Below are 57,671 nucleotides of genomic sequence, written 5' to 3'. Positions count from 1 at the left end.
ACTCCACACGTAACTGTTGACCGTGTCGAGGAATTCGGTCACCGCAGACTCCCACCGCATCGGTTGATCGGCCGCGGTTCTGCGGCCCCCGGGCATGATTCCACGGCCCGGCATGGTTTTTTGTTAAATCAGGGTCACGACGTCGTTAGTTCTCTTGAGCAGATGCTCACCGGCAATAGTTATTCCGGCGCGAAGCCGTAGACCTGACCGTCGCTGGTCGCGGTCACGACGCGACCATCCTGCCCGAGGGAGACTCCCACGGGCCAGCCCGTCGCCTCCGGCAACGGATAGCTGTTGACGGTGCGGCCGTCGCCGGTGCCGAACACCACGAGCTCCTGACCGCGCTCGGGCGCTTCGACCACCACGTACCCGAGAGGCCCGGCCCGACTGGAGGTGGTCAGCGGGACGACGTCGTCGCGCGTCCACACCACCTCGCCCTCCTCGCCGGTGTCCCGGACCGCCGTCAGCGCCGCACCCGGCCCGCCGCCGGCGATGATCGTGCCGTCGGGCGCCACCGACGGCGGAGTCTGCGGCTGGTAGTGCAAGGGGAGCGACCACTTCGCGGCGCCGTCGGCGGTGTCGAGCGCCCACAGCCGTTTGTCGCGGCCGTTGACGTACACCGTCGACCCGTCGGCGGAGATCACCGGACTGGCCAGCGGCCCCGTGGTCACCACGTCGCTCGTCCATTCGCGCACCAGCAGCGGTGTCTGACCCGGCCGGTAACGCAGGCCGACCAGGACGGGCTTGTCGGCGCCGGGCTCCCACAGGCTGAGCACCACGATGCTGCCCGCGGCCGAGAAGGCCGGGGCGGCGGCCACCGGACAACCGGCACGGGCGGGGCGGCAGTCCGCGAGGCCCCGTTCGGAGTCGGTGGGGTCGACGCCGGCGACCAGGTCGAGTGCGGTGCCCTCGACGGTGCCGCGGTGTGCGTCGAAGACGAGGACCTGGCCGAGATGGGTGACCACCAGGAGTTGGCCGGGCGCCAGGAGCCGCGCCGTGGTGGGCGCCCCGATCACGGGTTTGCGCCAGCGGATCCACTGGGTCAGCGGGAACGACATGATCAAGCCGGGTTGGCCGATGTACACGTTGTCGAAGCCGTCGAGCAGCGGGCTTGCGTCGCCGGCACCCTGCACCAGGCGTGAACACCACCGCTGGCGGCCGTTGTTGTCGGCTTCCCACAGCATCAGCGAGCAGCCGTCGCGGGTCTGGGCGTTGGCGGCCAGGTACCCGTTGTTGCCGAGGGCAACCGCGGCGCCGAGGTCGCCCTTGACCGAGCGGCTCCACTCCAGCTTCAGGGTGTCGGCGCCGTCGGCGTCGACGTAGCTGCTGTTGGCCGCGTCGCCGTACTGGGCCGGCCAGCCCGGCGCGGATTTCGCCTCCACCCAGGACGAGGTGTCCGCGCATCCGGCCGACGCACCCACCAGCAGCGCTGACACCAGCACGAGGAATCGCCGGAACACGGTGTCCTTTCACGGTCGCTGATGGGCCCACGTGAGGGTAACCCGGGCGGTACCGCGGCCTCGCGTAGGCTTTGCGGCCATGACGACGATGTGGGGCGCTCCGCTGCACAAGCGTTGGCGGGGCTCGCGGTTGCGTGACCCGCGCCAGGCTCGGTTCCTGACGCTCGACTCGCTGCGATGGGTGGTGGCCAACCGCGCCTACACGCCCTGGTACCTGGTCCGTTACTGGCGGCTGCTGAAGTTCAAGCTGGCCAATCCGCACGTCATCACCCGCGGCATGGTGTTCCTGGGCAAGAACGTCGAGATCCAGGCGACCCCCGAGTTGGCGCAGATGGAGATCGGCCGGTGGGTGCACATCGGGGACAAGAACACGATCCGCGCCCACGAGGGGTCGCTACGCATCGGCGACAAGGTGGTGCTCGGGCGGGACAACGTCATCAACACCTACCTCGACATCGAACTCGGTGACTCCGTGCTGATGGCCGACTGGTGCTACGTCTGCGATTTCGACCACAAGATGGACAGCATCGAATTGCCGATCAAGGACCAGGGCATCGTGAAGAGCCCGGTGCGCATCGGACCCGACACGTGGGTGGCGACGAAGGTGACCGTGTTGCGGGGCACCACCGTCGGCCGCGGGTGCGTGCTGGCCGCGCATGCGGTGGTCAAGGGGGACATCCCGGACTTCTCGATCGCGGTCGGTGCGCCGGCGAAGGTGGTCAAGAACCGCAAACTGGCGTGGGAGACGTCGGCGGCGCAGCGTGCGGAACTGGCCGCGGCGCTGGCCGACATCGAGCGTAAGAAGGCCGCCCGCTAGCTTCGGGGAGCCGGCCGCGCCCGCAATGCCGTTGATGCCAACGTTGTCACGCTTCACGGCATCGGCACCGGGCACCGGCGGGCGCTTGAGGGGCTGGTCGCCGCGGTGGATCAGAACGGGATCGAGCCTGTGGTTGACACGGTCTACCCGTTGGCGGCGCTGCCCGAGGCGCTCGATCACCTCGACCGGGGACCGTTCGGGAAGATCATCGTCGATCTGACGTAGCGCTGCGCGCTTGACGCGCTGCCCGGGAGTGGTGACTCCTTCTCGCGTCAATAGGTGTTGACGGCGGCTGGGCTGCGCCTCGGCACGGCGCCGCCCCGGGATATGGCTTGTGTTGCGCGTCAATAGACGTTGACGCGCGGGATGGGGATAGGTTCCCGGGCGGTTCACCGCATGGTTTATCGCCACCGGCGTGAGGTTGGCCGGGTTGTGTCGGCGGGGTCACTCACTTCGCTCTGTGGTGCGTCAACAGATGTGGCCGCGGCCGCCGGAGCAGTCAATTCCGTTGTGCGTCAATAGATATTGACGGCGCCCGGACTCGGGCTAGTTGCTGCTGGGTGGTGCTTTGGGTTCGAAGGGGGTGTACCACCACCAGTCGGCGCGTTCGCCGCTGGGACCGGGATAGGGGTCGACCTTCGGGGGCGATTGGGTGGGTGGCCGCGCCAGCGACCCGTCACGCATGATCCGGCCTCGGCTGTCGGTGACGACGAGTTGGTGGGCGGGTCCGGTGATGGTGATGATCCCGCGGTGATGCGCCCGATGATGATAGGGACAGACCAGCACCAGGTTGTCGAGTTCGGTTTCGCCGCCGTCCTCCCAGTGGATGATGTGATGCGCGTGCAGGCCGCGGGTCGCTTCACAGCCGGGCACCACGCAGGTGCGGTCGCGGTGTTCCAACGCCCGCCGCAGCCGGCGGTTGATCAGCCGGGTGGCTCGCCCGGCCCCGATGACCTGGCCGTCGCGTTCGAACCACACCTCACAGGTCGCATCACAGGTCAGGTACTGCCGATCAGCGTCGGGGAGCAGCGGTCCCAGGTGTAGGGCGGCGATGCGGTCTTTGATGTCGAGATGCACCGCGACGGTGGTGTGGGCGCTGTGCGGGCGGCGGGCGGCGTCGGCGTCCCAGCCGGCTTCGATCAGGGCCATGAAGGCATCACCGCGGGTGGGCATCGGAGGCCGGACCGCCGCCAGGGTCTCGCCGTGGTCGCGTTTGAACTGGGCGATCAGTGCGTCGTGATGGGATTGCAGCGCGGCTTCGAATTTCGCCGACTCGGCGTGGGTGAGTTGGATCCGCCAGAAGGTGTACTGGTCATCGGAGGTCTGAGTGATCGAGCAGGCAGGTTCGAGCTCCGGTTCCGGCTCATCCTCATCGGGCGTGGGCTCGGGGGGCGTGGGTTTGGGTTCCTGCCGGATCGCGGTGCGGAGTTGGTTGACGCTGGCGCACTTGGCCAACTCGGCGTAGTGCTCATCGGATCCGGGGCCGGCTTTGTCGGCGATGACGCCGACCTGATCCAGTGACAGCCGGCCTTCGCGCAAGGCCTGCACGCACAGCGGGAACTCCTCGATGCGGTCGGCGATCGCGGTGATCGCTTTGGCGTTGGTGGTCGAGCAGCCGACCTTCCAGGCCACCAGCGCGGTGACCGATCGTGCCCCGGTGGCACCCCACAGGCGCTCGCCGTCGATCTCGGCGGCGATCTCCACCAACCGGGCGTCGATCGCATTGCGCTGGCCCGCGAGCTCGGACATCTCCTCGAACAACGCCTCCAGCTGCGCTTCCCGAGGCGTGCTCGGGATGAAAGACGGTGCGCTGGAAACCATGACCCCATACAAACAGAAGGGTCCGACAAATCTCAGCGGTCGGGCAGCGCCCGCTCGACGATCGGCAGTCGGGGAAGCGGGTCACGCTCACGGCGTTTGGCGGCGATGTAGACCTGCGACGTCTCTGCGGCCACGGTGTCCCAGCCGAAATCGGAGGTGAGCCGCTCACGGGCGGCGACGGCACGCTGCTGCGCGGCGGCGGGGTCGTCGAGCACCGCCCGCACGGCCGTGGCGATACCCGCGACGTCGCGCGGCGGGAAGGACACTCCGGTCACCCCGTCGATCACCGCCTCGCCCAGCCCGCCTGCCGTGGACGTCACCAGCGGTGTGCCCGTCGCGGCGGCCTCGAGCGCGACGATGCCGAACGGTTCGTAGTGGCTCGGCAGCACCGCGGCGTCCGCGGCGTGCAGCATATCGACGAGTCCCTCGTGGTCGAGCCGCCCGACGAACGATACTGCCTTGCGCACCTTGTGTTTCCGCGCCTGCTCGATCAACCAGTCCAGCTGGGTGCCGTCACCGGCGACGGTCAGCGTCGCGCCGGGATGGGTGCGGCGGATGCGGGGGAGCGCGGCGATCAGGTCGTGCACCCCCTTCTCGTATTCGAGCCTGCCGAGGTAGAGCAGGTGGGCGGGGCCGCTGCGCGGGCGGCGCCGCGCGAACGACCAGCGCTCGGCGTCGATGCCGTTGCGGATGACCCGGATCTCCGACAGGCCCGGTCCGAACAAGTCGGTGATCTCGTCACGCATCGACGCCGAACACGTGATGAGCGAATCGGATTCGCGCACCAGCCAGGACTCGACGGCGTGCACCTGACGGCTGACCCGACCCGACACCCAGCCGGAATGCCGACCCGCCTCGGTGGCGTGGATGGTGGAAACCAATGGCACGTCGAAGTATTCGGCCAACGTGATCGCCGGATGGGCGACCAGCCAGTCGTGGGCGTGGACGACGTCGGGACGCCACGGCCCTCCGTGGTCCTTGATCGCCAGCCCGGCCCGGATCATCGCGTGCCCCATGGCCAGCACCCAGGCCATCATGTCGGAGCCGAACGCGAACTCGTGCGGATCGTGAGCGGCGGCGATGACCCGAACGCCTTCGCTGATCTCGTCGGTGGTGGGATGCGTGCTGGGGTCGGTGTCCGCCGGGCGACGGCTGAGCACCACGACTTCGTGACCGGCGTCGGCCAGCGACGTCGCCACGTGGTGGACATGTCGGCCGAGCCCGCCGATCACCACCGGCGGATACTCCCACGACACCAGAAGGATTCTCACGCAACCACTTTCATCGCGGCAACCGCCGGGCATCGAGTGCGCCGAACAGTCCGTTGGCGCGGTTCCAGCCGTCGGCGAGGCGTTGCGCCTGCTCCCGGCGACCCGCGGCCAGCGCATCGGCGATCTCGCGGGTGGCGTGCGCGTGCAGGTGTGCACGGTAGCGGGCGTAATCGGCGGCGGAATCCTTGCTCACCATGAACGGCCAGTCGCTGGACACGGTCAGCAGGGTCTCGCGCAGGATCTGGTCGGCGACGCTGTCACGCGGTGTCGGCGTGCCCACCGATGCGTGCTGGGTCAGCGCCTTGTCGACCGTGCTCAGCGCGGTGTCGACGACCTCGGCGTTGAGTTGCACGAAGTCGGTGACCTTGTCGCCCGCCCACACCTGCCAGTCCTTGCCGGACCCCCACGAGCTGGGCGGCAGATCCACTGGCGCGCCGACGAATCCGTCGGTCACGGCGTCACTCAGCGTGCCGACGCGCACCCCGGCCTCGGGCAGCGCGCGCAGCACGCGGGCCAGCCACTCCGGGCCCTCGTACCACCAGTGGCCGAACAGTTCGGTGTCGAAGGCGGCGACGACGTGCGCCGGGCGCCCGATCCGCGAACTCTCGTCGGTCAGTCGCCGTCGCACCACCGCAACGAAATCGGCGACGTGGGCGTCGATCGCGGCGTCGGCGCGGTCGTGGTCATAGGGCGCCTTCCCCGACGACGGCACGTTGCGGCCGGTGACGCGCGCGGGTTTCAGTCCGGTCACGTGGTCGTAGGTGTGGAAGTCGCGGTATGCGGCGTGACCGGGGTAGCCGGACTTCGGCGACCACACCCGGTAGCTGACCTGCAGGTCGCGCCCGAAGGCGATGACGTCAGAGCCGCCGACGGGCCGGCCCAGTGCCGTGTCACCGTGCAGTGACGGGCCGTCGACCATGAAGTGGCCCACACCCGCTGCCGCGTAGTCGGTTTCCATCCCGGGCGCATACGCGCACTCCGGGGCCCAGATGCCGCGTGGAGTGTGGGCGAACCGCTGTGCGGCGTCGGCGAGGCCTTCACGCAGAGCGAACTCGCGCAGCCGCGGGTTGAGCAGCGGCTGGAACGGATGGGCCAGCGGTCCGCCGAGCAGTTCGACGGTCTGCGCGTCGATGAGCTCCCGCAGCACCGGGCTGCCGCCATGACGCCACAGCGTGGCGAACTCGTCGAGTGCGCGGTCGGCCTCGGCCAGTTCACGAGTTCCGAACGCGCGCAACGCCTCCGGCGCGCAGGCGGGGGTGGGGTCCGTGGAGGTCCGCAGTGTCGCGGCCTCCAGTGCCCGCAGCCGCCAGTTCGCCAGCCAGCTGTGCATACCGGTCAGGCAGTACGGGTCGTCGAGCTGTGCGGTCACGACGGGGGTCATACCGAGGGTGAGCAGGTGGCTGCGGCCCTCGGCGGCCAGCGTGCGCAGCACCCGCAGCAGCGGCAGGTATGACGCGGACCAGGACTGGTAGAGCCACTCCTCGCCGACGGGCCAGCGGCCGTGGTGAGCCAGCCAGGGCAGGTGGGTGTGCAGGACGAGAGTGAACAGCCCCGGTACCGCAGGCGCCTCGTCACTCACGGCCGCACCGCGATCGCGACCAGGTCGAGGCTGTCGTCGATGTCGCGTTCCTCGGCGGGCAGCAGGTCGAAGTCCTCGATGCGCACGGCGGCCACATCGTCGAGCAGGTCCTGCGGCCACGGGGCGTCGGCGACGGCGCGGGCGATCTGCGCCTCGATGATCGACCCGCCGTGACGGGCGTCGATGTCCCGCAGCCCCTGGCCATGAAAAACCCCGTAGACCCCTTCGATACCGAAGCCGGCGTCGGTGAGCAGCTCGGTCAGCTCGGCCGCGTTCAGTTCGCGGGTGTGGAACGGGTTGATCGGGGTGTCCCGGCCGGGGGAGAAGGTGATCCGGTTGGGCGTCGACATCAGCAGCACGCCGCCGGGGCGCAACACGCGCAGGCATTCGCGGACGAATTGTGGCTGATCCCACAGATGCTCGATGACCTGGAAATTCACCACCACATCGACCGACGCGTCGGGCAACGGTAACGCGGCCAGGTTGCCGTGGTGGATCTCCACCCGGGGATAGCGCGCCCGCACGTGCGCGACGGTCGCCTCGTCGTAGTCCAGCGCGATGACCCGGCGGGCGACTTCGGCGATCAGGTCGGCCCCGTAACCCTCACCGCATCCGGCTTCGAGCACGTCACGGCCGGCGCACCGGTCGGCGAGGCGGGCATAGACCACCTCATGGCGACGGAACCAGTAGTTCTCCTCGGCCAGGCCGGGGATCGTCCGCTCGCCGGTCAGCGGCAGGGTCTCTTCGGCACCCCCGTGCGGCCCGGTAACGAATGCGCTCATCGGAGGCAGGCTAACCCAGGCGGCGGGTTCGTGGCCGGTTCGCGAGGACTTGGCAACGGGTTAGCGGTGGTAGGGCGGGCAGGCGGATGAACTTCGACCAGCTATGGTGTTCCTGCGAACCACCTGTAGTTACTGACGAGTAACATGGTGTCAGCTTCACAAACGTGGTAACGGGCCGACCGCCGGCCGGCCTCATCGAGGAGGACGAACCATCTCATGACGAACATCGTGGTCCTGATCAAACAGGTCCCAGACACCTGGTCCGAGCGCAAGCTCTCCGAGGGCGACTGGACGCTCGACCGGGAAGCCGCCGACGCCGTGCTCGACGAGATCAACGAGCGCGCGGTCGAAGAGGCTCTGCTCATCAAGGAGAAGGAAGCCGCCAACGGCGTCGAGGGCAGCGTGACCGTGCTGACCGCGGGCCCGGAGCGCGCCACCGAGGCGATCCGCAAGGCGCTGTCGATGGGTGCCGACAAGGCCGTGCACCTGGTCGACGAGGGCATGCACGGCTCCGACATGGTGCAGACCGGGTGGGCGCTGGCCCGCGCGTTGGGTGCCATCGAGGGTACCGAGCTCGTCATCGCCGGTAACGAGGCCACCGACGGCGCAGGCGGGGCCGTGCCGGCGATCATCGCCGAGTACCTGGGCCTGCCGCAGCTGACCCACATGCGCAAGCTGACCGTCGCCGACGGCAAGGTCTCCGGCGAGCGCGAGACCGACGACGGTGTGTTCACCCTCGAGGCTCCGTTGCCCGCCGTGGTCAGCGTGAACGAGAAGATCAACGAGCCGCGCTTCCCGTCCTTCAAGGGCATCATGGCCGCCAAGAAGAAGGAAGTCACGACGCTGACGCTGGCCGAGATCGGTGTCGAGTCCGATGAGGTCGGTGTCGCCAACGCCGGCTCCAAGGTGCTCACGTCGACCCCGAAGCCCCCGAAGACCGCGGGCGAGAAGGTCACCGACGAAGGCGAAGGCGGCAAGAAGGTCGCCGAGTACCTGGTCGCTCAGAAGATCATCTAGCAAATCATTCCCCCAGGACTTGAGAAACGAGAGACATACCAATGGCTGAAGTACTCGTGCTCGTCGAGCACGCCGAAGGTGCACTGAAGAAGGTCACCAGCGAGCTGATCACCGCCGCTCGCACCCTGGGTGAGCCGTCTGCCGTCGTGGTGGGCAAGCCGGGCACCGCCGAACCGCTGGTCGACGGCCTCAAGGCCGCAGGCGCGGCCAAGATCTACGTCGCCGAATCCGAGGACGCGGAGAACTTCCTCGTCACTCCGCAGGTCGACGTGCTCGCCGCGCTGGCCGAGGAGAACAGCCCCGCCGGAGTGCTGCTGGCCGCCTCCGCGGACGGCAAGGAGATCGGCGGCCGCCTCGCCGCCCGTATCGGCTCCGGCATCCTGACCGACGTCATCGCCGTCGCCGAGGGTGGCAAGGCCACGCACTCGATCTTCGGTGGTGCCTACACCGTCGAGGCCGAGGTCACCGGTGACACCCCGGTGATCACCGTCCGTGCCGGTGCGATCGACGCCGAGCCCGCCGACGGCGCCGGTGAGGTCGTCAACGTCGAGGTCCCGGCCCAGGCCGAGAACGCCACCAAGATCACCAAGCGCGAGCCCGCCGTGGCCGGCGACCGTCCGGAGCTCACCGAAGCCACCGTGGTCGTCTCCGGCGGTCGTGGTGTCGGCAGTGCCGAGAACTTCGGCGTCGTCGAGGAGCTCGCCGACGCGCTCGGTGGTGCCGTCGGTGCGTCGCGTGCGGCGGTCGACTCGGGCTACTACCCGGGTCAGTTCCAGGTCGGCCAGACCGGTAAGACCGTGTCGCCGCAGCTGTACATCGCGCTGGGCATCTCCGGGGCGATCCAGCACCGCGCCGGTATGCAGACCTCCAAGACGATCATCGCGGTGAACAAGGACGAGGAAGCCCCGATCTTCGAGATCTCCGATCTCGGCATCGTCGGCGACCTGTTCAAGGTGACCCCGCAGCTCACCGAGGCGGTCAAGGCGCGCAAGGGCTGAGACCCCGCAACGCTGTAACCAGAACCCCGGCACCCCACGGTGCCGGGGTTCTGTGCGTTGTGGAGGACTACGGACTTTCCAGGGTTCCCAGACCGGTTTCCGGTGCGACGCTGAAGGAATGAGTGAGTCAGAGAATCGCAGGATCACCGTCATGGGCGCCACCGGTCAGATCGGCGCCAAGGTCGTCGACCTGCTTCGTGACGGGGGATACGACGTCGTCGCGGCGTCGCGCAGCAAGGGTGCCGACGTGCTGACCGGCGACGGGCTGGCCGAGGCGCTGGACGGCGCCGGCGTGCTCGTCGACGTCACCAATTCGCCGTCGTTCGAGGACGGCCCGGTGATGGGCTTCTTCGGCCGGTCGTCGGCGAATCTGGTGGCGGCCGGGCGGGCGGCAGGTATCGGCCACTACGTGGTGCTGTCGATCGTCGGCGCGGACGGGCTGCCCGAAAGCGGTTACATGCGAGCCAAAGTCGCGCAGGAGAAGGCGGTGGCCGGGTCGGGCCTGCCGTACACGATCGTGCGCGCCACCCAGTTCCACGAGTTCGCGGAGATGATCACCGATTCGCTCGTCGTCGGCGGCGAGGTCCGCGCGCCCGATGCGCGCATCCAGCCGATCGCCGCCGACGAGGTCGCCGCCGAGGTGGTGCGCGCCGCCGTCGCCGCGCCCGTCAACGGGGTGGTCGACGCCGGCGGACCGGAGAAGCTGCCGTTCGCCGACCTGGCCCGCGCGGTGCTGGCGGCACGCGGCGCCGACATGCCGGTGGTCGTCGATCCGCAGGCGCGGTACTTCGGCACCCCGGTCGACGACACCAGCCTGGTCACCGGCGACGGTGCGGTGATCGCCCCGACGCGGTTCGCCGACTGGTTGGCGCAGCGATGAGTCGCGCCATGACCCTGGAGGAGGTGGTGCGGGACCGTCGGTCGATCCGGATGTTCCTGCGTGACAAGCCGGTTCCGCGGGAAGTGCTGACCGAGGCGCTGGAACTGGCCATGCGCGCACCGTCGAATTCGAACATCCAGCCGTGGCGGGTGTACCTGAGCTCCGGCCCGCGTCGCGACCGCCTGGTGGAGGCGCTCCTGGCCCAGGCGACGCGCGGCTATCCCGAGACGGTGGGGCTGCCCGAGAGCTATGCGGACCTGCGCCGCGAGGTGGGGGCGATGGTCTACGGCGCGATGGGGATCGCCCGCGAGGACCGGGAGGCGCGGCGAACCGCGCAGCTGCGCAACTGGGAGTTCTTCCGCGCGCCGGTCGCGGGGGTGGTGTGCGTGCACCGCGACCTCGGCGCGGTCGACAGCATGGCCGTCGGGATGTTCCTGCAGACCCTCATGCTCGCCCTGGTGGAACGAGGTCTCGGCAGCTGTGCGCAGGTGTCGATCGCCCACTTCGCCGACGTCGTGCGCGAACAGCTGGAGATCCCGGACGCGATGACCGTGCTGTGCGGGCTGGCGATCGGCTACCCCGACGACGACTTCGCCGCCAACCATCTGCACACCCCGCGCAACCCGGTCGCGGCCAACGTCGTGTTCCGGGAGAACTGACAAGTCGTCACCGAGCGTGCACGCACACGTCACGTGATGCTTGCCGCCCCGCTGACCGGCTGCGCGACGGTGCTCGACATGAGCACCGCCTCTGTTCTCATCCCCGCCGACCAGCCGCGCACCGCGGACATCCCGCGGTATTCGCTGCTCCTGACGACCGATCCCGACGCCATCGACGCCGCCCAGCGGTTACGCCACGACGTGTTCACCGCCGAACCCGGATTCGCGCTGACCGGCGCCCCCGACGGGAGGGACGCCGACCGCTTCGACGAATTCTGCGACCACCTGCTGGTCCGCGAGGAGGTGACCGGCGACCTCGTCGGCTGCTACCGGATGCTGCCGCCGCCCGGCGCCGCCGCCGCGGGCGGCCTCTACACCGCCACCGAGTTCGACGTCCGAGCACTCGATCCGCTGCGGCCGTCGCTGGTGGAAATGGGCCGCGCCGTGGTGCGCCCCGACCACCGCAACGGCGCCGTCGTCCTGCTCATGTGGGCGGGCATCCTCGCCTACCTCGACCGATGCGGATACGACTATGTCACCGGCTGCGTCTCGGTTCCCGTCGCGGGCGAGGGCGGTGAACCCGACGGCACCCGACTCCGCGGTGTCCGCGACTTCGTGCGGCGCCGCCACGCAGCCCCCGCGCACCACACCGTCCACCCGTACCGACCCGTCGTCGTCGACGGCCGCACCCTCGACGAGATCGTGCCGCCGGCCCGGGTGACGGTGCCGCCGCTCATGCGCGGCTATCTGCGGCTGGGCGCCCAGGTGTGCGGCGAACCGGCCCACGACCCGGACTTCGGCGTCGGCGATTTCCCCGCGTTGCTCGACAAGCGGCGGGCCGACGTCCGCTACCTGCGCCGGCTGCGCGGGGTGGCGTCATGACGCTGGCCAGCGAACACCCCTGGTTGCAACGCGCGACCTGCGACGCCGGTTGCGTCCGCACCGCGGACGCCGGACACCGGTGGTGGGTGGCGGTGCGCACCGCGGCGCGGGTGTGTGCGGCGGTCATACTCATCGCGTTCGTGTGGCTGTTGGCGCTGCCGCTGCCCGGCCGCAGGCATGTGCAGCGGATGTACTGCCGCCTGGTGCTGCGCAGCTTCGGGGTGCGAATCCGGTTGTCCGGCGGCCCGGTTCGCAACCTCCGCGGTGTGCTCGTGGTCTGCGGTCACGTGTCGTGGCTGGACATCTTCGCGATCGGTGCGGTGCTGCCCGGCTCGTTCGTGGCGCGAGCCGACCTCGTCGACTGGCCCGCGCTCGGCCCCGTCGTCCGGCTCATGAAGGTCATCCCGATCGACCGCGGCAGCCTGCGCCTGCTGCCCGCGGTCGTCGCCGCCGTCGCCGCCCGGTTGCGCGCCGGCCACACCGTCGTCGCGTTCCCGGAGGGCACCACGTGGTGCGGGCTCGGGTACGGGCGCTTCCGTCCGGCGATGTTCCAGGCCGCGGTCGACGCCGCCCGCCCGGTCCAGCCGTTGCGGCTGGCTTACCGTCACCGGGACGGGCGGTTGTCGACGGTGCCCGCGTTCGTCGGGGACGACTCCCTGCTCGCCTCGGTGCGGCGGGTGATGACCGCCCGGCGCACCGTCTGCCACATCGACGTCGAGTCGTTGCAGCTGCCCGGCCAGGACCGCCGCGACCTGGCCGCCCGGTGCGAGACGGCGGTTCGCGGTGCCCGGCGCGCGCCCGTCACCGCGCACGCGCTGGCCGCCTGACCCGGCGAAAGCGGTCGACGGGCGGTCGGCGGCTATTCTGGACGGGCCATGACCTCGTCGAAGTCGGTCTACCTCGACCACGCCGCGACCACCCCGATGCACCCCGCCGCCATCGAGGCGATGACGGCTGTGCTGACCACCGTCGGCAACGCATCGTCGCTGCACGGGGCGGGGCGGTTGGCCCGCCGCCGGATGGAGGAGGCCCGCGAGACGCTGGCCGGCCTGTTGGGCGCCCGCCCCTCGGAGATCATCTTCTGCGCGGGCGGCACCGAGAGCGACAACCTCGCGGTCAAGGGCATCTACTGGGCCCGGCGCGACGCCGAACCGCGACGGAACCGGATCGTCACCACCCCGATCGAGCACCACGCCGTCCTCGACGCGGTGGAGTGGCTGGTCGACCACGAGGGCGCCGAGGTGACCTGGCTGCCCGTGGACGCCGAGGGCTCGGTGAACCCCGCCGCGCTGCGCGAGGTGCTGGCCGCCCACGACGACGTGGCCCTGGTGTCGGTCATGTGGGCCAACAACGAGGTCGGCACCGTCCAGCCGATCGCGGAGCTGTCCGCCGTCGCCGCCGAGTTCGGTGTGCCGATGCACAGCGATGCGGTGCAGGCCGTCGGCCAGCTCCCCGTCGACTTCGGAGCCAGCGGGTTGTCGGCGATGAGCGTGACGGCCCACAAGTTCGGGGGACCCACCGGCATCGGCGCCCTGCTGCTGCGCCGCGACACCGCCTGCGTGCCGCTGCTGCACGGCGGCGGCCAGGAACGCGACGTGCGCTCCGGCACCGCCGACGTCGCCGGTGCGGTGGCGATGGCGGCCGCGGCCCGCGTCGCGATTGACGGGCTGGAGGCCTATCGCGCGCGGGTGTCCGCGCTGCGCGACCGGTTGATCGCCGGCGTGCTGTCCGCGATCGACGACGCCTACGCCAACGGGTCGCGGGCGCACCGGCTACCGGGCAACGCGCACTTCACGTTTCGCGGCTGCGAGGGCGATTCGCTGCTGATGTTGTTGGACGCCAAGGGAATCGAGTGTTCGACCGGGTCGGCGTGTACCGCCGGGGTGGCGCAGCCGTCGCACGTGCTGATCGCGATGGGCGCCGAACCCGCCAGCGCGCGGGGATCGCTGCGGCTGTCGCTGGGCCATACGAGCACCGACGCCGACGTCGATGCGGTGCTGGAGGTGCTGCCCGCGGCCGTGGCGCGCGCCCGGCAGGCGGCGCTGGCGGCGTCGGGGGTGACTGACTGATGCGTGTACTCGTTGCGATGAGCGGCGGCGTCGACTCCTCGGTCGCCGCCGCGCGCATGGTCGACGCCGGACATGACGTCGTCGGGGTGCACCTGGCGTTGTCCGCGACGCCGGGCACCCTGCGCACCGGATCGCGCGGGTGCTGTTCGAAGGAGGACGCGGGGGATGCCCGCCGCGTCGCCGATGTCCTCGACATCCCGTTCTACGTGTGGGATTTCGCGGACAAGTTCAAAGAGGACGTGATCGACGACTTCGTCGCGTCCTACGAACGCGGTGAGACGCCGAATCCGTGTGTGCGGTGCAACGAGAAGATCAAGTTCTCCGCGCTGGCCGGACGCGCGCTGGCACTCGGCTTCGACGCGCTGGCGACCGGCCACTACGCGCGACTGTCCGACGGCCGGCTACGGCGTGCGGTCGATCACGACAAGGACCAGTCCTACGTGCTCGCGGTGCTGACCGCCGAACAGCTGCGCCACGCGGTGTTCCCGATCGGCGACACCCCGAAGGCGCAGATCCGCGCGGAGGCCGCCGAGCGTGGGCTCGCCGTCGCGGACAAGCCGGACAGCCATGACATCTGCTTCATCCCGTCGGGGGACACCCGGGCGTTCCTCGGCGCGAAGATCGGGGTGCGTCCGGGTGCGGTGGTCGACGCGGGCGGCACCAAACTCGCCGACCACGATGGTGTGCACGGTTTTACGATCGGCCAGCGCAAGGGTCTCGGCATCGCCGGGCCCGGTCCGGATGGTCAGCCGCGCTATGTCACCGGCATCGACGCGGCCACCGGAACCGTACAGGTGGGGCGCGCAGAGGATCTCGAGGTGTGGACGCTGACCGGTCAGCGGCCGGTGTTCACCTCCGGTGAGGCGTTTCCCGGCCCCGTCGAATGCCAGGTGCAGGTGCGGGCGCACGGTGGGCTCGCCGATGCGGTTGCGTCGTACGACGACGGTGAGCTCACGGTCGCGCTGCGGGAGCCGCTGCGCGGGGTGGCGCCGGGGCAGACGCTGGCGATCTACCGACCCGACCCCGAGGGCGACGAAGTTTTGGCCAGCGCGACGATCAGCGCGGCCGACGGGCGCTAGGTTTTCGCACACGGCCGGTGTACACGCGCGCGGTTGCGCTGATTCACCCCGGCCGTCAATAAAATCGCTGCGATTTCATCGCTTTCGCAACCGATGGACCTCCGGCATGGTGACCGAGCCCTAGTTCAACGATGCGCCGCCGACCCTGGAGAGCGCGCATTCGACCGAAAGAACCACCTCCTCGATGCCTGCCCCCAGCGCTGCCCGCTTTCTCCTGCCCGCAGTGACGTTCACCACCGCGCTCACCCTGACCGCGTGCGGTGGCGGATCTGACAGCTCCTCGTCGTCGGCGCCCTCCGGCCCGCCTGTCAGCGGCGGTTCGATCGTCTACGCCACCGACCGCGAGCCGACCTGCCTGGACCCGCACAACTTCGGCGACATGCCGCAGACCTACGTCGCGCGCCAGTACCTGGACAGCCTGGTCTCGGAGAAGCCCGACGGTTCGGTGGTGCCCTGGCTGGCCGACTCGTGGGAGATCTCACCCGACGGGCTGACCTACACCTTCGAGATCAAGCAGGGCGTGAAGTTCCACGACGGTACCCCGCTCGACGCCGAGGCCGTGCACGCCAACTTCGTGCACATCCTCGATCCGGCCACCGAGTCGGCCACCGACGCCGGCTACCTGCGCCCGTACTACGAGAGTTCCCGCGCGGTCGACCCGTCGACGTTCGAGCTGAAGCTCAAGAGCCCGTATTCGGCTCTGCTGCCGGTGCTTTCACAGGCGTTCTTCGGCATCCAGTCGCCCAAGGCCATGGCCCGCGGGCTGGAGGAGAACTGCCAGTCGCCGGTGGGCACCGGACCGTTCATCGTCAAGGTGTGGAACCGCGGCCAGAGCGTCGAGCTCGATCGCAACCCCGACTACAACTCCGCACCCGCCGACGCCAAACACCAGGGGCCGGCCTATCTCGACCACGTCAGCTGGAAGTTCATCGAGGACGGGTCGGTGCGGGCCGCCGCGGTGCAGGGCCGCGACGCCGACATCATCTTCAACCCGCCGCCCCAGCAGGTCGCCCCGCTCAAGGCCGATCCCAACCTGGTGACGCAGGAGTTCACCCACACCGGTCTGCCGAACGGCATCGCGCTGAACACCTCTCGCGCCCCGTTCGACGACACCAAGGTGCGCCAGGCGTTCATCCACGGCTCCAACGCCGAGGCCGCCGTCAAGAGCGCCTATCTCGGCGTCTACGAATGGGAACCCGGTCCGGTCTCCTCGACCACCCCGTACTTCAAGAAGGACCTGCGCGGCTTCTACTCCTACGACAAGGACAAGGCCAACGCGCTTCTCGACGAGGCGGGCTGGACCCAGCGCGACGCCGACGGCTTCCGCACCAAGGACGGTAAGCGACTGACCGCAGAACTGGTCTACTCGGCCGACACGGGCGACACCCCGCCCGCGGATGTGACGCTGTTCCAGAACATCCAGGCCGCGGAGAAGGAGATCGGCTTCGACGTCGTCCTCAAACCGCTGCCGCAGGATCAGTACTTCGCGGCGTTTTCCGACAAGAACGCCTACGACGGGCTGACCGGCGCCTACTGGAACAGTCCCACCCCGGCGGTGCTGTCGATCGTCTACTCGACCGATTCGCTCAAGGCCGCCCCGGGCAACAACATGAGCTGGGTCGAGAACCCGAAGATCGATGAACTCGTGCGCGCTGCGGCCGCCACCACGGATACCGCTGAGCAGCAACGTCTTTACGGCGAGACGCAGGATATCGTCGCTGAACAGGCCTACCAGTTGGGGCTGTATCCGGTGCTCACCCGGTTGGTCGCCAAGAAGAAACTGCAGGACGTCTGGATCGAACCATCCGAGGGTGAGCCCGTGCTGCACGACGCCTGGCTGGCCCCGTGAGCCTGGCAGTACCGGCCGCCCGCCGCACCCCGATCGGGTTGCGGCGGGCGCTGGTTCGCATCACCGGCGTCGTCGGCGTGCTGTGGGGTGCGGCCACGGTGACGTTCATCGCCCAGCAGCTGATGCCGGGCAATCCCGCGCAGACCATCCTCGGCGGCGCGGGTGCCCGTCCCACCCCGGAGCAATTGGCCGCCATCCGTGAGCAGTACGGGTTCAACGACCCGGCGATCGTGCAGTACCTGCACTTCCTGGACGGGCTGCTGCGCGGTGACCTCGGTACGTCCTACATCCTCAAACAGCCTGTCGCCGAGGTGATCGGCCACCATCTCGGACCCACCCTGACGCTGACGCTGGTCTCGCTGATTGCGGCCTGGGTGATCGCGGTGACGGTGACCTTGTTGACCGCGCACCGCAGCCGCTGGCTCGGCGGTATCGGCTCGGGTGTGGAGATCTTCCTGGCCGCGCTGCCCCAGTACTGGTTGGGCATCGTCCTTTTGGTGGTGTTCGCGATCCAGTTGCGGCTGTTGCCGGTGATCGGCGGGGACGGTCCCGTCGGCCTGGTGCTGCCCGCGCTGACGCTGGCGCTGCCGTTGGCCGGATACCTGGGTCAGGTCACCCGTGACGAGTTCTCCTCGGCGATGGAGCAGCCGTTCGCGGTGTCCGCCCGCGCCCGCGGCATGAGCGATTGGGGAGTGCGCTGGCGCCACGCGCTGCGGCACGCGATCCTGCCCGGTCTGACGCTGTCGGGGTGGGCGCTGGGTTCGCTGTTCTCGACGGCGGTGATCGTCGAATCCGTGTTCGTGCGGCCGGGTCTGGGCCGCGTGCTGGTCGACGCGGTGACGTCGAAGGACATGCCGGTGGTGATCGGGGTGACGCTGTTCGTCGCCGCGATCTACGTGCTGGCCAACCTGTTGGTGGACCTCGGTTTCGTCCGGGTCGACCCGCGACTGCGGAGGGCCCGATGACCATCGCGTTGACCCCATCGGTCACATCGGTCACCACGAGCAGGCGCCGGTTCCGGCCCGCGGTCGCCCTTGCCGCGGCGTACCTGGTGGTGATGCTGGCCTGGGCCGTCGCCCCCGGTGCGTTCACCAGCAGCACCGCCTATGACACCGATATCGAGAACCCCTTGCGGCCACCGTCGCCTGCGCACTGGTTCGGCACCGACGCCTCGGGCCGGGACATCTTCACCCGTGTGGTGTACGGCACCCAGAGTTCGCTGGCGATCGGCGTCGGCGCGACAGCGCTCGCCCTGGCCGCCGCGATCATCCTCGGCTTCGCCGCGGGGCTGGGTGGCCGATTCGCCGACGGCGCCATCAGCCGGTTCATCGAGGTGGTGCTGTCGATTCCGGGGCTGCTGCTCGCGCTGCTGTTCATTGCGATGTTCGGCCCCGGTGTGGTGACCCAGATCCTGGCGGTGGCGATCGGCTCGGCCGTCGGCTACGCCCGGATGGTGCGCGGTCAGGTGATCGCGGTCAAGGACTCCGGATACGTCAGCGCCGCAACGGCTCTCGGCCACTCCCGGCGCAGGATCATCACCCAGCACGTGTTCCCCAACGCGATGCGACCGCTGGTGGTGCTCGGCACCATGGGTGTCGGGCAGTCGATTGTCTGGGCGTCCTCGCTGAGCTTCCTGGGGCTCGGTGTCGCACCACCGGCGCCGGAGTGGGGCGCCATGCTCAACGCCGGCCGCGACTTCGTCTCCACCGCATGGTGGTTGGAGCTGTTCCCCGGCCTGGCGATCGTCGGCTGCACCCTGGCCGTCACGGTGGTCGGCCGGTACCTGCAGCAACGACTCGAAGGAAGACTGTCATGAGTGAGCTGCTCCGTGTCGAGGACCTCACGGTCGGCTTCGGTGGCACCGAGGTGGTGCGCGGGGTGTCGTTCGACGTCGCCCCGGGCGAATGCTTCGCCATCGTCGGCGAATCCGGCTCCGGCAAGAGCGTCACCGCACGCACCCTGCTGGGCCTGACCGGCGCGGGCGCACACGTCGATGCGACGAGGCTGGAGCTCAACGGGACGTCGCTGCTCGGCAACAGGGACCGCGACTGGCGGCGGATCCGGGGGCGCGAGGTCGGTTTCGTCCTGCAGGACGCGCTGGTGTCGCTGGACCCGCTGCGCAGAGTGGGCGACGAGATCGCGGAGACGTTGCGGCTGCACAAGTTCGGTAACCGCACCGCGCGCCGCACGCGGGTACTGGAACTGCTGACCGCGGTCGGGGTTCCCGAACCGGAGTACAAGGCCCACCAACTGCCCGGTGAACTGTCCGGTGGCCAACGCCAACGCGCCCTGATCGCCTCCGCGATCGCGCTCGACCCGCCGCTGGTGATCGCCGACGAACCCACCACCGCGCTCGACGTCACCGTCCAGGCGCAGATCCTGGACCTGCTCGCGGCCATGAAGGACAAGGGCACCGGGCTCATCCTGATCAGCCACGACCTCGCCGTGGTGAGCCGGCTGGCCGATCGGGTCGCGGTGATGCGCAACGGCCTGCTCGTCGAACAGGGCCCGGTCGCCGAGGTGCTGGCGGCGCCGTCGCATCCCTACACCCGCACCCTGCTCGACGCGGTGCCCGCCGCGCACCGCAGGGGCACGCGACTGTCGGCGCAACCGCCGCGCACCGTGCACGCCACCCGGCACGCCGACACCCCCACGGACGGCATCCTGCTGCAGGCCGACAATCTGGTGAAGCGGTTCCGCGGGCCCGACGGCGTCGAGCGGACCGCGGTGTCCGACGTCTCGTTCCAGATCGGCGTCGGCGAAACCCTCGGCATCGTCGGGGAATCCGGCTCGGGGAAGACCACAACGGCGCGGATGGCGCTCGCGCTGACCGAACCCGATTCGGGTGCGGTGCGCCTGTTCGGCGAGGCGTGGAGCGCCCTGCCGGAGGCGCAGCGCCGGGCCCGCCGCCGCCGGATCGCGGTGGTGTACCAGGATCCGCTGAGCTCCTTCGATCCGCGTTGGACGGTCCGGCGGATCATCGCCGACGCCCTGCCACGCGAGACGTACACGACCGACGCGGCGCGGGCGGCCCGGGTGCAGGAGTTGCTCGACGACGTAGGGCTGGGCGCCGAGCATCTGGACCGTCGTCCGCTGCTGCTGTCCGGGGGACAGCGCCAACGCGTGGCCATCGCCCGTGCCCTGGCGCCGGAACCGTCGCTGATCGTCTGCGACGAACCGGTTTCGGCGCTCGACGTCACCATCCAGGCGCAGGTGCTCGATCTGCTGACCGATCTGCAGGAGCAACTCGGGCTGAGTTACCTGTTCATCTCCCACGATCTCGGCGTCATCCACCACGTCGCCGATCGCGTGCTGGTGATGCGGGACGGCAAGGTGGTCGAATCCGGAACGGCCGCAGACATATTCGAAGACCCGCGCGACCCCTACACGCGACAGCTGCTCGCGAGCCTCCCGGCTCCCGAGCCGGTTCTGGAAGGCCGAGCATGACCCGTCACATCATCCTCAACGCGTTCGACATGAACTGCGTGTCGCACATCGTCGCAGGGACGTGGCGGCATCCGGAATCGCGGGCGGCGCAGTACAAGGACATCAACTACTGGATGGACCTGGCGAAGCTGCTCGAGCGCGGGCTGTTCGATGGGCTGTTCATCGCCGACGTGCTCGGCATCTACGACGTCTACGGCGGGGGACCGGAGGCGGCGTTGCGTTCCGGCGCGCAGGTCCCGGTCAACGATCCGCTGCTGGTGGTGCCCGCGATGGCCGCGGTCACTGAGCATCTCGGGTTCGGTGTCACCGCGGCGACGTCGTTCGAGCATCCGTATTCGTTCGCCCGTCGGATGTCCACGCTCGACCACCTGACCAACGGGCGCATCGGCTGGAACATCGTCACCGGCTACCTGGAGAGCGCTGCGCAGAACCACGGCCTGGACACCATCACCCCGCACGCGCAGCGTTACGACATCGCCGACGAGTACACCGAGGTGCTGTACAAGCTGTGGGAGGGGTCGTGGGAGGACGACGCGGTCGGCGGCTCGCCCGACCACTACGCCGACCCGGCCAAGGTGCATCCGATCGCCCACGACGGCAAGTACTTCCGGGTGCCCGGCATCCACCTGTGTGAACCGTCGCCGCAGCGCACCCCGGTGCTCTACCAGGCAGGCGCCTCCAGCCGCGGACGGCAGTTCGGCGCGGAGAACGCGGAGGTCATCTTCATCGGCGCGCCGACCAAGGAGATCCTCAAGGAGGCGGTGGCCGACATCCGCGCCCGCGCCGAAGCCGCCGGACGCGACCCCTATGACGTGAAGATCGTCAACGGCCACATCGTGGTGACAGGCGCGACCGAGGACGCGGCCAAGGCCCGCTACGAGGATTTCCGGCGCTACACCGATCCCGAGGGCGCACTGGCGCTGTGGTCGGGGTGGCTCGGCACCGACCTGTCCCGTTTCGACCTCGACGATCCGGTTGCGGTCACCGACAACGAGTTCTTGAAGTCGTCGGTGGAGATGTTCGGGCAGGGGCAGTGGACGCTGCGGGACTTCATCGACGCCAAGTCGATCGACGCCGAGGGAGGGTTCACGGTCGGTTCGCCGACCCAGGTCGCCGATGACCTGCAGTCGTGGGTCGAGGAGACCGACGTCGACGGCTTCAACCTCACCAACGTCATCACCCCCGGGTCGTTCGTGGACTTCATCGACCACGTCATCCCCGAGTTGCAGCGCCGAGGCCTGTACAAGACGTCCTACGCCGAGGGCGCCCTGCGCGACAAGCTCTTCGGTCACGGCCCCCGACTTCCCGAAACACACCGCGCGGCGCAGCACCGCCGAATTCCCCAGACGGTAGGAGACAACGCATGACCACCTCGACGGCACCACTGACCTACGGCTCGGCGCAGTTGTCCGACCTGATCGCCGCGATCGGCGAGGGCGCACTCGACCGCGAAAAGACCGGTGAAAGGCCCTTCGCCGCAATCGATCTCGTACGCGAGGCGGGACTCGGCGCGCTGCGGGTACCGACCGAGGACGGCGGCGGGGGAGCGACGCTGCGCGAGCTGTTCGCGACGGTGATCGCACTGGCGGCCGCCGACGTCAACGTTGCGCACATCCTGCGCGGGCATTTCGCCTACGTCGAGGAGCGGCTGCGCCTCGGCGGGGACCAGCGTGCGCGCGCTGTCGAGCTGGCATTGTCGGGCAAGATCGTCGGCAACGCGTCGACCGAACTGGGGTCGACGCCGGCGGGCGGGTTCACCTGGCAGACAAAGCTCACCCCCGAGGGAGACGGGTTTCGCCTCAACGGCAAGAAGTTCTTCACCACCGGCACGCTGTACGCCGACTACGCCGAGGTGTTGGCGAGCAACCCGGAGGGTGCGACGGTGGTCGCGCTGGTGCCGACCGACCGGGCCGGGGTGACGGTGCTCGACGACTGGGACGGGATGGGGCAGCGGGCCACCGGTACCGGGACGGCGACCTTCGACGACGTCGCGGTCTCGGCCGACGAGTTGCTGCAGTTCGCCCCGCCGGACGCCGACGCCGAACCGCCGGCGCTGTACCTGTCGGGGGCGTTCTTCCAGCTGTACGTGACGGCGCTGGAAACCGGTGTGCTGCAGGCGCTTCGTGACGATGCGGTGGCGCATGTGCTGCAGCGGCCGCGCAGTTTCGCGTGGGCGCCGACGCCGTCGGCGCCGGATGATCCACTGTTGCAGAGGGAGATCGGGGAGATCGCCGCGGCTGCGTACGTGTCGGAGGTGACGGTGCTGGCGGCGGCCGATGCGCTGACGGCGGCGTTCGACGCGGACGTGGCCGGCACCGATCCGGGCCTGGATCTGGCGCATGAGGCGTCGAGGCAGGCGGCCGCGGCCAAGATCGTCATCGACGGGCTGGCGCAGAAGTCGGCGTCGCAGATCTTCGACGTGGGCGGGGCGTCGGTGGTGCGGCAGGCGTACCTGCTGGACCGGCACTGGCGCAACATCCGCACGCTGGCGTCGCACAACCCGACGTCGTACAAGGCGCAGGCGCTGGGGGCGTATTACGTGCGGCAGACGCGGCTGCCGGGCAGCGGCTACTTCTGAGGTTTCCGCGAAACCGCATTCCCTGTCGTCAAGGCTCGCGCTTGGTAGCGGGGAATGCGGTTTCGCGTTAATGCCCGCTCGAGTACGGGCGTACGAACGGCGGTTAGGATTGCCGGCGTGGACGTGTCCGCGAAGCTCGCCCCCACCTTCAGCTACGACATCTTGCGGCAATTCTGGGCGTCGGCAGAGGATTTGGGCTTCCACGGCATCTACGATTACGACCACTTCTACGGCCTGGACGACGACGCGGTTCCCACGTTCGAAGGGTGGACGACGCTGGCGGCGCTCGCCGCGGTGACCCAGCGCGCACGGGTCGGATGCATTGTCAGTAGCGTGACTTTCCGGCATCCCGCCGTGCTGGCGAACATGGCCGTCACCGTCGACCACATCAGTGGCGGGCGGTTGGAGTTCGGGATCGGCGCAGGCTGGCATGACGCCGAGCACCGCGCGTACGGGCTCGTCTATCCCGGGCCCGGTGACCGAGTCGCCATGCTCGACGAAGCGCTCACCGTGATCCGCCGGCTGTGGACCGAATCCGCAGTCACCCACCGCGGACGGTTCTTCACCCTCGAGGACGCGGTGTGCAACCCGAAACCCCTGCAGGACCCCCACCCGCCGATCATGGTCGGGGCGGCGCTGTCGAAGATGCTGCGGGTCGTGGCCCGGCACGCCGACGAGTGGAACATGCCCATGAACGGCGGCCTGGACGAATGGTCTAGTGCCAACGCGATGCTCGACCGGATCTGCGCGGAGGAGGGTCGGGATTCGGCCAGCATCCGACGCTCGGTTCAGCTGTTCCTCCACCCCCAGCGCGACGGCCACGTGAGCAGACAGCTGAAAGTCATGGCGCGACTCAATGAGCTCGGCTGCCACCACGTCGTCCTGTCGTTCTACCAGCCACCCACCGACGACCAATTGCGGCTCTGCGCGGCCGCGGCGGCCGATCTTCGGAAGTGACCCCGGCCGGCGCCCAGGTCGGGGCCGCCCGTCCCAGCCGCGACGCGATCCACGCGTGTGTACACCTTAGCTTTCCCGCGTCTGGCGACGATGACGCCGGACCCCGCACCTGCCGATGACCTGCCTGCAATGGGCAGTACTTTCCTCGGAGGTGCGTCCTGTGGCCGAGGCGCTGCAGTGATCGCGCGGATGGCCACTTCACCAATGACCCCGCCCCCGCTATTGAATGTTAGTTAAGTCTCGTCTACAGTTCCTTTTCAGTGTTCTGGATCACTCTGGACGGTGTTCCACATGCGAAAACTGAATACCTTCTCCACACTTACGCTCGACGTCGAACGACACCGCAGTCGCTGACATGATCCGCTTGAAGTTTTGTTCAACTAAAGGTAACCCGAACCGGGATGTTCACCGCCCGTCCCCGGGGCCTGTAAGTGGGACTACTCCGCACCAATCACCACATCCACACGAGAGGCGATTCATGACCGAACAGGCGAACGCTCCATCGCCGGTAGGGATACCGTCACAGCCCGCAGCGACCGACGGCGCGCCACCGGCACTGAAGGGCCGTATCGGTGTTCTCGAGTTGATGCTGACTGTTCTGGCCTTCTCCGCGCCCCTGACGGTCGTGGCGGCGTTCGCGGTGTTCGTGCTCAGTTATAACCGCAGTGCGCCAGTCGCTTTCGGCATCGCCATCGTGTTGCTGCTGTTATTCGCCGTGGGCTACACGACGATGACCCGGTATCTGCCCAATCCCGGCGCGTTCTACGCCTACATCACCGCCGGTCTGGGTAAGCACGCCGGCTTGGGCTCCAGCTTCCTGGCCATGTTCGGGTACGTCGCGATGGCCGTCGGCACGGTGTCGTTCTTCGGAACGATCGCCGCAAGCCTGGTGAGCGAGACCTTCCACGGCCCCACTATCCCGTGGTGGGTCTACTCCATCTCGTGTGTGGCCGCGGCGGGGGTTCTCGGCTACTTCCGCATCGACCTCTCGGCCAAGGTGTTGTCGGTGGTAATGGGCTGTGAAATCTTGATCACGCTGATCTTCGACGGCGCGGTCTTCATCAACGGGGGCCCGGAAGGCCGGTCACTGGAACCCTTTTCGCTGGGCAACTTCGCCGCCGACGATGTGGGATTGGCCGTGCTCTTCGCGGCCACCTGCTTCCTCGGTTTCGAGGCGACGGCGATCTTCCGCGAAGAGACAAAGGATCCCGACAAGACGGTTCCGCGGGCGACCTACGGCGCGGTTCTGCTGATCGGCGTGCTCTACCTGGCGAGCATCTGGCTGCTGATCGTGGCCTACGGCCCGAGCCAGGCGCAGACCGTGGCAATCGAGGATTACTCGGGCATGTTCCCGAACGCGATTCACTCGTACGTGGGACTCTGGGCCACCGACGTGGTGCGAGTCCTGTTGTGCACGTCCATCTTCGCGTGCCTGCTCTCCGTACAGAACATCCTCGCCCGCTACACGTACTCGCTCGGCGTCGACCGCGTCCTGCCCGGGACGCTCGGCCGGGTCCACCCGCGGCACGGTTCGCCCTACATCGCATCGATGGTCGTCACTACCGTCCTGCTGACCGCGCTCGTCACTCTGGCGCTCGCGCAGGCTGATCCGCTGGTGATGTACTCGGCTCTCGCGGGCACCGGAGGCTTCGCCGTACTGGTGTTGATGTTCCTGACCGGGGTAAGTGCACTCGTCTTCTTCCGTCGGCGCTCCGACATCACCGAGCGGCGGGTGTTCCACATGTTCATCGCCCCGGCGCTTAGCGCGTTCAGCATGGCAGCGGTGCTCTATCTGGCGATGACGAACTTCACCTCCATGACCGGTGGCTCGACCGCGCAGGCGTGGGGTCTCCAGATCGCGCTGTGGAGCACGTTCATCGCCGGCCTCGTGTTGGCAGCGGTGTACCGCGCCCGGCGTCCCGAGACGTTCAGCCGCATCGGCCGGCAGAAGGTCGGCTGACCGGTCGCAGAAGGCGACCACGGAGGCCGCACGCCCTCGACCAAGTCGGGGCGTGCGGCCTTCGTCATCGTGGTCAGCGCGCCGCTCGGCATACCTGATGCGCAGCCATTGTCGAGCCGGTTGCGGCGAGGGCCTACCCGGCGTAGCCCAGATGTTCCTGGAACCACTCGCGGGCCGCGGTAATGGCCACGTCGAACTGCGCGGCGTAGGCGTCGAAGTGCCCGCCGGTGTAGGTCACCAGGCGTTTCGGATGCAGCGCCTGCGCGTAGGCCCGGAGGCCGGTGTCGGTGAGTGTGACGCTGTCGTCGAGGGCGATGACCATCACTAAGGGAGGGGGAGAGGTGCGAACCCCATTGCCTCCGTAGCATCATTCGCGTAGCGCGGGTCGATCGCGTGGTCACCGCGTTGTACCATCGGGCCGAGCCCGGTAGGGCCTGCAGGTAGAACTCCAGCGCGTAGCGGGAGCGGTACACCCCGGGGTTGGAGTGGTCAGTGCTGGCTGGGGCGCCGGCGGTCGACGGCGATGAAACTGTCCCTAACCGTGCAATCTGCTCGGGCGCCACCAGGCGTCGGCTCTGCTCGTATCCGTTGATCGTGGGGACCTGCGCGACGGCGGCTTTGACCCGCCGGTCGGTCGCCGCGCTGACCAGCGCGTGGCCGCGCGGCAAAGGGTGCTGCCCCAGAGGCCGATTCGTTCGGAATCGACCACAGGTGGCCTTCCAGAAGCCCCGCCCCCGTGCGGCAGCACGAGCCGACCCCGCAGGGTGATCCCGGCTTCGCCGCCGAAGTCGACGTCGGTGCAATGCACGTGTAGCACTCCGCGAAGTCCGCGTTGTTCCGCCGGTCTCCACCGCGGCCCCGGGTCGCGCCGGACGGTCAGCGCTCGCCGGCGACCTCTTTGTCCCGCGGATGCTCGCGCGTGGCGCGGCCGGCGCGCGTGCTGTGGGTGTTCATACGTGCCGCCCGCGCGGGCAGCAGCGCGCTGCGTTCGTCTTCGGTGAGCCCGCCCCAGGTACCGAACGGCTCCTCGAACGCCAGCGAGTAGGTTCGGCACTGCGCAAGCACCGGGCACGAGGTGCAGACCTGTTTGGCGCGCTGCTCGCGGAGACGGCGGGCATGTCCGCGCTCCCCGTCGGGGTGGAAGAACAGCGAGTGGTCGGCGTCGCGGCACCGTGCCGCCAACTGCCAGACAGAGCCATCCGTGTCCGCGCTTAGACGGCGGTCATCGGTGCGCGTCATGCCACATCACACTGGCGTTCACGTCGTAGCCCTACGGACGTCAGCTGTTCTCGCCCAGGGGGATCATCGGTTCCGGCAGGGTCTCCATGACGAACAGGTTGGAGGTCAGGCCGCCGTCGACGACCAGGTTGATCCCGGTGATAGCCGAGGCGTCGTCGGAGGCCAAGAACGCCACCGCGGCGCCGATCTCCTCGGGCTCGACGAGGCGGCGCATCGGAACGCGGGTGAAGTCGTTGAGCATGTGATCCAAGACGTTCGGTGTCGAGGTCTTGTGCACCATGTCGGTGTTCACGAACCCCGGAGCCACGCAGTTGACCCGGATGCCCAGGGGGGCCAGTTCCATCGTCATGGTGCGGGCCAGGCTGACCACCGCCGCCTTGGTGGCGGTGTAGGCGGTGAAGGGCCCGTCGGCGCCGAGGGCGTCGATCGAGGAGATGTGGACGATCGATCCCTTGCCCGCCGCTGCCATGTGGCGGGCCACCGCCTGGGACAGCAGAAAGGTGCCGGTCACGTTGATCCCGAAGGTGGTGCTGAACGTTTCCTCGTCGAGATCGAAGAACGGGGGTTCGTCGAAGATCGCGGCGTTGTTCACGAGGACATCGATGCGCCCCCACCGCCGCATGGCGGCCTCGACGGCGACGGCGACATCGGCCGAGGTGGAGATGTCGGCTGGCACGGCGAATGCCTGCCCGCCCTTGGCTTCGATGGCCGCCACGGTGGCGTTGAGCGGTTCGAGTGATCGACCAACCACCATGACCTCGGCGCCGCGGTCGGCGAGCGTGACGGCGATGGATTCACCGATGCCGCGACCCGCGCCGGTGACGATGGCGGTCCGGCCGGCTAACTGGGCGTTGCTGTGTGTGGGCATGTGCTGCCTTTCTTAATTCACGCTGAGGGATGGGGGGTTTACGGCGTAGCGGCGCCGATAATCTTCGAGTGGTGCAAGCGCATCGCCGGCTTCGTCGATCTCGTGGTGGGCGAACGCGATCAGTGCTTCTTCGTGCGCGACGACCTGCCGGCCGACGGCGGCCTCCTCGCCGTCCAGGACGTCGACGAGGAGTCTGAAGTCGGTGAGGTAGTCGTCGGCCAGACGGATGACGTCCATCCACATCTCCTTCCACGGCCGCCCCGCGAGGGTCGCGGCGAGCCGCCGACCCTCGCGCGCGGCGTCGTCGTCGGATACCGGAACCCCATAGCGAGTGATCAGCGGCGCGAGCGCGTCGGCGGTGATCCGCTCGATGTCGTACAGCAGGCGCAACGCCGTCGTCTCGGGATACGCGTTGCCGTCGAGCATTTCGCCGTACATCGCGCATCCGATGATCTCGCCCTCGTAGGCACGCCGCAAGAGCGCGGCCCGGGTGGCCGCGATCTCCTGGCTACCGTCACCGGCTGATGGGTCGGCGTGCATGGTGAGTTTCCTCCTGGGTCGGGGACGTCGAAGGCCGGGGGCCGGGTCAGATCGGGTTGCGGGCAGCGGTGAGCCAACCCCCGTCGATGACCATCGCCGCACCGTGGATGTAGTCGGCGTCGTCGCTCGCCAGAAACAGTGCCAGCCGGGCGATTTCGGATGGTTGGCACCACCGCTGGGCCGGGATGCGCGCGATCTCGGTTTCGGAGTCGGGCAGATGGCTGGCATCTCCGTCGGGCACGGTGAGACCGGTCAACGTCGCCCCCGGGCAGATGGCGTTGACCCGGATTCCGCGCCTGCCGTAGTCGAAGGTCAACTGGCGGGTCAGCCCGAGGACTCCGTGCTTGGCGGCGGTGTAGGCGGTGCCGCCGCCGGCGGCGCTGAGCGAGGAGATCGATGCCGTGTTGATGATGACGCCCCGCGCGCGGCTCAACATGTCGGGGATGACGGCCCGGCTCATCAGGAAGGGGCCCGTGAGGTTGACCGCCAGGTTGCGGTTCCATTCCTCGACCGGGATCTCATGGGCGGGCCGGAAACTGTCGATGATGCCGGCGTTGTTGCACAGCACGTCGACGCGCCCGGCCCACCGGATCACCTGGTTCACCGCTTCGCTCACCGAGTTCTCCGAGGCGATGTCGACGAACACCGCCGTGGCCCGGTCGGCCGGAACCTCAAGGGCGGTGACGACCGCCTTGGCCTTGGCTTCGTTGATATCGAGCGCGGCCACCCGCGCTCCGGCCGCGACGAACTGTTGCGCCATGGCTTCGCCCATGCCGGATCCTGCTCCGGTCACGACGACGACATTGTCCTGCAGGGACTTTGACACCGGAATCTGCCTTCCTGTCGGTGTAGGGGACGGTGGGGTGAGATCAGGGGGTGTGTAGGTGGCGGGCGGGAGCGGCCGGCCGGAGCTGGCACTCCAGACACCGGGGCGCGTCCGGATGGTCTGCCGGAGCGTCCATTTCGTAGGTGGTGTAACTCAGCCCGCAGGTGACGCACCGGGTGCGGGTGTGCCACGGGTCGGCGACGGCATCGCGCGCGTCCCGGTGAGTGCTGGCGGGGCCGCGGCTGCGGCGCAACGCGCGAATCTGGATCAGATACAGCGCGACGCTGGCGGCCAGGGAGATCAGTGGTGCCAGCCCGGCGATGGGTGCCGGTCCGGCGTTGAGCGCGATCAACCCGATGCCGGCGGCGATGACCCAGACGGCGAAGCCCCGGGTCAACGCGGGCAGCCGGCTGGCGCGGATCTCGGGGTCGGGCGTGACACACATCAGGTGCACCACGAGGATGCCGACCCAGGACACGGTGACGATGCCCTGCCACGCCAATGCGGTGGCGATGTAGCTGAACACGTTGGTGAGCATCAGCAGGAACGTCAGGGCGGCCAGCAGCACCACCCACGCCCGCCGGGGCAGGTTGCGGGTGGACAGGTGGCCGACGACCCGTTCGAAACAGGTGCTGGCGACGTAGAAGTTCGCCGAGTTGATGCGGATCTGACTCACGATCACGACGATGAGCCCGACAACACCCAACGACGCGACAATGCCGGTGGTGACCGCTGATTCAGCGATCGTGGCGCCGGGGGCGGCCAGGGCCACGATGAGGATTCCCGTGATCCCGCTGAAGCCGTAGGCGATCAGGTAGAAGAGCCACCCGAAGGTGACGTGGGCGTGGAAGCGCTTGTCCTGGACGCGACCGAACCGGGCGAACTCCGGGGTGTCGGGGACGAGTACCCAGATGCCCATGTACAGGATGAACGTGGTCAACCAGCCCGGAAGCGGGTTGGGCGTGGCCGGCCCGGCGTCCCACCAGTCGCCGCTCCACCCGAAACGCAGCGCGGCCACCACCACCGCGGCGGTGACGCCGACCAGGAAGACCGGCAGCGACCACGAGTTCAGCTTGGTCAACCACGTCTGCATGCCGCCGAGCATGAGTGGCGTCATCCCGATGATCACGACGGCGTACCAGACGCGTATGTCGAGAACCTGGAAGTAGGCCTGCAACGCCGCGGCCATGACGCTGGACTCGAACACCGCGTAGTAGAGCGCGCCCAGACCGCAGATCAGTGGCGTCAGGACCGCACCACGCACTCCGAAGACCTCGCGCGTCAACAACATCGAGTTCAGACCGCGGCGAATCGAGGCGTTGGAGACGCACGCGCCCAGCAGGGCGCTGACCACGATGACCACGATCAGGCCCACCAACGCTTGTTTCGTGCCGGCCAGGGTGGCCGCCAGAACGCCGTAGTACAGAAAAGCCATGGCGCTGGCGATCGACCACCAGCTGCCGAGGACCGCGCGGCGCGGCTGGCGCGCGGTCAACGGCACGATGTGGTCGGTGTAGTCCTCGTGTTCCTGTTCGGCGGTAACGCGGGGGTCGTCGGTGTCGGACAGGACCCAGCCGGAGGGCTCGGTCCCTGCCGGGGCGGCGTCGTCGGGGGGTGCGGTCATGGTGGTGCGCCGGTCTCGTCGCTCAGCTGAGGTCGCCGAAGAAGTCCTCGACTTCGGGCTGGTTCATGTCGGCGAACCGGCACTCGACGATCTCGTCGCCGGCGACGCGGTAGTAACCGAGACGCTCGGTCGTGACCGCACGGTCACCGCGCGCCCAGCGTTCCCGCACCAGCAGCAGGACGCCGTCCTCGCCGACCAGCAGTGTGTCGTTGCCGAGTACATCCCAGGTGTCGGTGTAGTCCGCGACCCGACCGATCCAGTTGGTGTTGAAGTCTTCTCGGCTGGTGTAGGTGCCCGCCAGGGGCCCACCCCCACCCATGTGCACGACGAGATCCTCGGCGTAGAAACCCATTCCGGCTTCCTGATCACCGCGCTCCCAGGCGTCGTGGTAGGCGTGCATGACGCGTTCGGTGTTCTCCAGGGTCATCGTGGTCCTTTCGGTTTCACTGGTTGCGATGGTCAGAAGACCGGGTCGTGCTAAAGGGCGCTGGATCGCGCGATTCAGCGCCCCGCGCCGCCGAGCAGCGCGAAATCGTCGGGCCGGCGCTTCTTCATCCAGGCGGCCACGAGCAAGCCGACGACGAAGGCCGCGGTCAGCGCCCCCAGCAGGATGACGTTGGCACTCGATGCCCCGACGACGAGGTCGAAGTTGGACAGGGCGAAGAGCACCAGTGCGAACATCGCCACTGCGGACACCGCCGGCGCGATTGTGGTGGCCCAACGACTTTCGTCGGCGCGACGGTCATGGCGGGCGAAGAACGCCACGACGGCGACGCTCACCAGCGCCATGAGGATGAAGACGCCGGCATTGCCGAGACCGGCCAGCTGGCCGTAGACGACACCGGGGTCGCGGTCGGCGACGGCGAAGGGGGCGACTCCGAGCAGGGCCAGCACCGATATGGCGATCGAGGCGCGATACGGGGACTTGTGGCGGTGGTGGACATCGGCGAGCCCGCGCGGCAGGGCGGCATCGGCGGCGAGATTGAACAGGTAGCGGGTCGAGGCGTTGTGGATCGACAGCAGCGAGGCCAGGACCGCGGTGAGGACCAACGCGGTGGCGACGTTGCTGAACCACATACCGACGTAGCGGTCGGCCGCCTGGCTGAACATCCCTGCCGGGTCGTCCTGGGCGACCCGTTGGGCGTCGGACCCGAACGCCGTCACCATCACCCAGACGGTCAGGGTGTACAGCACCCCGATGAACACCACGGCGATGTAGGTGGCCCGCGGGATGGTGCGGTCGGGGTCGCGTACCTCGTCTCGGTAGAGCGCGGTGGCCTCGAATCCGATGAAGACCAGCATCGCGAACAGCAGGCCGGCCCACACCTCGCCGTGGGCGAACTCGGCGACGTCGAACGGTGCGGCGCTGAGTCCGGCGGCGCCACCGCGCCCGACCACGGCGACGTTGAAGATCATCACGACGGCGACCTCGACGAGCATGACGTACATCAGCACTTTCGCCGAGACCTCGACGTTGAAGTAGCCCAGCCCACCGATGACCGCCCAGACGGCGAGTGCGGCCAGCCACCACGGGACAGCGGGACCGTCCCACGCGGTGACCAATCCCGAAACGGTCAGTCCGGCAAAGCAGTACACGCCCATGCCGATGACGGTGTAAGACATTGTCGCCAGGAACGCCGCGGCCAGCCCGAGGTACTTACCCAGGCCCTCGGAGATGTAGGCGTAGAAGGCGCCAGGGCGCGGCATGTGCTTGGTCATGGCCATGTACCCGACGGAGAAGACCAGCAGCACGGCCGTCACGATCAGAAAGGCCACCGGCGCGGTCGCCCCGCTGTTCATGATGGTCAGCGAGAAGTATCCGGCCAGGCACGTCAGCGGCGACGAGAACGCCAGAACGGACAAGACGAGCTGGGTGGTGCTCATCCGCCCGGATAGCCGCCGTTCGGTGACATTCCGTCCGATGAGCGTCCGCGCGGCCGAGGAACTCTCCATGACGTTTCACCGCTTTCGTGTGGGGACCGGACCGTCGTGATCTCGGTCATATAATGAATGTTAAGTAATTGATTGTCAATCGCTCGAGCGTGCTTGGCGTTGCCGAGGTTCAGGGCACGTCGCGGACCGCGTCGAGGCGGCAGAGGCGGAGACCGTTATCGAGTTATAGCCCCTGTGGGTCAACCGTTTTCGCCCGTCGCATATGTCCCATCAATCAGCCGCGCCCGCCCGGTCATCCGCCGTCCGCAGCGACCGAACAGAGTGCAGCCGTCGACTACGCCGACCGCAACAGTTAACACTCATTAAATTGCGTGGACGAGTTGCTGCTTCGCTATCAGGACAGCCGCACAGTCAGGTGTTCGCAGTTCCGGTGCCGGTCGGATCGTGACCACACTGGCTGCCCTACGACTTCCACTTCGGTGTAGCGCTCGGCGAGGACATCGAGTACCGCACGCAGGACGGCCCTCGCGATGGCCTGCCCCGCACAGTTGTGCGTCCCCACGCCGAAGGCCAGCACCGCGCTGGACTCTTTGGGCCGGGTGTGATCGAAGGTGTCGGGCTCCGGGAAGACCTCGGGATCGCGCAGCGCCGCGCCGAGAACGAATCGGATCATGGTTCCCCGCGGCAGCGACACGCCGGCGACCTCCAGCGGCTCGGTGGTGAACCGGTCGAGCGCCACTTCGGGCAGCGCACGGCGGAAGATCTCGAGCAGGATCTCGTCGCGCTGTTCGGGGTGGTCGCGGTAGGTCGGCAGCACATGGGGGAACTCGGCGAAATCCACCAGGGCCGAGGCCATGACCTGTCCGGGGTTGTGCGCGGCTGAGCCCCAGAGGATTTGAATCGATTCCTTGAGTTCGCGCTCGGTCAGCCCGCCCTGGTCAGCGATCTTGATCATCGTGTCGAGCAACATTCCGTCACCAGGGTTGGCCCGTTTGTCCGCGATGAGCCGTTCGGCTTCGAACATCATGTAGCCGAAGCCCTCGTGGGCGCGTACGACGTCGTCTTCGGAATGCTTGATACCCATCGACATCATCGTCAGGTTGGTGGCATGGATCAACGGGAAGCCGTTTTCGCGTGGAACGCCGAGTGCGTGTGCCATCGCGTCCTGCGCCGGTTGCACTCCCAGGTCGAGATGGCCGTCGATGACGCCGTCGGAGCCGATGCGGTCGAGCGCGTCACGGGCGCTGTCGGCGGCGGTCTGAGCCCACTGGCGGCAGGCCTTCGGCGTCAGCCAGCTGGCGAACGACCGCCGGATGCGTTTGTGCCGGTCCCCCTCGGTGAGCAGAACCGAATTGAGGTTGGCCGCCCATGGGCTGTCGCCGATCCCGTCCGGGGGAACCGCGACCAGGCTGGGATGTTTGGCCCACTTGACGACGTCGGCGTACCTGCTCAGCACGAGGGTGCCGTCATCGAGGATCAACGTCGGCTTCTCCGCCAGCAGGCGGTCGAACCACGGCCAGGGGGTGTCGATGAACTCCGGGTCGTCGAAAGGCAGGTACTCGTCGGCGAGCGCCGGGGCGTGGATGGTCGGTGTGGTCATGCGCGGGTGGGCCTTTCGGTCTTTCGGTCCGTCGTCGGCGGGATCAGAGGTGGTCGACGATGGTCTTGGTCCAGTTGGTGGCGGCATCGGTGAACGATTCGCCGCTAACGGCGTCGTGGCGTCCGGTGTCGCCGAGCTGCTGGGCTCCCAGACCGATGAGGTCCTTGGTCACGACGTCGATCGCATTGTTGTAGGTCTCGTAGCTGCTGTCGCCGAGGCCGAACGCGGCGAAACGCAGGCTCGACAGGTCCGGTTTGGTCTCTAGGAGCGCGCCGACGAAGGGTGCGGTGGTGGCGGGCAGCTCGCCTTCGCCGTAGGTCGAGGTCACCACCACCACGGTCCCCGAGCCGGCGAGGTCGGCGATGTCGAAGTCCTCCATGGGAACCGCGCGGGCGTCGACTCCGGCGTTGGTGAACGTCGCGGCGATGTCGTCGGCGACGAGTTCGGCGTTGCCGGATTCGGTGCCGAAGAGGATCTGGATCTCGCTCATAACTGCTTGTGCTCCTTACAGTGTGGGGGACGAAGGCGTGCGAAGGGTTGTCGTGGACGATGTCATCGGGCGGCCGCGCGCCCGATCGACACCATCTCCTCGAGATCGGTGATCTTGCGCCGGCAGCGCTGATCGTCGGCGGCGCGGCGCTCGGCGGCATCGATGGCTTGCCATCCAGCGAAGTCGACGGTTGCGGGCAATGCGCCGCGTACGGCCGCCAGCCCCGGACGCCGGCCGCAGGCCAGCCGGCCCTCGCGCAGATCGGCGACGATCGACTTCGCCGTCTGCTGGGCGTGCTTCCGGTTCTCGGCGATGTTTCCGCGCCCGCCCCGCTCGAACCAGCCCACCCGATAGACGTGGGGCGCGGTCCACGCGCTGTGGGCAACGGCGTGTTCCACGGTGTCGTCGTGGCAGAACCCGATCGCAGTGACGACTGTGTCAGCGGTGAGACTCACCGGCCCGCAGGGGCCGGTGGCGTCGAGCACCGTACGGCCGTTCTCGACGCGTACTGCAGCCGGCACGGTCTGGAAGTGGAATCGGACGGTGGTCACCTCGGCACCGGGCGGAGTGTCCTGTTGGTCAGCGCGATCCGCGGTGGCGCGCAATAGATCGGCTACCGGACCACTCGCCGCGGCGTCGACGCCGTCCGCGGCGACGCTCACGGTTTCGAGCGCTACGAGCTCACGAAGCATCGCCAGGTCGAACTTCGCGTTGTCGACCGAAGAGCGTCCGATGACGTGGACCGTGGAGGGCGCCGTCGGACGCATCGCAGCCAAGGCGGCGTCGTGTACGTCGGATCCGGCGAAGTGGCGGGCACGCTTCGTCAGCAACCGCACGACGTCGATCGCCACGTTGCCGTGTCCGACCACGATGATGTCCCGCCCCAGAGCCTTCATTGGTGGGGTCGACGGTGGCGCGGCTTCGGGATAGGCGTTGAGATGGCGCAACACCTGGCCCGCACCGACAATGTGCGCTCCGGTCTGTTGGGGGATCGGCAACCCTCGGTCGGCGGTCAGGCCGGTGGCGGCGACGACGACGTCGAACGATTCGAGAATTGCGGCGACGTCGACGTCGGCGCCGACGCGGGTATTCCCCACGAAGGTGACGTTGGATCGGCTGAACATCCGGTCGAACTGGGCGGCCACCGCTTTGGTGCCCTGATGATCGGCGGCCACGCCGTAGCGCACCAGTCCGTAGGGCACCGGCAACGCCTCGAAGACCGTGATCTCGGCCTCCGGCAGATCTTTCCGCAGGAACTGCGCGGTGTAGCAGCCCGACGGGCCACTGCCGACGATGGCAATCGTCGGCCGCAATGCCGAAGCGGGACGTTCAACGGTCACCGTGACACTCCTTCAACGATTCGGGTGCGGGTCGCAGGGCGGGCGCCGAGGGCGCGTAGAGCGGCTCGGTGCGGTCGCACGTAGGGCGTCGAGTGCCGCGCGGCGCCTATCAAACGTGATGTGGACCATACATGCGAATGAATGTTAGCTTGAGTCCGGGGTACTGCGCCAGACCCCAACGTAACGAGTTCGTTAATCACCAGAAGGCGGGCGTTCAGCGATGCACAGAAAGTGGGCCACGGAGATAGACGCGGCATGCTGCGGCTCCGAACTGGGCCGTTCTGAAGTGATGGCGGACCTCCTCGAACCCGCCGAGCCTTTCGCTCGGCCCGGCCGTGGCCGAGAGGCGGGGGATCGACTTCCGGTCGAAGTCTTGACGAACTACCTTACTTAACATTTAATAAGTTCAGCCGACGCGGTGGTGGGCAGAAGCCGGAGAAAGACCACGGCGACGCGAGCCCGTCTCCGCCGCATCACTGAACCAGAACATCTCGAGGGAGCATTCGATGGCTTTCAAGGTCTCCGCCGATACGGGCGGAACGTTCATCGACGTCGTCATTCAGGATGCGGCGTCGACACAGACGATCGGCAAGTCTCTGACCACCCACGACCGCGTATTCCGCGGCCTGTCGGCGGCCCTGGAAGCCGCCGCCGCCGACCTCGGCCTGACCGCCAGGCAGGTCCTCGACGAGACCGACCTGTTCATCTACGGCACCACACGGGCCACGAATGCGATCATCACCCGCAACATCGCCAAGACCGCCCTGCTGACCACCGAGGGCTTCGAGGACGTGCTACTCCTCAAAGAGGGTGGTAAGCAGGACGGCTACGACTTCACCAAGCCCTATCCGCGGCCGTACATACCCCGCAGGCACACCTTCGGTGTCCGCGAGCGCATCGACTCCGAGGGCCGAGTGGTCGTCGACCTCGACCGCGACCAGCTGACAGGCGTCATCGAGGCGATCCGCGATCGCGGATTCGAAGCCGTGGCGGTGTCGCTGCTGTGGTCGGTGGTCAACCCCGACCACGAACTGCAGGTGCACAAACTCATCGCCGAGACCTGTCCGGAGTTGCCGGTCACGCTGTCGCATCAGATCGCGCCCATCATCCGCGAGTACCGGCGCACCTCGGCCGCCGCGATCGACGCATCGCTCAAACCCCTGATGCAGCAGCACTTCCGCCAGCTGGAGCAGGACATCCGCGAGTTCGGTTACACGGGCACGATCCTGGTCTCCACGAGCATGGGCGGCGTCATGAACATCGACGAGGTCATCGAGTCGCCGATCAACACCGCCCGCAGCGGCCCCTCCATGGCGCCGCTGGCCGGCCTGAACTACTCACTGCAGGAGGGACTCGGCGGCGACATGATCGTATGCGACACCGGTGGAACGACGTTCGACGTCGGAATCTCCCGCGACGGTGCGGTCGTGCACTCGCGGGACACCTGGTTGGGTCCCGAGTGGGAAGGCGACCTGCTGGGCATCTCCTCGGTGGATATCCGCTCGATCGGCGCGGGGGGCGGGTCGATCGCCTGGATCGACGAAGGTGGTCTGCTGCGGGTGGGGCCCCAATCCGCGGGGTCCGAACCCGGCCCGGCGTGCTACGGGCGCGGTGGAACCGAACCGACCCTGTCTGACGCCGCCTGCGTGCTCGGGTATTTCGACCCCGACTACTTCCTCGGAGGGCGGATGGACCTCGACGTCGCCGCCGCCGAACGCGCCATCGGCACACTGGCCAACGCCTTCGGGCTCAGCATCTACGAAACCGCCTGGGGCATCCTGTCTCTCGCCAGTGAGGCGATGGTCAAGGCCGTCCACGAGATCACGATCGCGCAGGGGCTCAACCCGCAGGACAGCACTCTGGTCGCCGGCGGGGGCGCCGCCGGCATCAACATCATGAAGATCGCGGCCGAACTCGGATCGCGGCGCATGGTGCTGCCGAAGGTGGCCTCGGCGCTCTCGGCGTCAGGCATGCACTTCGCCGACATCGTCAAAGAAGAATCGAAGGCCTTGATCACCTCGTCGGACGCGTTCGCCACCGACGCCGTCGACGGTGTCCTCGACGCCCTCGAGCTACGACTCGAGGACTTCGCCAACCGGTTCGGAGGCGAACACCCCGACTACGACATCGAATTCGGCGTCGAGGCGCGATACAAGTCGCAGGTGTGGGCGATCGACGCCCCGCTGCCCGGTCGACGCGTCGGCGCCGACGGGGTGCGCCAGAAGCTCTTCGATGCCTTCCATGACCTGCACGAACGCATCTTCGCTGTCCGCGACCCCGACTCGGCCATCGAGTTCCTCAACTGGAGAGCGCGTGTCACGGTCAAGCTTCCCCGGGTGCAGCGCGACTATCCGGCCGCCGAGCCCCGCGCCGGCGTTCCGACCTCGACGCGCCGGTGCTACTTCGGTGACACCGGCGAGGTGGACACCCACGTCTACAAGCCTGCCGATCTGCCGCCCGGAACCCGCATCGAGGGGCCGGCCATCATCGAGGAACCTACGACCACCCTGGTCGTCTTCCCCGGAATGTCGGCCGCGGTGGCCGATTCCGGCAACTACCTGCTTTCCATCGGTACCGAGGAGTCACGATGAGCCAGAACAACTTCGACGGAGTTCGTACCGCGATCATCGCCAACAAGGTCGACGGCATCGTTCGCGAGATGACCAACACGCTGCTGCGTTCGGCACGGTCGGCGGTCATCAACAGCGCGCGGGACTTCTCCTGCGCGATCCTGACCGCCGACGCGCAACTGCTGACCGCGGCCGAGGGTATACCGGTGCACGTGTTCGGCGCCCAGTTGCAGGCCGAAGCCCTGCGCATCGCGCACCCGAACATGCGCGAAGGCGACGCCTACCTCGACAACAACCCCTACATCGGCAACTCCCACGCCGCCGACCACACCATCCTGGTGCCAGTCTTCGTCGACGGTGAGCACCTGTTCACCACTGTCACCAAAGCGCACCAGGCCGACGCCGGCAACTCCCTGCCGACCACCTACCACGCGGCGGCCAAGGACGTCTACGAAGAGGGCGCCATCATCTTCCCCACGGTGAAGGTGCAGTCCGGCTACGAGAACATCGACGATGTCATCCGTATGTGCCGCACCAGAATCCGGGTGCCCTCGCAGTGGTACGGCGACTTCCTCGCCGAGGTGGGAGCCGCTCGCGTCGCCGAGCGCCGGCTCAAGGAGCTGGTCGACAAATACGGTATCGACACGATCCGCCAGTTCATCACCGATTGGCTCGACTACAGCGAAACCGTGATGGCGAAGGCTATCGAGGCGCTGCCCGCAGCCACCCTGCACAACACCGGCCGCCACGATGCGTTCGAACCGTACCTTCCCGACGGTCTGGATTTCGGGGTGCGGATCGACATCAAGCCCGAAGAAGGCCGCATCCAGGTCGACCTGACCGAGAACGGGCCCAACGTCGATTGCGGTCTGAACCTCACCGAGGCGACGACGCGGGCGGCGGTGTTCGGCGGGATCTTCAATGCCATTCCCGCCCGGGTGCCCAAGAACTCCGGAGCGTTCCGACGCATCGTCGTCGAGATGAACGAAGGCTCGGCGGTCGGCAAACCCAAGTTCCCGCACAGCTGCTCGGTGGCCACCACCAACGTCACCGACCGCCTGATCAACTGTGTCGGCGCGGCGTTCGCCGAACTCGGGGAACCGTATGGGGTCGCCGAGGGAGCGGTCGGCGTCGGCGCCGGATACGCGGTGCTGTCCGGTCGCGACCACCGCACCGACGAACAATTCGTCAATCAGCTGTGCATCACCGCCAACGGCGGCCCCGGCAGCGCCTACGCCGACGGCTGGGTCACCTACGGGGTGCCGTGCACCAGCGGGCTGATGTACCGCGACTCCGTGGAAATCGACGAGATCAAGATGCCGATCATGTACAAGCATCTGCGCATGGTTCCCGACACCAGTGGCGCCGGGAAGTACCGCGGTGGCCCGTCATTCGAGTACGCCTACACGCCCAAGGACGAACCGATCTCGGTGATCTACCCGTGCGACGGGCAGATCACGCCCTCCAAGGGCGTCGCCGGCGGCAGCGACGGGCTTCCTGCGGTGGCGTGGCTCGAGGAAGCCGACGGCAGCCGTCACAAGCTGCCGAACACGGTGGCCATGGAGTTGCGGCCCGGGCAAATCATTCACGGCTTCGACGCCTCCGGTGGGGGATACGGCGCGCCGTTCGAACGGGATCCGCGCCTGGTGCTCCAAGACGTGCTGGAGGGTTGGGAGACCGCCGAACACGCAACGGCGACCTACGGCGTCGAATTTGTCGACACACCGGACGGCTTGGCCGTCGACACCGCGGCGACAGCACGGCGCCGCAGCTGAGAACGCTCGGCGCGGCGGCGTGGGGTTCCCGCCGCCGCGCCGATCCCCACCACCTCCACCAACCGCTACGACCGCGGGCAGATCGCTGCGCGCACGATAAGGAGAAGCGCCCATGAGCAACCCGACAGTGGTGGTCCTCGGCGCAGCCGGAGCTCAAGCCTCCGGGCTGCTGCGAGGATTCGCCCGATGCACCGATCAGATGCGACTGAGCCTGTGCGACCGCGCCTTTCGCCCCGATCAGTGGACTGACGTCGGCGTGCACCAGGTGCAGCGCATCGAGTTCGATCTGCTGGCCGAACCGGAACGGTTGCGGGAGGTCCTCACGGGCGCCGATCTAGTGGTCAATCTGACCGGCCCGTACTACACGCTCGGACCCGTCATCCTCGACGCCGCGATCGCCGCGGGCACCGACTACCTGGACATCTGCGACGATTCCGACGCCACCGAACTGCTGCTGCAGCGCGACGACGCCGCCAAGGCCGCCGGAGTCACCGCCCTCATCGGCATGGGATCCGCACCCGGCACCACCAACGTCCTGGTCCGCCTGGCCCTCGACGCCCTTCCCGATGGTGACGCGAGCGCCGCCATCACGTGGTGCGTCGACGCGGCCGACATGGTCGGCGCGGTAGTGCCCCACTTCGCCCACTCCTTCGCCACCGCCATCCCCGAACTCGGCGGCACCCCGGGCTGGGACGCCCTGGATCCCGAACGCGTCACCTTCCCCGACCCGGTCGGCGAACAGGTCGTGGTGACCCTGAGCCATCCCGAAGTGCTGACCCTTCCGCGTTTCACCCGAATCACCAAGGCGCACAACAAGGGCGGGTTGATCCCGGAAGACTTCACCCACCTGGGATGGGCGATATCCCGCCTGCCAGAAGGCCCCGAGCGCGCGGCGGCCATGCACACCATCTTCGACACCGCGCGCAACGCCTACGGTGAGCGACCGCCCGTCGGGTCCGGGCTCATCGTCGACGTCCGCGTGGGCAGCGACGGCATCTCGTTCCTGTCCGGCGACACGATGAGCCAGGACGATGCCACCGGAACCCCCGCCGCAGCAGGCAGCCTCGTGGCACTGCAGGGCAGGGTCCCCGGTCCCGGTGCGGTCTCGCCGGAAGTGCTGCAGCCGGCGGACTTCTTCGCCGCATTGCGCAAAGTGTCGGCCGGCGGCGGCGGAATGACCGCCTACCGGACCCGCGACGGCGAGATCGTCGAACACGTCCGCATCCGCGACCTGCTCGCCACGGTGCCGGCCACGCGCTAGTCACCACCACCTCTTCTGCCGAACCGCCCAGCCTCCCGGGCACCCCACTGAAAGGAATCAACATGGTCAACATCGACTGGGACCGCGTCAACAAGGGCGTCGCCCGCGAGGGCGAAAAAATGATCTGGCGGCCGTACGGAATCCCCACCGTTCTCGATCTCGAGCGGTCGGCCTACCACGATGAGCCGATCTCCACGCCGTGGGACATCCCGGAAAAGCTCGTGGTGTCCGTCGCAATCACCGGCGCGTTCTTCCGCAAGAACCAGAACCCCAACCAGCCCATCACCCCCGGGGAGATCATCGATTCCGCCCGCGAGGTGCATCAGGCCGGCGCCAGCACCGTGCACATCCACGTCCGCGACGACGACGGCTACAACGTGCTCTCCCCGGACCGGTTCCGCCAGGTGATCAGCCCGCTGCGCGAAGAGTTCCCCGAGATCGTCATCGACGGGTGCCTGGTGCCCGCCCTGAGCGGTGAGTGGGATCTGATGAAGCAGGTCCTCGACGAAGGTGTGCTGGATGCGGCGCCGATCAACACCACCGCGACCTACATCGGGGACTCGTTGTTCGTCAAACCGGCGCCGATCATGATCGACAAGGTCCGGTTGATCAACGAAGCCGGCGCCAAACCCGAGATCGCCGTCTACACCGACGCCGACGTGTCCAACGCCGACCGCTTCCTGATCAAGGCCGGACTGATCGAGACGCCGGCGGTCTGGCTGATCCTGCCCGCGCTGCCCGGCTGCAGCCCGATGGAGAACCCGCGACAGATGATCGACGGGCTGACCCGGACCGCGGCGGCGATCAAGGACATCGACCCGGACGCGTTCATCATGGTCTGCGCGGCCGGCCGCGCCTCCACCCACGTGGCCGCTCTGGCCGCCCTGATGGGCCTGCACATCCGGGTCGGTATGGAAGACACCTACTGGCTGTACCCGCACCGCGACGACAAGATCAAGAGCAACCTGCAGGCCTTCCAGATGGGTCAGCTGATCTCCCAGGTCACCGGCCGCCCCGTCGCCACACCCGCGGAGTACCGCGAGTTCCTGGGTCTGCCCGCCGCCAACGCCAACGTCGGTCTGGCCGCGGCGAACGGTCACAGCCGCTGATGCGAGCGGTCTGCGCCACCAATTTCGACGGGCCTGGCGGGGTGAAGGTCGTCGAGGTCGAGCCGCCCGTCCGAGCCGACGACGAAGTCCTCGTCGACGTCAGGGCCGTCGCCCCGGCATTCCCCGATCTGTTGATGTCACGGGGGGAGTACCAGGTCAAGCCGATACCGCCGTTCAGCCCAGGCTCGGACTTCGCCGGTGTCGTGCTGGAGAGCCCGGACGGCTCGGAGTTTCGTCCGGGCGCGCGGGTGGCGGGATGCCTGAGCTTCGGCGCCGCCGCCGAACGGGTGGCGGTGACCGAGGACCGGCTCTACCCATTGCCGGCGGATCTCGACTTCGTCGAGGGGGCGGCACTGCCGATGAACTACCTGACTGCGCACTTCGCGCTGGTCACCCGCGGCGGACTCGCCAAGGGGGACTGGGTCATGGTGCTGGGGGCCTCCGGCGGGGTCGGTCTGGCGGCCATCCAGGTCGCCACCGGCTTGGGGGCACGGGTGGTGGCCGTCGTCTCCAGCGACGACCGGGCCGAGGTGGCGCGCGCGGCCGGCGCCGAGTACGCCGTGCTCCGCTCCGACGTGCCGCACCAGGTGCGCGAGCTGACCGGTGGCCGCGGCGTGGATGTCGTCGTCGACGTCGTCGGCGGCGACATCCGCAACGCGTTGCGCTCGTTGGCGCCGCTCGGCCGCGTGCTGGCGGTGGGGTTCGCGTCCGGCGAGATCCCCACGGTGAAGGTCAACCGACTGCTGCTGACCAACACCGATGTCCGCGGCGTCGAATCGGACTACCTGTGGACGGCGGGCATCAGCCGCGCGGCCTGGAACGACCTGATGGCGCTTCACCGCCAGGGATTCCTGACGCCGGTCGTCCAGGAGACCGGGTCGTTCGACGACTATGGGCCCGCTCTGGCCAAACTCGACAACCGTCGCGTGATCGGGCGGATCGTGCTGACCCCGTAGCCGGTCAACCCGAGCGCCGCAACCGGGAGGGCAGACGGACGTCTGCCCTCCCGGGGCCTAGTTGAACCGCCGAAAAACCCGTAACGACAACGCGAGGAGCGCACCATCACCGCCACCGATGCCGTACGCGTGGACGTCGACGGACCGATCCTGACGATCACCCTCGATCGCCCGCCGGCCAACGCCGTCGACGCGGCGACCAGCCGCGCGCTGTACGAGGCGGTGTCATTGCTGCACGCCGACGACACCCTGCGCGCGGCGATCGTGACGGCTGCGGGTGGGCGGTTCTTCAGCGCCGGTTGGGATTTGAAGGCCGCCCACGGCGGCGAGTCCGCTGACGCCGATCATGGCTACGGCGGCTTCGCCGGGATCACCGAACTGTTCGGCCGGAGAAAGCCGATCGTGGCCGCGGTCAACGGCTCGGCTTATGGCGGCGGTGCCGAGCTGATGCTGGCGGCCGACCTGGTGGTGGCCTCGGACGCGGCGGTCTTCGCGTTCCCCGAGACGCGACTTGGGGTGCTGCCTGACGCGGGCGGGGTCAGCCGGATGGCTGCGCGACTGCCTCGCGCGCTCGCCCTGGAACTCCTGCTCACCGGTCGGCGATTCACCGCCGCCGAAGCCCACCAGTGGGGTCTGGTCAACCGCGTGGTGCCAGCCGAGGAGGTTCTGGGCGCGGCAAACGACCTGGCCCGAACACTGTGCGAGGCAGCGCCGCTCGCCGTGGCCGCCACCCTCGAAATCGTCGAAGTCACTCAGGGGCTCACCGACCAGCAGGCCTTCAGCGCGCTGCGCCGCGACCTCCACTTGGCCGCCCAGGTGCCGACCAGCGCCGACGCCGCCGAAGGGGCGCGCGCGTTCGTCGAAAAGCGGCCCCCGCGCTGGCTTGGCCGCTGAACGCCCCTCGCCAGTCGACCCACCCCTCACCTTCCCGAGCACCGCTAGGAGTACGACGATGACCAAGCAGGTCCTCGATGACCGCCCGCTTCCGTTCGCCACGCTCGCGGACGCCCTGCACTACTGGGCCACCACGGCTCCCGACGCTGTCGCGCTGACCGCGGACACGCGGGAATTGACCTATTCCCAATTCGCCGAGACGGTTTCACGATGCATGGGATGGCTGGTGGCGCAAGGTGTACGCCCCGGTGACCGCGTGGTGATCGTGGGCCACAACGAGATCGCCTGGGTCGTGCACTACATGGCGACGCTGTGCCTGGGCGCAGTGATCGCCCCGGCCAACAACCGGCTCAACCCAGCGCAGTTCGCCGACCAGGTCGAACTGCTGGACGCCACGCTGGTGCTCGCCGACGAGGCACACGCTCAGATCGTCGCCGACGTTCCCGCCTCGAAGGTGCGCCCGTTGAGCGACAACAATGTCGCCGAATTGGCGGCACCCTTCGACTCTCCGAACCTGGAAGTGCCCGCCCTGATCAGCTTCACCTCCGGCACGACCGGAAAGCCCAAGGGCGCCACCTTGACGCAGCGGGCACTTGCTGAGGCCTCCTGGGCTTTCGTGCGAGTGCTGGGCACCGGCAGCGGGGACTCCACGCTCGTGGTGGTGCCGATGTTCCACAACACCGGATTCGTCGACCAGTTCGGTCACATGCTGCTGGTGGGTGGGCGCACCGATCTGCTGCGGAAGTTCCGCACCGCTGACGCGGTGTCCGCACTGATCTCCAGGCCGGTGACGTACCTGGCCGCAGTCCCGAGCATCCACCGGCTGATCATGCTCGCCGACGGCGCCGAACGGGCGCTGGCCTCGGTGCGGGTGCTGCTCTATGGGGGCTCACCGATGCCGGCCGCCTGGATCGACGAACTGCTCGCCACATGGCCCGAGATGCGGTTGTTTCACGGTTACGGGATGACGGAGTACGGCTCGGCGGTGTCGTTCCTGCCGCCCGAGTACGCCGAAACCCGCGGTGAATCAGTGGGTTTCGCCGTTCCCGGCACAGCGATCCGCATCGTCGGGGAGGACGACGGCATCGACCGGCCCGAAGGTGAGGTCGGCGAAATGTGGGTCAAGGGCCCCACGCTGATGCAGGGCTACTGGCGCCAGCCGGAACTCACCGCGGCGAAGATCCGCGACGGTTGGTTGCGCACGGGGGATCTGGCGCGCCTCGACGGTGGGTTCTACTACATCGAGGGCCGTGTGGACGACGTCATCAACCGTGGCGGTGAGAAAGTGCTGCCCGCGCACGTGGAGGGCCTGCTGGCCACCCTGGACGCGGTGGCCATCGGGTGCGTGTTCGGAGTCACCGACAGCATCCTGCAGAACCGCGTGTGGGCGGCGGTCGAGGAGCGGCCGGGCCACACCTTCGACGAGGTCCACGCGCGTGGCGTCCTGCGTCATCAGCTGCCCGATTATGCTGTCCCGGAACGCATCCTGGTACTCAATCCGCTGCCCCGCACGGCCAGCGGGAAGGTCGACCGGCGCGCGGTGGCCCGCCACTGCGACCAGGTGCGAAGCGGCGCCGAATCCGGGGCCCGGTAGTCAACCGCGCCCGCGCGGGTCTGCGTTCACGGGCGTGTTCACCCCTCGTGGGCGGCACGCCCGCTGACGGCCCCCACCATCTTGCGGACCAGCCCCTCATACCGGTTCGCCACGGCCTGGATCGACAGGGCGCCGTCGGCGTTGTACCAGGTCGTCACGTACTCGCACATGGTGATGATCGCGAATGCCGTTGTCACGTAGTCGTCGACGGCGAACACCCCAGCCTCGACGCCTTCACGCAGGATCGCGCGGACCTCCTCCACGTAATCCTGCTCGAGCTTGCGGATGGGGGCCAGACGGCTCTCCGGGATATCGCTGGCGCGCCCCTTGAGCGCCATGGTCAGGTCGAACGCCTGGGCGATCTCAGACTGCTGCAACTGCCAGGTGACGTGGGCGCGAACGAGTTGGCTGAGCTTGAACACCGGGTCGCTGTCGGTGACCGAACCGCGGACATAGTCGAGGAAGTCGTTCATCGACTGCTCGATCACCGAGCCGTACAACTCTTCTTTGGAGGGGAAGTACCAGTACAACGCCGGCGGTGAGATGCCGAGTTCGTCGGCGACCGCCTTGAGGCTGGTGCCCGAGTATCCGTTGGCCGTGAACATCTGCAGTGCGACCTGCATGACCCGCTCCCGCCCGACCGTCTCCCGCCCGGTGCGGGTCCTGCGTTCACGCTTGGGCGCGCCGTCGACGACGCTCTTCTTGGCCGCTGCCATCTGTTGGTCCTCACTACGCGTGCGTGCCGGTTTGGAAGCCTCGCGCCGCGCGGGCTGATCGCCGCGGCCGGAAGCGCCTCGCAATTTAACGTTTGTAAGATTAGCATCGTAGGGCGGTAGCTGCGGTTTCCTTCAGCTTTCGCGTCCTGGGCGCGCGTCGGGACCGGCTCGCGTAAAGTTGTGGCGAGGCGATTGCCACGGTTAGTGCTCCAGACTCGCCGTTCGCCGGAGCGGTGAGCGCAACATTCCCCGGCCCGGGGCCGGAGCGGAAGGACAGTGGATGCCAGACGCGATAACGTCAACGCTTTCGGCGGAAAACGCTGACGGTCATGTGGCCTCATCGCCGCGCTTGCGTGCGGCCGATCAGCTTCGCGCGTATGTCGAGGCCGCCGATTGGTCGCATATGACTTATCGGCGCCAACAGATCCTCGAGGCATTCGTTGAACTGGCGTCAACCATCGGCTATCAGTCGGTGACGATGCGCGCCCTCGGGGAGCGTGTCGGAGTGAAGGCGCCCAGCATCTATCGTCACTTCCTCAACGGCAGGGATGAGATCGTCCGGGAGGCCTACCGGTGGCATTTTTACCGGTTCGCCTCCGCGATACTGGACGTCGTCGATCAAACCCGCGATGCGAACGAGTACTGGAGCAGTCTGATCGGCGTGCATCTACGCCGTCAGGTGGAAAGTCCCGAGAACGACATGTGGGACATCCTGCTGGCCACCGACCGCATCGCCGGGTTCCTCCCGGACGACATGCGCGACGAGTACCGCGCATGGATGCGGCTTTACGAGCAGATGCACGCGGCGGTGGCGCTCGAGTTGGGTTGCGCGTCCTCAGATGTCACGAAGTTCGTCAAGATGGTCGTGAAGATCCTCGACACCTCCAGCGAGTGGTGCGGCTGGGACGGCACCGAGGAGGGACTGCAGACCTGTGTCGCGCAGGCCACCGTCATCTGTCGCGCCCTGCTCGCCGTCGATATCGACGACCTGAGCCCGGGGAGCGCTGTCAGGTCCTGAGGGGCGTGGTTGAGCCTCTGCTACCGCTTGGCCAGCCGCCGGGTCAGCACGTGCGCTGCGCGCAGTAGGGATTCGCCCAGCTGCTTCTGACGCCGGCCATTGAAGCGGGATTCGACACCGGTGAGGCTCAGAGCCCATCTGGGTCGGCCGAGTTCGTCGAACACCGCGGCGCCGACTCCCCAGCTGCCCTCGACCAGAAGCCCGGGGTTGACCGCGTATCCGGTGAGCCGGGTTTGGCGGATTCGCCGCCTGATCGCGGTGGCGGTGTGGCCCGGACCCCATGCGGCCTGCAGGTCGACGCGATCGAGGTAGGCGTCGATCTCGCGGTCGGGGGAGTGGGCCAGCATGACCAGGCCGGCCGAGGCGACCCCCAGCGGGAAGCGCTTGCCCGGATGCAGCACATGGGAGCGCAGCGGGAAGCTGCCCTCCTCGGCCGAGACGCATACCGACTCATCACCGCGTCGCGCCGAGAGGAACGCGCTCTCGGCGGTGTCGCGCGCCAGGCCCCGCAGAACCTCCACCGCCTGCGGTGCGGTGTCATACCGGCTCGCCGCCACCGACCCAAGGAGGTACATCTCAGGACCCAAAAACCATGCCGCGCTGTCGGATGCGCGGTCGACGAGACCCTCGTCGGCCAGGGCGACCAACATGCGGTGCACGGTCGGGCGGGGGATGGCCACATTGCGGGCCAACTCGGTGGTCGACGCCCCCCGATCGCCAGCGCGCCCCAGCTCGCGCAGCAGAGCAGCCGCGCGAGATATCACCGGCGGGCTCGCCGCTGCCTGCGTCACCCGTCCAGCATAACCGTCCACTCAATGGACATCACTGCAGGACGCCGTTCACACGAGTGAACACTCTGTCGTTCTTCAAGGCCAAATCCTTGCTAACACAGTGCTTTTGATGTTGTCATCGTTCGCACGCGATCTTGACAGCAATGAACACCCACGGACAAAGTACGGAGAAGCTGAACCATGAGCACCACGGTGATGACAAGCGTCCACCACGCGGTCGCCGATATCCCCGACGGGGCGTCTTTGGCTGTCGGCGGCTTCGGCCTGTGCGGAATTCCGGCCTCCCTCATCGCCGCTGTCGCCGACGCGGGGGCCCGCGACCTGGAGGTCTACTCCAACAACTGCGGCATCGACGACGAGGGTTTGGGCATCCTGTTGGCCCTGGGCCGTGTCCGCCGCGTCACCGCGTCCTACGTCGGGGAGAACAAGGAGTTCGCCCGGCAGTATCTGGCCGGTGAGCTCGAGGTGGAGTTGACGCCACAAGGCACCCTCGCCGAGCGGCTGCGTGCCGGGGGGGCCGGCATCCCTGCGTTCTACACTCCGGCGGGGGTCGGCACCCCCGTCGCCGACGGTGGCCTCCCGTGGCGCTTCGCCGCCGATGGGGCGGTGGCGCTGGCTTCCCCGGCCAAAGAGATCCGCGAGTTCAACGGCCAGCGGTACGTGCTGGAGACCGGGATCCGCGCCGACTACGCACTCGTGCACGCCGCCGTCGGCGACACCAACGGCAACCTCGTCTTCGACAAGACGGCGATGAACTTCAATCCGCTGGCCGCCATGGCCGGGCGGGTGACCGTGGCGCAGGTGGAGCGACTCGTCGCACCCGGCACCCTCGAGCCCGCCGCCGTGCACCTGCCCGGCGTGTTCGTCCAGCGCATCGTCGAGACGGGACCCCAACCCATCCGTATCGAGAAGCGCGTCGTGCGCGAGGAGGAGCATTCGTGAGCCAGTCGACGACCGCCGGGTGGACCCGGCCCGAGATGGCGCGGCGCGTCGCACGTGACCTGCGCGACGGGCAGTACGTCAACCTGGGGATCGGTCTCCCCACCCTCGTTCCCGCCTATCTGGACCCCGGGGTCAGCGTCACGCTGCACTCGGAGAACGGCATTCTGGGCACCGGTCCCTACCCCACCGAAGCACAGGTGGACGCCAACCTCATCAACGCGGGTAAGGAGACCGTGACGGTGCTTCCCGGGGCGGCGTTCTTCGATTCCGCGTTGTCGTTCGGGATGATTCGCGGCGGACACATCGATGTCGCGGTGTTGGGCGGCATGCAGGTGTCCCGGTATGGAGACCTGGCCAACTGGATGGTTCCCGGCAAGATGGTGAAAGGCATGGGCGGGGCCATGGACCTCGTTCACGGCGCCGGACGCGTCATCGTGCTGATGGAACACCGTGACCGACAAGGCAATCCGAAGATCGTCGACGCCTGCACGCTGCCGTTGACGGGGGCGCGGGTGGTCCACCGCATCGTCACCGATCTGGCCGTCATCGACGTCACCGGTGACGGCTCCCTGGCACTGGTAGAGACCGCGCCCGGCGTGACTCCCGACGATGTGCAAGCGGTCACCGGCGCTCCACTGCTCGTCGCCGAGTCCGCGTTGGCGCACTGACCGCACGCTCGGCGGCCGGCACTCGGCCGCCGAGCGTTCCGTCCGGTGCAGCCGGCGCGCGACGTCGCGCGCATCGCGGTTTCGTGCCGGGTCGCGCCGCCCGCCGGGCTGGAGTCCCTAGGCGATCAGCCGCAGGGGCAGTGTGGTGAAGTGGCGCGAGAAGTCGGTGTTGTCCATTCCCACGGGTCCGGCCAGCTCGATACGCCGAAACCTGCCCGCGAGGACCTCGAACACCGCCTTGGCCTCAGCACGCGAGAGGACCTGGCCCAGACAGCTGTGCGGGCCGATGCCGAAGGACAGATTGCGGCTCTGCTCGGCGGGTCGTCGGTGGTTGAAGACATGCGGGTCGGTGAATACCTCGGGGTCGCGGTTGGCCGCCGCGATCATGAAGCGCACCGTCGAACCCGCCGGGATGTCGACGCCGCCGATGGTGACGTCCGCGGTGGGCACCCGGTAGAAGCTGAGCTCCGGCGGGTCATAGCGGATGATCTCATTGATGATGGCATCCCGGGCCGAGGGATCACGACGGAAGTCGTTCCATACCTCGGGAAGTCGGGCGAACACGTGTAGGCCCGCGGCGATGGCGTAGCCGACATCCATGTGCCCGAGGGAGTACAGCAGTAGGGTAGTGGCCCGCGCTTCCTCGTCGGTGATCTCACCCCGTTGCTCGGCGGCGAGTAACGCGTCGGCGAGGCCGTCTCCCACCGTGTCCCGTTTCGCGGCGAGCATCGGGGCGACGCGGCGGGCGAGCCTGTCGAAGCCGTCGGCGGCCTTGTCGATCGTGCCCGCGCGCGGCAACGCCGAGAGCATCGGCATGGTGTCGGCCATGTCGTGGACCACACCCACGACGTCGTCAGCGGCAAACTGCAGCACGCGGCACATCGTGTGGTGGGTAGGAACGGCCGACAGATCCCACCACCCGTCGACGAGGTCACCCGATGCCGCGTCGAGCACGGCGTTGGTGACCGCGGCGGTCGTGGCGACCCAGTTCTCGACGGCTTTGGGGGTGAACCACTTGCTGGTCTGTCGGCGGAGCTGGGTGTGCTTGGGAGGGTCCTGGGCGATCACCGACTGGCGGGCGATCGACCAGGGGCCGGCCTTCTCCCAGCCGGGCTCGACCGACATCGCGGGGCGTTTGCCGAACTCGAGGACATCGGCGTACCTCAGCACCACGAAGGTACCGTCGGTGTCCCGCAGAACCGGCACTTCAGCCTGCGCACGGGCGAACCACGGGTAGGGGTCGCGTTCGAACTCGGCGTGATCCCACGGCAGATACTCGTACGCCGTCAACGTTCCATCCCCAGGGGGCAGGGCCCGCCCGACGTTGACATCGAGGGCGCCGTAACGCCCCTGAGGCGAGGCGCCGGCGTCCGGCCGTTGATCTGTTGAGGTCGACATCGTCATCTCGGACCTTTCCCATGATGGGGCGGCACGTGCGGGGTGCCGATGTGCGCGCCGCTCGCGTCGCCCCGCGGCACCCGTGGCACCAACCTGTGACTGCGCTCACTGAACTTACCTTCATTCGCATCGACCCGCAATTCTTGCATCGGTGCGCGTGCCACACCCCCGCGGCGGAGGAGGCGGCGCAGAATTTGCCGATCTTCCAGCTTAAAAGTGGTGCGTGGGCAAGACCTTTCGCAGGCGGGCGATAGTCTGCTTTAATCGAATGAACGTTAAGTTAGGGGAGGTGCAGCCGGTGGTGCGGACCGATAGGCGCGTCGAAGGCAAGGTGGCCGTCGTGACCGGCGGCGCCCAAGGCATGGGTGCCGCCCACGTGCGGCTGCTCCTGGAACACGGCGCGCGGGTCGTGATCGCCGACATGGCCGACGAGTCAGGCCAACACCTTGCGGCCGAGTTGGGTCCTGCCGCCATGTTCGTCCATCTCGATGTCACGGACGCCCAACAGTGGCGGGCGCTTGTCGAGCGGGTGACAGATGCGTTCGGGCCGATCAGTGTGCTGATCAACAATGCGGGAATTCTGGTCTTGCACACGGTGGAGACCGCGTCGGAAGCCGAATACCGCAGGGTGATCGAGGTCAACCAGGTGGGCCAATTCTTGGGGATGCAAGCGGTCATCCCCGGGATGAAAGCCCTCGGCGGAGGTTCCATCGTGAACATATCCTCGACCGCCGGGGCCGTGGGTTTCGCCGACAACTTCGCGTACACCGCTTCGAAGTGGGCCGTCCGCGGTATGACGAAGGCCGCGGCGCTGGACCTGGCCGGTTACGGCATCCGCGTCAACGCCATCCTCCCCGGCGAAGTCCATACTCCGATGATCGCCGACCTCGGCCTGAGCACCGATACCACGCCACTCGGGCGTTTCGGAGACCCTCGTGAAATTGCTTACCTGGCTTTGTATTTGGCGTCCGACGAGTCGGGATACACAACCGGCGCCGACTATGCGATCGACGGCGGGTATACCGTCGCCTGAGCCTCGGGCACCGTCGGACGAGGGTCACCGCGGCACCCGGGACCGATCCGATGCATCACTGACGAGCCCACCATTACAGGCGCCGGGGCGGCGCCACGCACGCTAACGGGCATGACCCCCGGGGATGTCCCCGACACAGCTCCTTGGCGACCGCCGGACAGATACGCGTGGGGTGCTGGCGGCTTGCCCGACGCGTGGGCCTGGCTCATTGCACCGACGAGCCAGGCCCACGCAGTCACCGCACTAGACGTCGCCTCAAGCGAAAACGGCGAAAACCTTACGGATCGTCTCGTGCAGGTCCCACGTTCCGCTCCATCCGCGCGGGAAGACCGCCACGTCACCGGTTTTCAGCTCCAGGGGCGACCCGCCGTCGGGAGTCACCGTCATTCGGCCCGCCACGATGTGGATCACTTCATGGGTCTCGAGTCGCCAGTACGACGAGCCCGCAGCGCACTCCCAGATGCCGGCGGAGGCGACCCCCTCCTCCCACAAGGTGACGCCAGTGGTGGCCATGGGGTCACCGGTGGCCTCCGGAAGCGGACCCCAATCTTCGAGCGCCACAGTCGTGGCATGGGACAAGTACGGGGTGAGTGAGGGAATGGTCAAGATCAAGCTCCTCGTCGGTTGGCACGCTACTTGGTCAGGCGAATTAATGTTAGCTTAATTAGTCTTAAGGCGTCGCATTCGCATCGCAGCCCTACTGTCCAGGGGAGAGAACGTGCGTATTACCCTGTTGAGACGCGAATGAGTAGCGGTCCTCGGCGTCTTCTCTACCTCGTCGACATCGCCCCTTTCGCCGCAGTCATGTGCTGGGTTTGCATATAACTGAATGTCCGTTAAGGTGATTCAAGTTGACGTCCGGCGGGCCCTGGCTCGCGGGGCGAACAAGGAAGTACCGGCCAGTCAAACGATTGGGGACACATGGGCACCGGCGGACCCGGGATGGAGCGCTTAGCAACGACGGTGGGCGTGGTCGGCGAGTCTGCGCCCGACGAGCGCCGAGTCGCGCTCGTGCCCAAAGCCGTTGCGGCGTTGGCGAACGCCGGTGTTGCGGTGGTGGTTGAACCCGGGGCCGGCGAACGGGCGCTCCTGCCGGACGACCTCTATGTCGCCGCCGGTGCATCGGTCGGCGATGCGTGGGCGGCCGACGTGGTGGTCAAAGTGGCCCCGCCCAGCGCCGAGGAGGCCGCCCGGCTGCGCCGTGGCCAGACGCTGGTGGGCTTCCTCGCCCCCCGCAGCCGCGACAACCAGATCAGCACGCTCGCAGCCGCGGGCGTGCAGGCATTCGCCGCGGAGGCGGTTCCACGGATCTCCCGCGCTCAGGCAATGGACGCGTTGAGCTCACAGGCCAACGTCGCCGGGTACAAGGCGGTCCTGCTGGCGGCGTCGGAATCGACCCGGTTCTTCCCGATGCTGACCACGGCGGCGGGCACGGTGAAACCAGCGACCGTGCTGGTCCTCGGCGTCGGCGTTGCCGGATTGCAGGCGTTGGCGACCGCCAAGCGCCTCGGCGCCCGAACCACCGGCTACGACGTGCGTCCGGAGGTCGCCGACCAGGTGCGGTCGGTGGGGGCGCAATGGCTCGACCTCGGCATCGATGCCGCCGGCGACGGTGGATACGCCCGCGATCTGTCCGACGACGAGCGCCGCCTGCAGCAGAAACGACTCGAGGAGGCGATCACCGGGTACGACGTCGTCATCACCACCGCGCTCGTGCCCGGTCGCCCGGCGCCCCGTCTCGTCACCGCCGCCGCCGTGCAAGGCATGAAACCGGGCAGCGTGGTGGTCGATCTCGCGGGGGAGACCGGCGGCAACTGCGAGCTGACCGACCCGGGCCGGACCGTCGTCAGGCACGACGTGACCATCGCCTCGCCGCTGAATCTGCCCGCCACGATGCCTGAACACGCCAGCGAGCTGTACTCCAAGAACATCACCGCCCTGCTGGGTCTGCTGATCAAAGACGGTGCGCTACAACCAGATTTCGCCGACGAGATCGTCGCGGCATCCTGTGTCACCCACGCCAGCGCGGCGCCATCAATGCCTCCGACCGAGGAGAACCACCAGTGACCCGTCCCCTTGCCACCGCGGTCCTGAGGAGTGTCGCGATCGCCGTCGACGGCTTGCTCAACGCGGTGTTCCCGCTCGCCGATGACGCGCAATTCGGCACCACGGCCGTGGAGGTCTAGGTGTACGACCAGCTTCTCGCCAACCTCGCGATCCTGGTGCTCTCGGGGTTCGTCGGGTTCGCGGTGATCTCCAAGGTGCCCAACACCCTGCACACGCCGTTGATGTCGGGTACCAACGCAATCCACGGCATCGTCGTGCTGGGCGCCTTGGTGGTTTTGGGGCATCTGCCGGCCGACGCGCACTGGGGGGTGCGCGTCATCGCCTTCGTCGCGTTGGTGTTCGGCACGCTGAACGTCATCGGCGGCTTCCTGGTCACCGACCGCATGCTCGGCATGTTCAAGAGCCGCACCTCGTCCGCGACCCGCGCAGAAGCGAAGGGCGACCAGTGACCTACCTCGTCAACGGGCTCTACATTCTCGCCTTCGCCCTGTTCGTCCTCGGCTTGTCCGGGCTGACCGGGCCGCGAACCGCGGTGCGCGGCAACTGGATCGCCGCGGCCGGGATGGGCATCGCGGTGGTGGCCACGCTGATCTCCGTGCGCGACACGGCGATGATCAACTGGGTACTGATCGCCGCCGGACTGGGGGTCGGCGTGATCCTCGGGGTGCCGCCCGCCAAGAGAACCAAGATGACCTCGATGCCCCAGCTCGTGGCGCTGTTCAACGGTGTGGGCGGCGGCACCGTCGCCCTCATCGCGTGGGCGGAATTCATCGAAACCGGCGGTTTCGCCACAATCGACGCCACCCCGGCTGCGCCCCTGGTCATCGGATCGTTGTTCGCCGCGGTCATCGGTTCCGTATCGTTCTGGGGCTCGCTTGTCGCGTTTCTCAAATTGCAGGAATCGATCCCCAAGTCCGTCGAACGCCGACTGGTGGCCGCCGCGAGACACTTCCAAGCCGCCAACATCGCACTGCTGATCGGCGCCGTCGCCGCCGCGGTCTATATCGGGATCAACACCGGACAGGGCAGCCCGTCCTGGTCGATCGTCGTGGTCCTGGCGCTGGCGGGCGTCATGGGACTGTTCGTGGTGTTCCCGATCGGGGGCGCCGACATGCCGGTGGTCATCTCCCTGCTCAACGCCCTCACCGGATTATCCGCGGCGGCAGCAGGATTGGCGCTCAATAACACCGCGATGATCGTCGCGGGCATGATCGTCGGCGCGTCGGGCTCCATCCTCACGAATCTGATGGCCGTAGCGATGAACCGCTCCATCCCCGCGATCGTCTTCGGTTCGTTCGGCGGGGCCCCTGGTGCGGCCGGCGACGGCGGCAATGCCGTTGCCGGCACCGTGAAGGCCACGAGCGCGGCCGACGCCGCCATCCAGATGGCCTACGCCAACCAGGTCATCGTGGTGCCCGGCTACGGACTGGCCGTCGCCCAGGCCCAGCACGCCGTCAAAGAGATGGCCACCCTGCTCGAAAGCAGGGGCGTCGACGTCAAGTACGCCATCCACCCGGTCGCCGGGCGGATGCCCGGGCACATGAACGTGCTGCTGGCCGAGGCCGACGTCGAGTACGACGCCATGAAGGAAATGGACGACATCAACGGTGAATTCGACCGCACCGATGTCGCGATCGTCATCGGCGCCAACGACGTCACCAATCCGGCCGCCCGCAACGACCCGTCGAGTCCCATCCACGGCATGCCGATCCTCAACGTCGACGAGGCCCGGTCGGTGATCGTGCTGAAACGGTCCATGTCCTCCGGGTACGCGGGCATCGACAACCCCCTGTTCTTCGCCGACCAGACCTCAATGCTCTTCGGCGACGCGAAGAAATCCGTCGGCGCGGTGATCGAAGAGCTCAAAGCGCTTTAGCGACTGCGCTTTCGCAACGCATCGGCGTCGCTGTGGGCACCGCCCAGAACCGAACACCTGAAAGGGACTGAACGATGAGTCAGACAGTGCGCGGGGTGATCTCCCGGTCGAAGAAGCAGCCGGTGGAAGTGGTCGACATCGTGATCCCGGATCCGGGGCCTGGTGAGGTCGTGGTCGACATCATCGCCTGCGGTGTCTGTCACACGGATCTGACCTACCGCGAGGGTGGGATCAACGACGAGTACCCGTTCCTGTTGGGCCATGAGGCCGCGGGCACGGTCGAATCAGTCGGGGCGGGTGTGACCAACGTCGAACCCGGTGACTTCGTGATCCTGAACTGGCGCGCGGTGTGTGGACAGTGCCGGGCGTGCAAACGCGGCCGCCCGCATCTGTGTTTCGATACCCACAACGCCGCGCAGAAGATGACGCTGACCGACGGCACCGAGCTGACCCCGGCACTGGGGATCGGGGCGTTCGC

General features: G+C 68.0%; 54 protein-coding genes and 1 pseudogene (1 of these 55 running past the window's edge). 34 read left to right on the top strand and 21 right to left on the bottom strand.

Annotated elements, in window-relative coordinates; genetic code table 11:
• A protein-coding gene (locus AU194_RS16915) for a sodium:alanine symporter family protein (RefSeq protein ID WP_059090401.1) crosses the window boundary here: on the bottom strand, positions 1-42 show its 5' portion. Its footprint begins 1,488 nt before the window's first position; the window shows 42 of its 1,530 coding nt (coding positions 1-42); it begins with the start codon at positions 40-42; the stop codon falls past the left edge of the window.
• 137 nt (positions 43-179) lie between these two features.
• Positions 180-1,460 (bottom strand): PQQ-binding-like beta-propeller repeat protein, encoded by a 1,281-nt coding sequence (locus tag AU194_RS16910; protein ID WP_059090400.1) that lies wholly within the window; start codon positions 1,458-1,460, stop codon positions 180-182.
• 79 nt (positions 1,461-1,539) lie between these two features.
• On the opposite strand from AU194_RS16910, the gene AU194_RS16905 reads away from it, so the two are divergent.
• On the top strand, positions 1,540-2,277 hold the full coding sequence (locus AU194_RS16905; RefSeq protein WP_059090399.1) for an acyltransferase: 738 nt from the start codon (positions 1,540-1,542) through the stop codon (positions 2,275-2,277).
• 51 nt (positions 2,278-2,328) lie between these two features.
• Positions 2,329-2,502 (top strand): annotated as a pseudogene (locus AU194_RS31865) (zinc-binding dehydrogenase); the annotation flags it as partial.
• A gap of 321 nt (positions 2,503-2,823) precedes the next feature.
• On the opposite strand, the gene AU194_RS16900 reads toward AU194_RS31865, so the two are convergent.
• From AU194_RS16900 to AU194_RS16885, 4 genes are read right to left on the bottom strand one after another with little or no spacing between them, the layout of a single operon-like run.
• Positions 2,824-4,098, bottom strand: a complete 1,275-nt coding sequence (locus AU194_RS16900) for an HNH endonuclease signature motif containing protein (RefSeq protein WP_059090398.1) — start codon at positions 4,096-4,098, stop codon at positions 2,824-2,826.
• A 32-nt stretch (positions 4,099-4,130) separates the two neighbouring features.
• On the bottom strand, positions 4,131-5,369 hold the full coding sequence (locus tag AU194_RS16895; protein WP_059090397.1) for a glycosyltransferase family 4 protein: 1,239 nt from the start codon (positions 5,367-5,369) through the stop codon (positions 4,131-4,133).
• Between the two features lie 10 nt (positions 5,370-5,379).
• Entirely contained in the window at positions 5,380-6,948 is a 1,569-nt protein-coding gene (locus tag AU194_RS16890) for a glycoside hydrolase family 57 protein (protein ID WP_059090396.1), read from the bottom strand.
• Positions 6,945-7,730, bottom strand: a complete 786-nt coding sequence (locus tag AU194_RS16885; RefSeq protein WP_059090395.1) for a bifunctional 2-polyprenyl-6-hydroxyphenol methylase/3-demethylubiquinol 3-O-methyltransferase UbiG — start codon at positions 7,728-7,730, stop codon at positions 6,945-6,947. Before AU194_RS16885 ends, AU194_RS16890 begins: the two co-directional genes overlap by 4 nt.
• Positions 7,731-7,946: 216 nt before the next feature.
• Here AU194_RS16885 and AU194_RS16880 point away from each other — a divergent pair, with 216 nt between their 5' ends.
• The 16 genes from AU194_RS16880 (at position 7,947) to AU194_RS16805 (ending at position 26,105) form a co-directional block, all read left to right on the top strand.
• On the top strand, positions 7,947-8,747 hold the full coding sequence (locus AU194_RS16880) for an electron transfer flavoprotein subunit beta/FixA family protein (protein WP_059090394.1): 801 nt from the start codon (positions 7,947-7,949) through the stop codon (positions 8,745-8,747).
• 41 nt (positions 8,748-8,788) lie between these two features.
• On the top strand, positions 8,789-9,745 hold the full coding sequence (locus AU194_RS16875; protein ID WP_059090393.1) for an electron transfer flavoprotein subunit alpha/FixB family protein: 957 nt from the start codon (positions 8,789-8,791) through the stop codon (positions 9,743-9,745).
• A 118-nt stretch (positions 9,746-9,863) separates the two neighbouring features.
• Positions 9,864-10,625 (top strand): SDR family oxidoreductase, encoded by a 762-nt coding sequence (locus AU194_RS16870; protein ID WP_059090392.1) that lies wholly within the window; start codon positions 9,864-9,866, stop codon positions 10,623-10,625.
• An 8-nt stretch (positions 10,626-10,633) separates the two neighbouring features.
• A complete protein-coding gene (locus tag AU194_RS16865) occupies positions 10,634-11,284 on the top strand; it encodes a nitroreductase (protein ID WP_059090391.1) in 651 nt (216 codons plus the stop codon).
• A 78-nt stretch (positions 11,285-11,362) separates the two neighbouring features.
• Positions 11,363-12,166, top strand: coding sequence for a GNAT family N-acetyltransferase (locus AU194_RS16860; protein ID WP_059090421.1), 804 nt, complete (start codon positions 11,363-11,365; stop codon positions 12,164-12,166).
• Positions 12,163-12,993 (top strand): 1-acyl-sn-glycerol-3-phosphate acyltransferase, encoded by an 831-nt coding sequence (locus AU194_RS16855; protein WP_059090390.1) that lies wholly within the window; start codon positions 12,163-12,165, stop codon positions 12,991-12,993. The genes AU194_RS16860 and AU194_RS16855 overlap by 4 nt, the downstream gene beginning before the upstream one ends.
• A gap of 48 nt (positions 12,994-13,041) precedes the next feature.
• Positions 13,042-14,235 (top strand): cysteine desulfurase family protein, encoded by a 1,194-nt coding sequence (locus AU194_RS16850; protein ID WP_059090389.1) that lies wholly within the window; start codon positions 13,042-13,044, stop codon positions 14,233-14,235.
• Positions 14,235-15,314, top strand: coding sequence for a tRNA 2-thiouridine(34) synthase MnmA (gene mnmA / locus AU194_RS16845; protein ID WP_059090388.1), 1,080 nt, complete (start codon positions 14,235-14,237; stop codon positions 15,312-15,314). The genes AU194_RS16850 and mnmA overlap by 1 nt, the downstream gene beginning before the upstream one ends.
• A gap of 184 nt (positions 15,315-15,498) precedes the next feature.
• Positions 15,499-17,163 (top strand): ABC transporter substrate-binding protein, encoded by a 1,665-nt coding sequence (locus tag AU194_RS16840; protein WP_059090387.1) that lies wholly within the window; start codon positions 15,499-15,501, stop codon positions 17,161-17,163.
• A complete protein-coding gene (locus tag AU194_RS16835; RefSeq protein WP_059090386.1) occupies positions 17,160-18,128 on the top strand; it encodes an ABC transporter permease in 969 nt (322 codons plus the stop codon). Before AU194_RS16840 ends, AU194_RS16835 begins: the two co-directional genes overlap by 4 nt.
• Positions 18,125-18,979, top strand: a complete 855-nt coding sequence (locus AU194_RS16830; RefSeq protein WP_059090385.1) for an ABC transporter permease — start codon at positions 18,125-18,127, stop codon at positions 18,977-18,979. The genes AU194_RS16835 and AU194_RS16830 overlap by 4 nt, the downstream gene beginning before the upstream one ends.
• A complete protein-coding gene (locus AU194_RS16825; protein ID WP_059090384.1) occupies positions 18,976-20,610 on the top strand; it encodes an ABC transporter ATP-binding protein in 1,635 nt (544 codons plus the stop codon). The genes AU194_RS16830 and AU194_RS16825 overlap by 4 nt, the downstream gene beginning before the upstream one ends.
• Positions 20,607-21,977 carry an LLM class flavin-dependent oxidoreductase gene (locus AU194_RS16820; RefSeq protein WP_059090383.1) on the top strand — a complete coding sequence of 457 codons (1,371 nt, stop codon included), beginning with the start codon at positions 20,607-20,609 and terminating at the stop codon, positions 21,975-21,977. Before AU194_RS16825 ends, AU194_RS16820 begins: the two co-directional genes overlap by 4 nt.
• On the top strand, positions 21,974-23,188 hold the full coding sequence (locus tag AU194_RS16815) for an acyl-CoA dehydrogenase family protein (protein WP_059090382.1): 1,215 nt from the start codon (positions 21,974-21,976) through the stop codon (positions 23,186-23,188). The genes AU194_RS16820 and AU194_RS16815 overlap by 4 nt, the downstream gene beginning before the upstream one ends.
• A gap of 117 nt (positions 23,189-23,305) precedes the next feature.
• Positions 23,306-24,145, top strand: a complete 840-nt coding sequence (locus tag AU194_RS16810) for an LLM class flavin-dependent oxidoreductase (RefSeq protein ID WP_059090381.1) — start codon at positions 23,306-23,308, stop codon at positions 24,143-24,145.
• Between the two features lie 586 nt (positions 24,146-24,731).
• The gene (locus AU194_RS16805) at positions 24,732-26,105 is read left to right on the top strand and encodes an APC family permease (RefSeq protein ID WP_059090380.1); all 1,374 of its coding nucleotides are present in this window, start codon (positions 24,732-24,734) and stop codon (positions 26,103-26,105) included.
• A 133-nt stretch (positions 26,106-26,238) separates the two neighbouring features.
• On the opposite strand, the gene AU194_RS32225 is transcribed toward AU194_RS16805, so the two are convergent.
• The 11 genes from AU194_RS32225 to AU194_RS16750 all read right to left on the bottom strand — a co-directional run bounded on the left by AU194_RS32225 (position 26,239) and on the right by AU194_RS16750 (position 36,525).
• Entirely contained in the window at positions 26,239-26,430 is a 192-nt protein-coding gene (locus AU194_RS32225) for a hypothetical protein (protein ID WP_197417642.1), read from the bottom strand.
• A 551-nt stretch (positions 26,431-26,981) separates the two neighbouring features.
• Positions 26,982-27,344, bottom strand: coding sequence for a WhiB family transcriptional regulator (locus tag AU194_RS16795; protein ID WP_059090378.1), 363 nt, complete (start codon positions 27,342-27,344; stop codon positions 26,982-26,984).
• A 40-nt stretch (positions 27,345-27,384) separates the two neighbouring features.
• Positions 27,385-28,212: an SDR family NAD(P)-dependent oxidoreductase gene (locus AU194_RS16790; RefSeq protein ID WP_059090377.1), complete on the bottom strand. Its 828-nt coding sequence runs from the start codon at positions 28,210-28,212 to the stop codon at positions 27,385-27,387.
• A 12-nt stretch (positions 28,213-28,224) separates the two neighbouring features.
• Positions 28,225-28,752 carry a hypothetical protein gene (locus tag AU194_RS16785; RefSeq protein WP_059090376.1) on the bottom strand — a complete coding sequence of 176 codons (528 nt, stop codon included), beginning with the start codon at positions 28,750-28,752 and terminating at the stop codon, positions 28,225-28,227.
• 46 nt (positions 28,753-28,798) lie between these two features.
• A complete protein-coding gene (locus AU194_RS16780; protein ID WP_231743436.1) occupies positions 28,799-29,578 on the bottom strand; it encodes an SDR family NAD(P)-dependent oxidoreductase in 780 nt (259 codons plus the stop codon).
• 43 nt (positions 29,579-29,621) lie between these two features.
• Entirely contained in the window at positions 29,622-31,202 is a 1,581-nt protein-coding gene (locus AU194_RS16775; RefSeq protein WP_059090375.1) for a cytosine permease, read from the bottom strand.
• Positions 31,203-31,224: 22 nt separating this feature from the next.
• On the bottom strand, positions 31,225-31,629 hold the full coding sequence (locus AU194_RS16770) for a nuclear transport factor 2 family protein (RefSeq protein ID WP_059090374.1): 405 nt from the start codon (positions 31,627-31,629) through the stop codon (positions 31,225-31,227).
• 74 nt (positions 31,630-31,703) lie between these two features.
• Positions 31,704-33,155: an APC family permease gene (locus tag AU194_RS16765; RefSeq protein WP_059090373.1), complete on the bottom strand. Its 1,452-nt coding sequence runs from the start codon at positions 33,153-33,155 to the stop codon at positions 31,704-31,706.
• Positions 33,156-33,489: 334 nt separating this feature from the next.
• Positions 33,490-34,695 carry a cytochrome P450 gene (locus AU194_RS16760; protein WP_059090372.1) on the bottom strand — a complete coding sequence of 402 codons (1,206 nt, stop codon included), beginning with the start codon at positions 34,693-34,695 and terminating at the stop codon, positions 33,490-33,492.
• A 43-nt stretch (positions 34,696-34,738) separates the two neighbouring features.
• Positions 34,739-35,185, bottom strand: a complete 447-nt coding sequence (locus AU194_RS16755) for a flavodoxin domain-containing protein (RefSeq protein ID WP_059090371.1) — start codon at positions 35,183-35,185, stop codon at positions 34,739-34,741.
• A gap of 62 nt (positions 35,186-35,247) precedes the next feature.
• Positions 35,248-36,525: an FAD-dependent oxidoreductase gene (locus AU194_RS16750; RefSeq protein ID WP_157576152.1), complete on the bottom strand. Its 1,278-nt coding sequence runs from the start codon at positions 36,523-36,525 to the stop codon at positions 35,248-35,250.
• Between the two features lie 506 nt (positions 36,526-37,031).
• On the opposite strand from AU194_RS16750, the gene AU194_RS16745 reads away from it, so the two are divergent.
• The 7 genes from AU194_RS16745 (at position 37,032) to AU194_RS16715 (ending at position 46,684) form a co-directional block, all read left to right on the top strand.
• The gene (locus tag AU194_RS16745; RefSeq protein WP_059090369.1) at positions 37,032-39,116 is read left to right on the top strand and encodes a hydantoinase/oxoprolinase family protein; all 2,085 of its coding nucleotides are present in this window, start codon (positions 37,032-37,034) and stop codon (positions 39,114-39,116) included.
• Positions 39,113-40,870 carry a hydantoinase B/oxoprolinase family protein gene (locus tag AU194_RS16740; protein WP_059090368.1) on the top strand — a complete coding sequence of 586 codons (1,758 nt, stop codon included), beginning with the start codon at positions 39,113-39,115 and terminating at the stop codon, positions 40,868-40,870. Before AU194_RS16745 ends, AU194_RS16740 begins: the two co-directional genes overlap by 4 nt.
• A 112-nt stretch (positions 40,871-40,982) precedes the next feature.
• Positions 40,983-42,131 (top strand): saccharopine dehydrogenase family protein, encoded by a 1,149-nt coding sequence (locus AU194_RS16735; protein WP_082698690.1) that lies wholly within the window; start codon positions 40,983-40,985, stop codon positions 42,129-42,131.
• A gap of 62 nt (positions 42,132-42,193) precedes the next feature.
• Positions 42,194-43,240: a 3-keto-5-aminohexanoate cleavage protein gene (locus tag AU194_RS16730; protein ID WP_059090366.1), complete on the top strand. Its 1,047-nt coding sequence runs from the start codon at positions 42,194-42,196 to the stop codon at positions 43,238-43,240.
• On the top strand, positions 43,240-44,196 hold the full coding sequence (locus AU194_RS16725; RefSeq protein ID WP_059090365.1) for an NADPH:quinone oxidoreductase family protein: 957 nt from the start codon (positions 43,240-43,242) through the stop codon (positions 44,194-44,196). Before AU194_RS16730 ends, AU194_RS16725 begins: the two co-directional genes overlap by 1 nt.
• Positions 44,197-44,325: 129 nt before the next feature.
• The gene (locus tag AU194_RS16720) at positions 44,326-45,090 is read left to right on the top strand and encodes an enoyl-CoA hydratase-related protein (RefSeq protein WP_231743435.1); all 765 of its coding nucleotides are present in this window, start codon (positions 44,326-44,328) and stop codon (positions 45,088-45,090) included.
• A gap of 58 nt (positions 45,091-45,148) precedes the next feature.
• Complete coding sequence (locus tag AU194_RS16715; RefSeq protein WP_059090363.1) at positions 45,149-46,684, top strand: class I adenylate-forming enzyme family protein; 1,536 nt, start codon at positions 45,149-45,151, stop codon at positions 46,682-46,684.
• A gap of 38 nt (positions 46,685-46,722) precedes the next feature.
• Here the strand turns inward: AU194_RS16715 and AU194_RS16710 are convergent, their stop codons facing one another.
• On the bottom strand, positions 46,723-47,400 hold the full coding sequence (locus AU194_RS16710) for a TetR/AcrR family transcriptional regulator (RefSeq protein ID WP_059090362.1): 678 nt from the start codon (positions 47,398-47,400) through the stop codon (positions 46,723-46,725).
• A gap of 280 nt (positions 47,401-47,680) precedes the next feature.
• On the opposite strand from AU194_RS16710, the gene AU194_RS16705 reads away from it, so the two are divergent.
• The gene (locus AU194_RS16705; RefSeq protein ID WP_082698689.1) at positions 47,681-48,418 is read left to right on the top strand and encodes a TetR/AcrR family transcriptional regulator; all 738 of its coding nucleotides are present in this window, start codon (positions 47,681-47,683) and stop codon (positions 48,416-48,418) included.
• Between the two features lie 20 nt (positions 48,419-48,438).
• Here the strand turns inward: AU194_RS16705 and AU194_RS16700 are convergent, their stop codons facing one another.
• A complete protein-coding gene (locus AU194_RS16700) occupies positions 48,439-49,209 on the bottom strand; it encodes an IclR family transcriptional regulator (protein ID WP_231743434.1) in 771 nt (256 codons plus the stop codon).
• A gap of 180 nt (positions 49,210-49,389) precedes the next feature.
• Here AU194_RS16700 and AU194_RS16695 point away from each other — a divergent pair, with 180 nt between their 5' ends.
• Both AU194_RS16695 and AU194_RS16690 read left to right on the top strand, forming a co-directional pair.
• On the top strand, positions 49,390-50,151 hold the full coding sequence (locus tag AU194_RS16695) for a CoA transferase subunit A (protein ID WP_059090360.1): 762 nt from the start codon (positions 49,390-49,392) through the stop codon (positions 50,149-50,151).
• On the top strand, positions 50,148-50,819 hold the full coding sequence (locus tag AU194_RS16690) for a CoA transferase subunit B (RefSeq protein ID WP_255374839.1): 672 nt from the start codon (positions 50,148-50,150) through the stop codon (positions 50,817-50,819). Before AU194_RS16695 ends, AU194_RS16690 begins: the two co-directional genes overlap by 4 nt.
• 117 nt (positions 50,820-50,936) lie before the next feature.
• Here the strand turns inward: AU194_RS16690 and AU194_RS16685 are convergent, their stop codons facing one another.
• A complete protein-coding gene (locus AU194_RS16685) occupies positions 50,937-52,217 on the bottom strand; it encodes a cytochrome P450 (protein WP_197417641.1) in 1,281 nt (426 codons plus the stop codon).
• Between the two features lie 298 nt (positions 52,218-52,515).
• Between AU194_RS16685 and AU194_RS16680 the strand changes: the two genes are divergently transcribed.
• On the top strand, positions 52,516-53,250 hold the full coding sequence (locus tag AU194_RS16680) for a glucose 1-dehydrogenase (RefSeq protein ID WP_255374838.1): 735 nt from the start codon (positions 52,516-52,518) through the stop codon (positions 53,248-53,250).
• 255 nt (positions 53,251-53,505) lie between these two features.
• Here AU194_RS16680 and AU194_RS16675 read toward each other — a convergent pair whose 3' ends face one another.
• Positions 53,506-53,763, bottom strand: coding sequence for a cupin domain-containing protein (locus AU194_RS16675; RefSeq protein ID WP_157576150.1), 258 nt, complete (start codon positions 53,761-53,763; stop codon positions 53,506-53,508).
• Positions 53,764-54,192: 429 nt separating this feature from the next.
• Between AU194_RS16675 and AU194_RS16670 the strand changes: the two genes are divergently transcribed.
• The 5 genes from AU194_RS16670 to AU194_RS16655 all read left to right on the top strand — a co-directional run.
• Complete coding sequence (locus AU194_RS16670) at positions 54,193-55,317, top strand: Re/Si-specific NAD(P)(+) transhydrogenase subunit alpha (protein WP_059090416.1); 1,125 nt, start codon at positions 54,193-54,195, stop codon at positions 55,315-55,317.
• The gene (locus tag AU194_RS32865) at positions 55,314-55,436 is read left to right on the top strand and encodes a hypothetical protein (RefSeq protein ID WP_255374837.1); all 123 of its coding nucleotides are present in this window, start codon (positions 55,314-55,316) and stop codon (positions 55,434-55,436) included. The genes AU194_RS16670 and AU194_RS32865 overlap by 4 nt, the downstream gene beginning before the upstream one ends.
• A complete protein-coding gene (locus AU194_RS16665) occupies positions 55,437-55,766 on the top strand; it encodes an NAD(P) transhydrogenase subunit alpha (RefSeq protein WP_059090357.1) in 330 nt (109 codons plus the stop codon).
• On the top strand, positions 55,763-57,193 hold the full coding sequence (locus AU194_RS16660) for an NAD(P)(+) transhydrogenase (Re/Si-specific) subunit beta (RefSeq protein ID WP_059090356.1): 1,431 nt from the start codon (positions 55,763-55,765) through the stop codon (positions 57,191-57,193). Before AU194_RS16665 ends, AU194_RS16660 begins: the two co-directional genes overlap by 4 nt.
• A 74-nt stretch (positions 57,194-57,267) precedes the next feature.
• On the top strand, positions 57,268-57,671 hold a 404-nt coding region (locus AU194_RS16655), incomplete at its 3' end, for an alcohol dehydrogenase catalytic domain-containing protein (RefSeq protein ID WP_157576148.1).

It is taken from the genome of Mycobacterium sp. GA-2829 (genome assembly GCF_001499965.1).
Classification (GTDB): domain Bacteria; phylum Actinomycetota; class Actinomycetes; order Mycobacteriales; family Mycobacteriaceae; genus Mycobacterium.
This window is presented reverse-complemented; position numbering and strand designations above follow the sequence as displayed.

Excerpts from the sequence above, each read along its gene's own strand:
- AU194_RS16905 (WP_059090399.1), top strand. The coding sequence starts at position 1,540 with ATGACGACGATGTGGGGCGCTCCGCTGCACAAGCGTTGGCGGGGCTCG.
- AU194_RS16900 (WP_059090398.1), bottom strand. The coding sequence starts at position 4,098 with ATGGTTTCCAGCGCACCGTCTTTCATCCCGAGCACGCCTCGGGAAGCG.
- AU194_RS16885 (WP_059090395.1), bottom strand. The coding sequence starts at position 7,730 with ATGAGCGCATTCGTTACCGGGCCGCACGGGGGTGCCGAAGAGACCCTG.
- AU194_RS16880 (WP_059090394.1), top strand. The coding sequence starts at position 7,947 with ATGACGAACATCGTGGTCCTGATCAAACAGGTCCCAGACACCTGGTCC.
- AU194_RS16875 (WP_059090393.1), top strand. The coding sequence starts at position 8,789 with ATGGCTGAAGTACTCGTGCTCGTCGAGCACGCCGAAGGTGCACTGAAG.
- AU194_RS16870 (WP_059090392.1), top strand. The coding sequence starts at position 9,864 with ATGAGTGAGTCAGAGAATCGCAGGATCACCGTCATGGGCGCCACCGGT.
- AU194_RS16865 (WP_059090391.1), top strand. The coding sequence starts at position 10,634 with ATGACCCTGGAGGAGGTGGTGCGGGACCGTCGGTCGATCCGGATGTTC.
- AU194_RS16860 (WP_059090421.1), top strand. The coding sequence starts at position 11,363 with ATGAGCACCGCCTCTGTTCTCATCCCCGCCGACCAGCCGCGCACCGCG.
- AU194_RS16855 (WP_059090390.1), top strand. The coding sequence starts at position 12,163 with ATGACGCTGGCCAGCGAACACCCCTGGTTGCAACGCGCGACCTGCGAC.
- AU194_RS16850 (WP_059090389.1), top strand. The coding sequence starts at position 13,042 with ATGACCTCGTCGAAGTCGGTCTACCTCGACCACGCCGCGACCACCCCG.
- mnmA (WP_059090388.1), top strand. The coding sequence starts at position 14,235 with ATGCGTGTACTCGTTGCGATGAGCGGCGGCGTCGACTCCTCGGTCGCC.
- AU194_RS16840 (WP_059090387.1), top strand. The coding sequence starts at position 15,499 with ATGCCTGCCCCCAGCGCTGCCCGCTTTCTCCTGCCCGCAGTGACGTTC.
- AU194_RS16830 (WP_059090385.1), top strand. The coding sequence starts at position 18,125 with ATGACCATCGCGTTGACCCCATCGGTCACATCGGTCACCACGAGCAGG.
- AU194_RS16825 (WP_059090384.1), top strand. The coding sequence starts at position 18,976 with ATGAGTGAGCTGCTCCGTGTCGAGGACCTCACGGTCGGCTTCGGTGGC.
- AU194_RS16820 (WP_059090383.1), top strand. The coding sequence starts at position 20,607 with ATGACCCGTCACATCATCCTCAACGCGTTCGACATGAACTGCGTGTCG.
- AU194_RS16815 (WP_059090382.1), top strand. The coding sequence starts at position 21,974 with ATGACCACCTCGACGGCACCACTGACCTACGGCTCGGCGCAGTTGTCC.
- AU194_RS16805 (WP_059090380.1), top strand. The coding sequence starts at position 24,732 with ATGCTGACTGTTCTGGCCTTCTCCGCGCCCCTGACGGTCGTGGCGGCG.
- AU194_RS16795 (WP_059090378.1), bottom strand. The coding sequence starts at position 27,344 with ATGACGCGCACCGATGACCGCCGTCTAAGCGCGGACACGGATGGCTCT.
- AU194_RS16790 (WP_059090377.1), bottom strand. The coding sequence starts at position 28,212 with ATGCCCACACACAGCAACGCCCAGTTAGCCGGCCGGACCGCCATCGTC.
- AU194_RS16785 (WP_059090376.1), bottom strand. The coding sequence starts at position 28,752 with ATGCACGCCGACCCATCAGCCGGTGACGGTAGCCAGGAGATCGCGGCC.
- AU194_RS16775 (WP_059090375.1), bottom strand. The coding sequence starts at position 31,202 with ATGACCGCACCCCCCGACGACGCCGCCCCGGCAGGGACCGAGCCCTCC.
- AU194_RS16770 (WP_059090374.1), bottom strand. The coding sequence starts at position 31,629 with ATGACCCTGGAGAACACCGAACGCGTCATGCACGCCTACCACGACGCC.
- AU194_RS16765 (WP_059090373.1), bottom strand. The coding sequence starts at position 33,155 with ATGGAGAGTTCCTCGGCCGCGCGGACGCTCATCGGACGGAATGTCACC.
- AU194_RS16760 (WP_059090372.1), bottom strand. The coding sequence starts at position 34,695 with ATGACCACACCGACCATCCACGCCCCGGCGCTCGCCGACGAGTACCTG.
- AU194_RS16755 (WP_059090371.1), bottom strand. The coding sequence starts at position 35,185 with ATGAGCGAGATCCAGATCCTCTTCGGCACCGAATCCGGCAACGCCGAA.
- AU194_RS16745 (WP_059090369.1), top strand. The coding sequence starts at position 37,032 with ATGGCTTTCAAGGTCTCCGCCGATACGGGCGGAACGTTCATCGACGTC.
- AU194_RS16740 (WP_059090368.1), top strand. The coding sequence starts at position 39,113 with ATGAGCCAGAACAACTTCGACGGAGTTCGTACCGCGATCATCGCCAAC.
- AU194_RS16735 (WP_082698690.1), top strand. The coding sequence starts at position 40,983 with ATGAGCAACCCGACAGTGGTGGTCCTCGGCGCAGCCGGAGCTCAAGCC.
- AU194_RS16730 (WP_059090366.1), top strand. The coding sequence starts at position 42,194 with ATGGTCAACATCGACTGGGACCGCGTCAACAAGGGCGTCGCCCGCGAG.
- AU194_RS16725 (WP_059090365.1), top strand. The coding sequence starts at position 43,240 with ATGCGAGCGGTCTGCGCCACCAATTTCGACGGGCCTGGCGGGGTGAAG.
- AU194_RS16715 (WP_059090363.1), top strand. The coding sequence starts at position 45,149 with ATGACCAAGCAGGTCCTCGATGACCGCCCGCTTCCGTTCGCCACGCTC.
- AU194_RS16710 (WP_059090362.1), bottom strand. The coding sequence starts at position 47,400 with ATGGCAGCGGCCAAGAAGAGCGTCGTCGACGGCGCGCCCAAGCGTGAA.
- AU194_RS16705 (WP_082698689.1), top strand. The coding sequence starts at position 47,681 with ATGCCAGACGCGATAACGTCAACGCTTTCGGCGGAAAACGCTGACGGT.
- AU194_RS16695 (WP_059090360.1), top strand. The coding sequence starts at position 49,390 with ATGAGCACCACGGTGATGACAAGCGTCCACCACGCGGTCGCCGATATC.
- AU194_RS16685 (WP_197417641.1), bottom strand. The coding sequence starts at position 52,217 with ATGTCGACCTCAACAGATCAACGGCCGGACGCCGGCGCCTCGCCTCAG.
- AU194_RS16675 (WP_157576150.1), bottom strand. The coding sequence starts at position 53,763 with ATGGCCACCACTGGCGTCACCTTGTGGGAGGAGGGGGTCGCCTCCGCC.
- AU194_RS16670 (WP_059090416.1), top strand. The coding sequence starts at position 54,193 with ATGGAGCGCTTAGCAACGACGGTGGGCGTGGTCGGCGAGTCTGCGCCC.